Raw genomic sequence first — 56335 nt, forward strand, 5'->3', positions numbered from 1 at the left:
CTCTTTTGGTTCTTTTTTGTTGGTTTTTTTTTTTTTAAAACTCCACTCGCCGTATACCTTTTTCTTGGGGTCTTGGGGGGGGGGGGGGGGGGGGGGGGCCGCCCCGCCCCCGCCGGTGTGGTGCGGGGTGGATCAGGAGTGGGTGACGGAGCCGCAGGCGAAGGAGGACAGCGGCAGGAAGCCGAAGCTCTTGATGTCGTTGGCGCCGTTGGTGCAGAGCCAGCCGCCCTTGCCGAAGATGGCGCGCAGGGTGGCGTTCGAGGTCCACTCGCTGTCACGGAAGACGTTGTAGACCACGCGGGAGTACGGGGTGGCCGCGAAGGCAGCGCTGATCGTCTTGGCCGTGGTGTCCACCGGGCCGCCGGTGACGCCGTCGACGTTGCGGATGGTCAGCGGGCCCTGGACGTCGGCACCGCTGCCCTTGCCGTAGTAGACCTGGCCGATGTAGTGGGCCACGGAGTAGGGGACCAGCGCGTTGACGTCGGCCAGGGCCGTGTCGCTGCCCTGGTTCTCCTGGGTGCCGCTGGTGACACAGCCACCGGGGGTGACCGCGGCGCCGCCACCGATGGTGGTCAGGAAGAACGAGCGGGTGCCCGAGTCGGCCTGCGGCAGGAAGGGCTTGATGGTGGCGTTCGGCAGCGACGGGTCGATCTGGTTCCAGGTGGTGACCGCGCAGGTGTAGATGTCCTTCAGGTTCGCGGTGCTCAGGTTCGCCGGGGCGTTGCCGGCGACCGGGGCGGCCCAGGCGACGGCGTCCTTCGCCAGGCTGACGAAGTCGTCGCTGCTCGGGTCGCTCGCCTGCGGGCCGCGCGAGGAGCGGGCGAAGTCCACCGTGGTGTTGGTGTAGGTGGTCAGCGCCTTGATGCCGGCGCCGGAGCCGTTCGGGCGGGCGATCGCGGCGGAACCGGCCTTGGGGGTGATGGTGGTGCCGGTGGGGGTCGCGTCCCAGCTGTAGACGCGGGGGGCGTTCGGGTCGGTCAGCGACGCGTTGTAGTCGGCGGCGAGCTGGTTCACGACGGCCTGGGTGGTGTCGGAGCCGGTGCCCACGAAGTCGATGGCGCGCGGCGTCACGCCGGCGGCCGGGTCGGCGACGGCGGTGCCGCCGGCGACGGTCGCGATGGAGGTCGCCAGGGCGGCGACGGTGAGCAGCTTGGCAGCGGTCTTACGCATGTTCCTCTTCCTCCGGGGGAGAGACGTACATCGCGTGAAACCCGTACTCCGTTCGGGAGTTCGGGGCCGTGTGGCCGCGTCCGCTGCGGCCTCGCCGGCAGTGCCGATCCTGTCCGGCGGGGAGGTTCCGCCGGAAGGGAGGCCGGGTCCGGCCGGGGAATGTCGACTCATCGGTTCGACGAGGTTTAGCCACTGGTCAGCGTGCACGTGACAGGGGCACTACCGGCCCTCCGAACCCGGTCGACGTTCTTCTCCAGGAAGCTGCTCGGGGTGTTGCCGGAAACCTGCCCTTCACCGGAACTGCACGGACGGGGGCCGTGGACGGAACCGCCGCCTCCGGACGCGCCCCCGGACATGCTCCGGACATGCTCCGGATACGCCCCGACACGCCTCCGGACATGCCGACATGGCGGCCCGTCGCGTTCGACGGACCGCCATGCACGCGGTCTTCTACAGCGGCCGGCGGCCGTCCCGCCCCGATCGCCGCAACTCCTGCCCCACCCACTGCAGTCCGGCCAGGAACCCCTCGATCCCCGCCTGGCACTGGTCCCGCCGCAGGTATCCCCGGGCGCTGCGGGCGACCGGGACGGCGTCGGCCGCCCCCGGCCGGGTGCTGCGCACCGGCAGGTAGGCGGCCCAGACCCACTGACGTCCTTCGGACTGCCCGACCGAGCACCGCAGCGCGGCCCGTTCGATCAGCAGCACCCGGACGGCCTCGGCGAGTTCGTCCTCGCTGCGGTACGTCCGTACGCCGACCCCGAGCGGCCTCCCGTTGGCGGCCCGCAGTGCCCAGCCGAGGCAGCGGTCGGCCGCCGGCACGATCAGCAGTCGCGGGCCGCGTCGCTCAGCGGCCATCGGTGCGTCTCAACGGTACGGCGGGCTCCGGGAGTTCGTGCGGAGGCTGCTTGGAGAGCAGCACCACGAACCGCCGGAAGGCGTTCTGGCAGGTCGCGTACCGCTCGTACGCGCGGCTGGAGCGCACCTCGGGGAGGGCGCGCGAGCCCGGGACGACCCAGATCCAGCCGATGCCCTCCCGCACGTGGGTGATGCGCGCGGTGAGCCCGGGCGCCGCGGCGCGCAGGCCGTCGAAGCCCCGCTCGGCCTCGCCCGCCGTCTCGAACGCGGCCGGGGTGATCGCGACCACCCGGCCGTTGGACGCCTTCAGTTGCCAGCGGTAGCGCCCGTCCGCTGCCCGTTCGGCGCGGAAACCCCCTCGACTTGCCCCTGCTGCGGTGTGACCGCGGCCGGCAGCGTTCACTGCCCCCTCCGTCCGGTTGCCCTCCGGTTTCCCCTCCGAGCGGAGCAAAGCTATGTGTGCACACGGAGCCCCCGAAAGCCCAGAACGTTCACAACTTGCGCTGTTGGTCGGGAAGTTCTCTCTCGTTTAACTTTCACCGGTTCTTGGTGGCAGCCACGGTCGGAACCCTCAGAGCCGGGCCGTCCAGCGCACCATCGTGCCCTTGCGGTACGGCCCGCTCTCGTGCCAGGCGTCGCCGCCGAGCGCCTCGGCGCGCCGGGTGAGGTTGAGCAGGCCGCTGCGCCGGCCGCCGGCCGGGATGCCCACCCCGTCGTCGGTCACGGTGAGCAGCACGCCGGGCCGGCCGCCCCGGTCCAGCGAGTCCGGGTCGCCGCCCACCGGGCGGCCGTCCTCGCCCAGGTGGGTGGTCGCGTCGATCTCCACGCCGACCCGGGAGGCGCGCGCGTGCCGGGCCGTGTTGGAGAGCATCTCGCGCAGGGCGGCGAGCAGTTGACGGCCGGTCTTCTCCCCGACCAGGCTCTCCACCGGCCCGACGAAGCTCACCGAGGGCTTGAAGCCGAGCGCGGCCGCGGCCTGGCTGGCCTCCCGCAGCACCCGGGTGCGCAGGGTGTCCGGCGCGTCGCCGTGGTCGTCGTGCTGGAGGGCGTAGATGGTGGTGCGGACCTCCTGGATGGTGGCGTCCAGCTCGTCCACCGCCTTGCCGATGCCGACCCTGACCTCGGGGACGACGGCCCGCCGGGCGGCGCTCTCCAGCATCATCCCAGTGGCGAACAGCCGTTGGATCACCAGGTCGTGCAGGTCGCGGGCGATCCGGTCGCGGTCCTGGAAGACGGCCAGCCGCTGCTGGTCGCGCTGGCCCTCGGCGAGCCGCAGGGCCAGCGCGGCCTGCGAGGCGAAGGTCTCGGCGAGCTGCTTCTCGCTGTCGGTGAACGGCACCGCGCCGTGCGGGCGCCAGACGCAGAGCCCGCCGAGCACCCGCCCGGCGGCGACCATCGGCACGGCCATGGACGGGCCGAAGCGGCGGGCGAGCCGGATCACCACGGTCGGGTCGCTGGACATGTCGTCCAGGTAGACGCTCTCCCCCGCGAGCAGCCGCGCCGCGAAGCTCTCCCTGGGCAGCAGTTCGCCGCGGACGTACTCGGCCAGTTCGCCGGAGGCGTGCGCGACCCGCATCTGCCCGTCGCCCTCGCCGCCGCCCTCCGGGCCGGTCGGCAGCAGGATCATGCCGAGCGCGGCGTCCGCCAGCTCCCGTACCTGCTCGGCGGCGACGGTCAGCGCGCTCTCGGCCTGCTCGGCGGAGAGCAGGGCGGTGGCGACGGCGGCGGCGCCGGCGATCCAGCGTTCGCGGCGGCGGCCCTCCTCGTACAGCCGGGAGTTCTCGATGGCCACGCCGGCCGCCGCGGCGAGCGCGTGCACCACCTGCTCGTCCTCGGGGGTGAAGGCGCCGCCGCCCTTCTTCTCGGTGAGGTAGAGGTTGCCGAACACCTCCGCGCGGACCCGGATCGGCACGCCCAGGAAGGTCCTCATGCAGGGGTGGTGCGGCGGGAAGCCGGAGGAGCGCGGGTCGGTGCGGAGGTCGGCCAGCCTCAGCGGCTCGGGGCGGTCGATGAGCGCGCCGAGGATGCCCCGGCCGGCGGGCAGTTCGCCGATCTCGGCGGCGGTCTCGTCGTCGACCCCGACGTGGATGAAGTCGGCCAGGCCGGTGCCGCCGGGGGCGATCACGCCGAGCGCCGCGTAGCGGGCGTCGACCAGTTCGGCGGCGCCCACGGCGATCCGGTGCAGGGTGGCGTGCAGGTCCAGCCCGGCCCCGATCGAGACCACCGCCTCCAGCAGCCGCTGCATCCGGTCGGTGACCGCGGCGGCCGACTGCAGGCGCTCGGCGACCTCGGTGACCAGGGTGTCCAGCCCGAGCGAGGCGATCTCCGGCACCTGGTGGGGCGTCTGCTCGGCGGCGGCCCCGGGGAGGTCCGACGGGAGGCCCGGAGCGGGGTCCGACGGGAGGCCCGGAACGGGGTCCGACGGGAGGCCCGGAGCGGGGTCGGGCGGGAGGTCCGGCGTGGGGTCCATGAAGAAAGCCTACGTTTGTACGCTTTTCAGCCGAAGGACGGCGCGACTAACGGGTGACGGCCCGGCCGGCGACGGCCGGAACCGGCTCCAGCAGCCCGTCCGCCTCCCGCTCCCGCCGCCACATCGCGTGCAGCCGCCCGTCCGGGTCGGCGACCAGCTCCGACCAGCGGCCCCGCTCGGCCACCCGTCCGCCGTCCAGCACCAGCACCTCGTCCACCGTGGTGTCGTCCAGCCCGGCCAGCCGGTGGGTGATCAGCACGGTGGTGCGGCCCGCGGTGGCGGCCAGCAGGTCGGCGGTGAGGGCGTCGGCGGTGGGCAGGTCGAGGTGCTCGGCGGGCTCGTCCAGGACCAGCACGGGGAAGTCCGCGAGCAGCGCCCGGGCGAGCGCCAGCCGCCGGCGCTGGCCGCCGGAGAGCCGGGCGCCGTGCTCGCCGACCATGGTGTCCAGGCCGTCCGGCAGGCCCTCGGTCCACTCCAGCAGCCGGGCGGCGGCCAGCGCGGCGCGCAGCTCCTCCTCCCCCGCCGCCGGCCGGGCCAGCCGCAGGTTCTCCCGCAGCGAGCTGTCGAAGACGTGGGCGTCCTGGGCGCAGAGCCCGATCACCCGGCGGACGGACTCGCCCGCCAGCGCGCGGCTGTCCACCGCCTCGGGGCGGCCGTCGGCGAACCGCACCGTCCCGGCGCTCGGCTCCAGGAAGCGCAGCAGCGCCTGGGCGAGGGTGGTCTTGCCGGAGCCGGACGGGCCGACCACGGCGATCCGGCGGCCGGCCGCGAGGTCGAGGTCCACCCCGACGAGCGCGTCCGCCGTCTGCCCGGGGTGCCGTACGGTCAGCCCGCGCACCGCGACGGGCAGCGGCCGCTCGGGCAGTGCCACCGGTTCGGCGGGCTCGGCGACCGGGGGTTCGGCGGAGAGCACCTCGTCCAGCCGGGCCCGCGCGGCGCGGCTGCGCTGGCGGGCCTGGACGGCGAGCGGCATCCCGGTGACGGCCTCGAAGGCGGCCAGCGGGGTCAGCACCACCACGGCCAGGCAGACCGGCGCCAGCACCCCGTCGCGCACCCCCTGGACGCCGACGGCGGCCGCGGCGGTCACGGTCAGCCCGGTGAGCAGGGCGATCAGCCCGGTGCCGAGCGCCGTGGTGGCGGCCGAGCGGGCGGCCAGCCCGGTCAGCGCGGCGTCGGCGCTACGGACGGCGGCCAGCCGGCCGGGCAGCGCGCCGGCCACGGTGAGCTCGGCGGTGCCGGTGAAGGCGTCCACCACGGCGGTGGCCAGGCGCCCGCGCGCCGGGGCCTGGCGCCGCTCGGCGCCGGCCGACCAGCGGGCGGCCAGGGCGGGCACCAGCCCGCCCGCGAGCAGCAGTCCGAGGCCGAGCACCAGCCCGGCGGCCGGCAGGAAGGCGGCCATCGCCGCGGTCGAGGCCAGCGCGACCAGGCCGGCCACCGCGGCCGGCAGCCGCCAGCGCAGGTAGTGGTCCTGGACGGCGTCCACGTCGGCGACCAGCCGGGAGAGCAGGTCGCCGCGCCGGAAGGCGGGCAGTCCGGCCGGGGCGAGCGCGCTCAGCCGCCGGTAGACGGCGGCCCGCAGGGTGCCGAGGGTGCGCAGCACCGCGTCGTGCGAGACCAGCCGCTCGGCGTAGCGGAAGACGCTGCGGCCGATGCCGAAGGCCCGTACCGAGGTGACGGCCATCATCAGGTAGAGCACCGGCGGCATCTCGGAGGCCCGGGAGATCAGGTAGCCGGAGGTGGCCATCAGCGCGACGGCGCAGCCGAGGGCGAGCGCGCCGAGCAGAATCGAGAGCGCCAGCCGGGGGGTGCCGCCGCCCTCGGGCCGGGGCTCCTCGGCGACGGCGGGGGCGGGCGTGGGGCGGCCGCTGTGGGCGAGCGGCGCCACCGGGGCGGCCGGGGCGGCGGCCGCCGGGGCTCCCGCCAGCCGTACCCGTCGGTCGGCGACGGCCAGCAGGGCGGGCCGGTGCGCGACCACCAGCACGGTGCGCGCCGGGTCGGCGGCGAGCGCCCGGACGGCGTCCACCACGGCCGCCTCGGAGGCGCCGTCCAGGTTGGCGGTCGGCTCGTCCAGCAGCACCAGCGGCCGGTCCTCGGCGAGCAGCACCCGGGCGAGGGCGAGGCGCTGGCGCTGCCCGGCGGAGAGCCCGGCGCCGTCCTCCCCGAGGACGGCGGCCAGGTCGGTCACGAAGTCGAGCGCGTGCGCGGCCCGCAGCGCCGTCCAGAGCTGCTCGTCGGTGGCCTCCGGGCGGTAGAGCCGCAGGTTCTCGGCGACCGTCCCGGCGAACAGGTGCGGGTGCTGCGGCACCCAGGCGATCTGCCGCCGCCAGCTCTCCGGCTCCAGCTCGGCCAGGTCGTACGTCGTACGGCCGTCGGCGGCGGTGATCCGGACGGTGCCCGACGACGGGGCGGTGAGGCCGAGCAGCACGGCCAGCAGGGTGGACTTGCCGGCGCCGCTGGGGCCGGTGAGCGCCGTGCTGGAGCCCGGGCGCAGGGTCAGCGCGGCGCCGTCCAGCGCGGGCTCGGTGCGCCCGGGGTGCCGGACGACCAGGCCCTCGGCGGCGATCACGGCGCTCGCGAGGTCGGGTGCCGGGGTGGTGCCGGCCGCGGGCAGCGGGGTCTCCAGCACCCGGAACAGCTCGTCGGCGGCGGTCAGCCCCTCGACGCTGGAGTGGTAGAGCGCGCCGACCTGGCGGATCGGGAAGTACACCTCGGGGGCGAGCACCAGGATCAGCAGCCCGGTCTCCAGGTCGAGCGTGCCGTCCACCAGCCGGAAGCCGACGGTGACGGCGACCAGCGCGACGGACAGGGTGGAGAGCAGCTCCAGGGTGAAGGAGGAGACGAAGGCGATCCGCAGGGTGCGCAGGGTGGCCCGGCGGTAGTCGGCGGTGATCCGGGCGATGGTGGCGGCCTGGGTGCGGGCCCGGTTGAACACCTTGAGGGTGGGCAATCCGGCGACCACGTCGAGGAAGTGGTGGGAGAGCCGGGACAGGGTGTTCCACTGCCGGTCCATCCGGGACTGGGTGGCCATCCCGATCAGCACCATGAACAGCGGGATCAGCGGCAGCGTCCCGGCGATGACCGCGGCCGAGGTGAAGTCGGCGCCGACGATCCGCAGCAGCACGATCACCGGGACGACCACGGCCAGCGCCAGCTGCGGCAGGTAGCGGGCGAAGTAGTCGTCCAGCGCGTCGATGCCGCGGGTGGCGAGGGTGGTGAGTTCGCCGGTGCGCCGGCCCGCCAGGTAGGACGGGCCGAGCGCGGTGGCGTGGTCGAGCAGCCGGCGCCGCAGGGTGGACTTCACCCGGGCGACGGACCGGTGGGCGGTGAGTTCGGTGAGCCAGCCGACCAGCCCGCGCCCGACCGCGGTCAGGGCGAGCAGCAGCAGCGGCGTGGTCAGCTCGCCGAGCGTCGCCCCGCGCTGGAAGGCGCGGACGACGATCTCGGCGATCAGACTCGCCTGGGCGACCACCAGGGCCGCGCCGACCGCGCCGAGCAGCGCGGAGCCGGCGAGGAAGGCCCTGGTGGTGCGGGCGTACCCGAGGAGTCGGGGGTCGACCGGCTTCACGGCGTCAGGCCTGGTCGAGCGGGGCGGCCGGATTGTGCCCGGGGATGTGCTGGACGCCGATCCGCTTGCGGAACACCCAGTACGTCCAGCCCTGGTAGAGCAGCACCAGCGGGGTGAAGATCGCCGCCACGACGGTCATCACCTTCAGCGTGTACGGCGAGGACGCGGCGTTGCTGACGGTCAGGCTCCACTCCGGGTTCAGCGTGGAGGGCATGACGTCCGGGAAGAGCGCCAGGAAGAGCATCGCGACCGCGGCCACGATGGTCGCCCCGGAGAGGCTGAACGCCCATCCCTCGCGGCCGAGCTGGTTGGCCGCCAGGGCGCCGAGCAGGGCGACCACCGCGACGATCATCGCGGCGAGGCTGCGGCCGTTGCCGTGGTCGACCTGGGTCCAGGTCAGGAAGGCCAGCGCCAGCACGGCGGTCGCCAGGCCGGAGACCAGGGCGGACCTGCGGGCCCGCTCGCGGATCTCGCCGACCGTCTTGAGCGCGGCGAACACCGAGCCGTGCAGGGTGAACAGGGCGAGCGTCACCAACCCGCCGAGCAGCGCGTACGGGTTCAGCAGGTCCCAGAGGGTGCCGACGTAGTTCTTCTGCGCGTCGATGTCCACGCCGCGCACGATGTTGGCGAAGGCCACGCCCCAGAGGAAGGCCGGGAGGAGGGAGGTCCAGAAGATGGCCTCCTCCCAGTTCCGCTGCCAGCGGGCGCCGTCGTTCTTGGCCCGGTACTCGAAGGCCACCCCGCGGACGATCAGGCAGACCAGGATGACCAGCAGCGGGATGTAGAAGCCGCTGAAGAGCGTCGCGTACCAGTCCGGGAAGGCCGCGAAGGTGGCGCCGCCGGCGGTCAGCAGCCAGACCTCGTTGCCGTCCCAGACCGGGCCGATGGTGTTGATCAGCACCCGCCGCTCGGCGGTGTTGCGGGCCAGCGGCTTGGTCAGCACGCCGATCCCGAAGTCGAAGCCCTCCAGGAAGAAGTAGCCGATCCACAGGACCGCGATCAGCACGAACCAGACGTCGTGGAGTTGCATGTCAGATCCTCAGTTCCCCGGTGTCCCGGCGCCTCAGTAGGCGAAGGCGAGCGGCTTGTCGGCGTCCTCGTCCGAGGACGGTCCGCGCAACGACGGGTCCTTGGTGGGTGGCTGCTCGGTCACCACCGGGCCGGCCTTGGCGTACTTGACCAGCAGCCGGACCTCGATGACGGCGAGGATCGCGTACAGCGTGGTGAAGGTGGCCAGCGCCCCGATCTGGGTGCCGACGCTGACGTTGGGGGAGACCGCGCTGGCCGTGGTCATCAGGCCGAAGACGGCCCAGGGCTGACGGCCCATCTCGGTGAAGATCCAGCCGAAGCTGTTGGCGATCAGCGGGAAGCCCATGGTCAGGATGCCGATCCGCCAGCTCCACTTGGTCAGCTGCGGCCCCAGCTCGCGCCTGGGGGTGAGCATCAGCCGGGGCACCTCGGTCTCGCCGGTGCGGAACTCGGGGTGCAGGAAGAGCTTCTTCCGGGTGGTCCACAGGCCGATCAGGCCGGCCAGGAAGGAGGTCATCCCGAAGCCGATCATGAGGCGGAAGCCCCAGTAGGTGACGAAGATGCTCGGGATGTAGTCCTTGGGGTCGCCGCCGTGCTGGGCGGCCTCGGCGGCGGCGGTGTCGTTGATGCCGGGGACGGACGAGCTGAAGTCGCTGTGGGCGAGGAAGGAGAGTATCCCGGGGATCTCCAGGGCGACCGAGTTGTGGCCCTTGCTGACGTCCCCGACCGCGAAGACCGAGAACGGCGCCGGCGCCTGGGTCTCCCACAGTGCCTCGGCGGCGGCCATCTTCATCGGCTGCTGCTCGAACATGACCTTGCCCAGGGTGTCGCCGCTGAGCGCGGTGCCGGCGCCGAAGACGACCGCGAGCACCAGGCCGAGCCGCAGCGAGGTGCGCATCGCGGCGGTCTTCTTCGGGTCGGCGGTCTCCGGCTTGCGCTTGGCCTTCCAGAGGTGGAAGGAGGCGATGCCGACGACGAAGGCCGCGCCGGTGAGGAAGGCGGCGGTCAGGGTGTGGAAGACGACCACCAGGGTGGTGTTCTGGAACAGCACCCGGACGACGTCCGTCAGTTGGGCCTTGCCGGTGACCGGGTCGATCGCGTAGCCGACCGGGTGCTGCATCCAGGAGTTGGCGGCCAGGATGAAGTAGCCCGAGAGCACGGTGCCCAGCGCCACCATCCACATGCAGGCGCAGTGGATCTTCCTCGGCAGCTTGTCCCAGCCGAAGATCCACAGGCCGATGAAGGTGGACTCGAAGAAGAAGGCGATCAGCGCCTCCATCGCGAGCGGGGCGCCGAAGACGTCGCCGACGAAGCGGGAGTAGTCGGACCAGTTCATGCCGAACTGGAACTCCTGGACGATGCCGGTGACCACGCCCATCGCGATGTTGATGAGGAAGAGCTTTCCCCAGAACTTGGTGGCGTGGAAGTACTTCTCCTTGTTCGTCCGCACCCAGGCGGTCTCCAGACCGGCCACGATCGCGGCCAGGCTGATCGTGAGCGGGACGAAGAGGAAGTGGTAGACGGTGGTGATGCCGAATTGCCATCGCGCGATGGTTTCGTGAGCGATTGCCAGTTCCACGTCGCCCTCTCTCCCAACCTGCCCGCGTGACGACGGGCATCTTCCGGACAAACTTCATCTATAGCCGTAGACCGTTGCTCAACCACGCAAGCTTGTCCGCTTGTGAACGTGAACACGTTCACAAGGAGCAGTATCCACCATCCTTACGGGGGAACCGCAGGTGGGGTGGGATTGACAGGCTGTGCGCTGCGTCACGGGCCGCGGCGCGGTCCGCACAGTCTGCGGACCCACCGCGGGCCGGGGCAACGAACGACCGGGCGGATGGCCGGAAGTTGTTGGCCGAACCGGCGCTTGACAGGCCCGCGACCCGGTCGCCCCGACGGGATCCGCGTGCTAGGGCCTGTCTTCGGACTCGCCTCTACGGGCCACGCCCTACGGGCGGCCGAGCAGCTCGGTGCCCGGGACGGAATCGGCGCGGGCCGTGAAGAACCCGGTGAATCCGGCCAGGAACTCCTCCCGGGTGATCCGCCCGTCCCCGTCGGCGTCCAGCCGGCGGAAACCGTGCGACAGCTCCGCCGGGTGCACACGCGGCCCGCCGAACACCGCGCGGTACTCGTCGAACTCCAGGAAGCCGCTGCCGTCGGTGTCGGCCGCGGTGAACACCGCCCGCAGCGCGGGCAGCAGCCCCCGCTCCAGGTAGGCCTCGTCCCGGTCCAGGCCGGCCAGGGTCGCCGCCACGAACTCCTCCCGGCTGACCCTCCCGTCCCCGTTCGCGTCCATCACCGCGCGCAGCTGCTCCCACCAGCTGTCGAAGGCCTCGTACACCCGGGCCTCGCCCGCCTCGTCCAACTCCAGCTGCCAGCACACGTTGTGCGCCATCGCCCGCAGGTCGTGCGCGGTGATGAAGCCGTCGCCGGTCTGGTCGAGCACCTCGTGGAAGAAGCGGTCCAGCCTGGGCCCCCGGCCGTCCCGGTGCGGGCGGTGGCGCTTCGGCGTCCGGTGCTCCTCCGGGGAGCGGTAGCGCAGCCGGTCCGGGAGGAGCGGGACGACCGCGCCCACGCCGCGGTGCAGCACGGCGGACAGCAGCGCGGCCCGCCGGGTACGGACCAGCCCGAACCGCTCCCGCACCGCCGGCGGCAGGTCCGCCACCGTCAGCTCGCGGATCGCCCGGGCGACCACCACCCGCACCACCCGCCAGCCCGCGTCGCCGAGGAACCGGAGCCGGCGCGGCGCGGGCGCCTCGCGCAGCAGGTCGTCCAACAGGTGGCGCGCCGCCTCGGTGTGCTCCAGCCGCTCCCGCGCGTACCGGGCGAAGTAGGCCGGCAACTCCCCCACGGTCTCCGGGATCTCGCCCTTCGGGAGGTCGAAGACGGCGACCGCCTCCCGGAACTCCGCGTACGCCTGCGCCAACTCCCCCGCGTCGTACCGGTCCCCGCCCAGCCGGCGCATCGCGACCACGCCCTCGAAGAGCGTCAGCAGCACCCACGCCCTGGTCGCCGCGTCCCCGGCGTCGTACGGCCGCCCGTCCGGCCCCGTCCCCCGGATCCGCTTGTGCGCCCGCTCCAGCCGCGCGACCTCCCGGCGCAGCGCGTCCGCGTCCTGGTAGAACAGCCGTCGCCCGCTGCCCAGCGTGTGCTCCACCCGCCGCCACGGGTGCGCCCGGTACGTCGAGTGCTCCGCCATCCCCGCCGCCACCACCGGATCCGCCGCCTGCAGCACCAGCAGCCGCCACGCGACCAGCACGATCCGCCACTCCGACAGGTCCCGCCTGAACGACGCGCCGCGTTCAGCCACGGCGCTCACCGGTGATCTCGGGACCGATCACGAAGCCCTTGGCGGGGCCCTCGGGGATCACGGCCTCCTTGCCGTACGGGACCCGGGTCGAGGTCGCGTAGGCACGGCGCTCGGGGTCGGGGCCGGTGAGGACGGTGACGGCGTCGAACCCCTCGATGATCTCCACATGGATGCCCTCGGGGACGTCCATGGACTTCCACATCTCCCACAGCGCCTGGTCCAGGTCCACGCCGGTCTCCTCAACAGCAACCGCGCTCATCGGAACACCCCAATTTCCCGTCCAGTGATCAGCCCGCGCGAGCCCGCGCGAGCAACGGCAGCACGGTCGCACGCGACCTGGGGGTCGGCCGGGTGAACGGCAACGGGTTCACTCGATCGAGGAGTTTCGGGGCCGGGAACGCCGGAACCGCAGGACGGGCCGGGGCCTGTCCTGCGGTTCGGGGGTGGTCGCGCCCGCCTTTCGGGCGGGCGCGGACCTGGTGGGTCAGGAAGCCGAGCGGGCCGGCTTGCGGCGGGAGACGTAGAGGGCGGCGGCGCCGAGGCCGAGGGTGAGGCCGGAGCCCAGGGCGAGGTACGGGGTGGCGGGGTTGGAACCGGTGTCGGCGAGTTCGGTGGCCGAGCCGGTGGTGGCGGCCTGCGCGGCGGTCGCGGTGCTGGTCGAGGTGGTCGACCTGTTCGAGGCGGTGGCGGCCTTGGTCGCGGTGGACGCCTTGGTCGCGGCGGTGTCCGAGGCCGGGGTGCCGGCGGCGGGCTGCTCGGCCGGCTTCTCGACGGGCTTCTCGACCGGCTTCGCGGCGGCGGCCCGGGCGTCGGCGAGCGCCTTGTCCGCGGCGGCCTTGGTGGCGGCCGCGGCCTTGGTGGCCTCCTGGGCCGTGGAGATCCGCCGGAACGCCTCGACCTTGGCGTCGTCCAGGGCCTTGCCCGCGGCGGTCACGGCGGCCTTGGCCTTCTCGTCCGCGGCGGTGGCGGCGTTGGCGGCCTCGAACGCCTTCAGCATCCGCTCCCTGGCCTTGGGGAGGTCCTCCTCCTTGGCGGTGCCGTACGCCCGAGCGGCCTCCTCGGCCTCCTTGTCGGTGGTCTCCCTGGTCGCGGCGGCCTGCTTGGCGGCGGCCCGCGCCTCCTGGAGCCTGCCCTGGTAGGGCTGCGGGTCCTTCAGGAACGCGGTGGCCTCGGCCGTGACCTCGGCCTCGTTCGCGACGGCCGCCGTGTGGGCCTTGGCCGCGGCCGCGGCGGCCTGCTCCAGCTCGGCGATCGAGCCGCTGTCGCTCCGGGTCTGCGTCACCGACGCCGACTCCGCGAAGGCGGGCGCGGCGGAGAGCACGGCGGCGGGCGAGACGACGGCGGCGACGAGGACGGCCGAGACCAGCGAACGGCGGAGGTTCACGATGACCCCTTTCGGGTCGAAAGGAAAAGCAAGGGTCACGGCCGGAGGGTTCCTCACGGCCGGACGACGCCGATCATAGGCACACGCATTCTTAACGCTCCATGCCGGATTCCGGCAATGACCGGGCGTCCAACCTTCCGGGTTCACCAGGGAATTGACGAGTCGACAAAGCCGGGGCAAAAGCGCGCCCCAGACGTCCGAATTCGTGGCATTCGGGTCGGCGGGGCCGAATTCGCGGCATTCGGCCCCGCGGGAATCCGGTCAGCGCTGCCGGGGGAGTTCGACGCGGAAGGTGGCGCCCTCGCCCGGGGCGGTGTGCAGGGTGAGGGTGCCGCCGTGGGCGCGGGTGAGGGCGGTGGCGATGGCGAGGCCGAGGCCGGCGCCGCCGCCGTTGTCGCGGCTGCGGGAGGCGTCGACCCGGAAGAACCGGTCGAAGACCCGCTGGGCCTGCTCCTCGGTGAGGCCCGGGCCGGAGTCGGCGACCTCCAGCAGGCAGACGCCGCCGGGGCCGGCTCCCACCCCGATCCGGACCGGGGTGCCGGCCGGGGTGTGCTTGACCGCGTTGCCGACCAGGTTGGTGACCACCTGCCGCAGCCGCGCCTCGTCGCCGAGGACGGGCGCCGCGCCGGGCGCGCCGGTGCCGGCCGGGCCGGTGAGCGCGACCGGGCGGCTCGGGTCGAGGGCGGTGAGGTCGTGCAGCGCGTCGGCGGCGAGGGTGCGCAGGTCCATCGGGGCGAGGTCGAGCGGGCGCTCCTCGTCCAGCCGGGCGAGCACCAGCAGGTCCTCGACCAGGGCGCCCATCCGGTCGGCCTCGCTCTCGATCCGGGTCATGGTCCGCTTGACGTCGGCCTCGGTGGGCAGCGCGCCCATCCGGTAGAGCTCGGCGAAGCCGCGGATGCCGGCCAGCGGGGTGCGCAGCTCGTGCGAGGCGTCCGCGACGAAGCGCCGCATCCGGGCCTCGGACTCGGCGCGGGCCGCGAAGGCCGCCTCGATCTGGGTGAGCATCCCGTTGAGCGCGATCGACAGCCGGCCGACCTCGGTGCCCGGGGAGAGCTCCGGCATCCGGTGCGACAGCTCGCCGGCCGCGATCCGCTCGGCGCCCGCCTCGATCCGGCGCAGCGGCCGCAGCCCGGCGCGCACCGCGAAGAAGCCGAGCGCGGCGATCAGCACCAGGACGCCGCCGCCGATGGCCAGGAAGGAGGCGCTCAGCCTGCCGATGGTGGCGTCGATGTCCTCGCGGGAGACCGCCACCATGACGTAGGTCGGGGTGACCGCGGGCGAGGCGTACGCGCTGGGGTTGGCGGCCTGCCCGCGGGGGGCCTGGAGCGGCAGCACCAGCACCCGCCAGCTGTGCCGGCCGCGCTGGTCGGGCAGGTCGAAGGGGACGTCGGGGGCGGTCCGGGTCGGGTCCAGTCCGGCCAGTTGGGGCGCCGGGTCGCTGTCCGAGACGGGCTGGCGCATCAGCGCCTGGACCTTGCCGTCCGAGGAGAGGTACTGCACCAGGTACTGGCTGGGCAGGCTGACCCGCCGCCCGGCGACCAGGGGCTTCCCGGCGGCCGGCGCGACCACCTGGCTCGGGGGCTTGCGGGAGAGCGGCAGCCCGTACCGCTGGAGCTGTTCGTCCAGCTGTTCCACCAGCTGGGTCCGTACGGCGCCGAGTACGAAGGTGTCGCTGACCGCGAGCCCGGTGGCGACCAGCGCGAACACGAGCACCAGCAGCCGGGCGCGCAGCGACAGCCGGGAGGAGAAGCGGGCGGGCACGAGCGGGTCCGGTCAGCCCTGCGGGGGGCGGCGCAGGGCGTAGCCGATGCCGCGCACGGTGTGGATCAGCTTGGGGCCGTGCGCCGGGCCGGAGTCGAGCTTGCGGCGCAGGTAGGAGATGTACGACTCGACGATGGAGAGGTCCCCGCCGAAGTCGTAGGCCCAGACGTGGTCGAGGATCTGCGACTTGGAGACCACCCGGCCGACGTTGGCCATCAGGTAGTGCAGCAGCTTGAACTCGGTCGGGGAGAGCGAGACCGGGGTGCCGCCCCGGGTGACCTCGTGGGCGACCGGGTCGAGGCTGAGGTCGGCGACGACCAGTCGGCCGTCCTCGGCGGGCCCGCCGGCCCGGCGCAGGATGGCGCGGATCCGGGCGATCAGCTCCTCCAGGCTGAAGGGCTTGGTGACGTAGTCGTCCGCCCCGGCGGCCAGGCCCTGGACCTTGTCGCCGACGCCGTCCTTGGCGGTGAGGAAGAGCACCGGCAGGTGGTCGGCGGGGTGCCCGTGGGCCGGCCCGGCTATCTGCCCGCGGCTGGTGCGCTCGCGCAGCTTCTCGACGACGGTGAAGCCGTCGAGGTCGGGGAGCATCACGTCGAGGACGACCAGGTCCGGGCGCTCGGCGGCGACCAGTTCGAGCGCCTCGGTGCCGGTGGCGGCGGAGGCGACGCGGAAGCCGGAGAAGCGCAGCGAGGCGGAGAGCAGCTCGCGGATGTTGGGCTCGTCGTCCACGACGAGCAGGAACGCCTCGCCCTGGCCGCCGGGCACCGTGGAACCGCCTGGTGTGGTGACAGTGCCTTGCACGGGGCTTTCGCCTCCCGGTCGGACGATGACGTTCAGCATGAGGCTAGCCCCCGGAGGCTATGCGGCATGGATGAATGTTGGATTAACACCTTATCGGTCGGTTTTTGGGCGATCGGCGCACAGGGGTGGGGTCGGTGGTGTGCGCACGGGCGTGGACACGACGGACGGGGCGCGCACGCTGCGTGACGCGCCCCCTCGGTGTGCCGGCTCCCCCTCCGAGCGGGTCGACGCGAGCCGACGGGTGGACACCGCCCGCCGGTCGGCCCGACCCCCGGTCGCGAGCGACCCCCCGGACGCGACCGGCCCCTCGGGACCGCGGAATCCGTTCGCTTTTCCTCCTGCTATGATTTACAGCGAGGCGTAGGCAGTGCTTTCGAGCAATTGCCCGGCCCGATCATTTCGGTGGTCATAGCGAGAGGGAAACGCCCGGCTCCATTCCGAACCCGGAAGCTAAGCCTTTCAGCGCCGATGGTACTGCAGGGGGGACCCTGTGGGAGAGTAGGACGCCGCCGAATTCTTCTTACGGCCCCTGCCGTGTTTCGAAAGAGACACGGCAGGGGCTTTTTGCGTTTCTCCGGCCGTTCCCCGGCCGTTCCCCGCCCCCGGTACGGGCGCCGACCCGCCCGCAGCGGCGCGTCCGCCATCCGAGACGCCGAGTCCCGGAAGTGGTGCTTTGCGGGCATCTGCGAGGATGGCGGACATCGAAACAGACTTGCGTCTCGCTACCTGAGACTGCAATATCATGCTATGGACAACACTAGCGGCGTCGGCGTTCTCGACAAGGCCGCTCTGGTGCTCAGCGCACTGGAGTCGGGCCCCGCCACACTGGCGGGGCTGGTCGCCGCCACCGGTCTGGCGCGCCCCACCGCCCACAGACTCGCCGTCGCACTCGAACACCACCGCCTGGTCACCCGCGACATGCAGGGCCGCTTCATCCTCGGCCCCCGCCTGTCCGAACTCTCCGCCGCCGCCGGCGAGGACCGACTGCTCGCCACCGCGGGCCCCGTCCTCACCCACCTGCGCGACGTCACCGGGGAGAGCGCGCAGCTCTACCGCCGCCAGGGCGAGATGCGCATCTGCGTCGCCGCCGCCGAACGACTCTCCGGTCTGCGCGACACCGTCCCCGTCGGCAGCACCCTGCCGATGAAGGCCGGCTCCGCCGCCCAGGTCCTCCTCGCCTGGGAAGAGCCCGAGCGCCTCCACCGAGGCCTCCAGGGCGCCCGCTTCACCGCCACCGCGCTCAGCGGCGTCCGCCGCCGCGGCTGGGCCCAGTCCATCGGGGAGCGCGAGCCGGGCGTCGCGTCCGTCTCCGCCCCCGTCCGCGGACCGTCCAACCGCGTGGTGGCCGCCGTCTCCGTCTCCGGCCCCATCGAGCGGCTCACCCGCCACCCGGGTCGCCTGCACGCCCAGGCCATCATCGAGGCCGCCAACCGGCTCACCGAGGCCCTCCGCCGCAGCTGACCGCCGGGCAGCGCGGCCGGAACGCACGAACGGAACGGGCCGCGCCCGAGGAAAGGATCTCCTCGGGCGCGGCCCGTTCCGTCTCTCGGTCCCCCGCCTACGGTTCGACGCCCTACGGTTCGAGGCGGTGCGGGCCCCGGAAGAGGAACGTCGCCTCGCGGATCGACGGCAGGCCGAGCGCCAGCATCAGCAGCCGGCCGAGCCCCAGACCGAGCCCGCCGTGCGGCGGGGTGCCGTAGCGGAAGCAGTCGAGGTACCCGGAGAGCGGGCCGGTGTCCATGCCCTTCTCCCGGGCCTGGGCGACGAGGCGGTCGTACCGGTGCTCGCGCTGGGCGCCGGTGGTGATCTCCACGCCCTTCCACAGCAGGTCGAAGGACTCGGTGACGGTCGGGTCGTCCTCCGGCCGCAGGTGGTAGAACGGCCGCACGGCGGCCGGGAAGCGGGTGACGAAGACGAACTCGTGCCCGGTCTCCTCGGCGATCAGGCCGCACAGCGCCCGCTCGCCCTCGGGGTCGAGGTCCTCCTTGACGCCCTCCGGGTCCCAGCCGGTGGCGCGGAGCCGGGCCAGCGCGTCGGCCATCGTGATCCGGGGGAACGGCAGTTCCGGGACGACGACCCGGGTGCCGAAGTGCTCGGCGATCGCCGCGCCGTGGCGCTCGGCCACGGCGGTCAGGACGCGGTGCAGCATCCGCTCCTCGAAGGCCATCACGTCCTCGACCCCGTCGACCCAGGCGATCTCGACGTCGACCCCGGTGAACTCGGTGGCGTGCCGGGAGGTGAAGGACGGCTCGGCGCGGAACACCGGCCCGATCTCGAAGACCCGGTCGATGCCGCCCGCGATGGCCATCTGCTTGTAGAACTGCGGGGACTGGGCGAGGTAGGCGGTCCGGCCGAAGTAGCCGACCTCGAACACCTCGGCGCCCGACTCGGAGGCCGTCCCCATGAGCTTCGGCGTGTGCAGCTCGGTGAAGCCCTCCTCGGCCGCCACCTCCCGCATCGCCCGCTCGACGGTCGTCTGGACGTCGAAGACCAGCTGCTGGGAGGGCCGCCGGATGTCGAGGAACCGCCAGTCCAGGCGCTGGTCGATCCCGGTCTTCTCGTCGATCGGCAGCTTCGGCTCGGCCGGGGAGACGACCTCCACGCGGGTCGGGACGATCTCCAGACCACCGAGCTTGACCTGCGGGCTGGCGACCACCCGGCCGGTGATCTTCACGGCGGACTCGACCGTCACGCCCTCGAAGGCGGCCTCGATGACGTCGTCCTCCCCACCCCGGAGGTGGGTGACCTGCACGAGACCGGTGTGGTCCCGGACCAGGACGAACTGGATGCGCCGCTGGAGTCGGAGCGTGTTCACCCACCCGTAGACGGTGACCGTCTCCTCCAGGTGCGCGGGCAGCTCGGCGACAAGGGTGCGCGTCATGACAGGGAACTCCCCGGGTTTGCGGGCGCGTTGGTCGCGCCACGTCGACGGGCGGTAAACGGCCGCCCTGGGCGCGTTCACCGTAGAGGATCAAGCCCGTGGGAGTCGCGGGGTTTTCCGTCGTGTCCGGGCGGACGGCGGACGGTGTCCGGGCGGACGGCGGACAGGGGTCGGCGGCCCCTGCGCGGTGCGAGGGGCCGCCGGAACGGTGCGGTCGCCGTCGGCCGACCGCCTCGTACGGGGAGGAGGCGGTGGCCGTCGCGGTGGGGATCGTCAGTGCAGCTGCGACTGCCAGTCGGCGGGGACCCGGCCGGCCGGGCCCGGGGTGGGCTGGGTGACCGGGTGGGCGGTGGGCGGTGCCAGCGGCGGGCCCTCGTAGTACTCGCCGGTGTCCAGGTTCCAGAACCACTCCTCGCCGGGCTCGAAGCTGACCAGGAACGGGTGGCCGGCCTGGCGCGCGTGCTTCGTCGCGTGCTGGGCGGGGGAGGAGTCGCAGCAGCCGATGTGGCCGCAGGCCGCGCAGCGGCGCAGGTGGAACCACCATCCGCCGCCGGCCAGGCACTCCGCGCAGCCGTCGCCGCTGGGCACCGCGGCGGGGTCGATTCCCGGGATCGGCTCGCCGGTCATAGCTGCCTCCTCGGCTGGGCGGTCCGTCCCCACCAGCCTGGCCCGGCCGTGGCGGCGCTGCCAGTCCGGGGCACCTGACCGTCCGCGGCACTTGACCGTCCGGGGCACCTGACCGTCCGGGCGCCGCAACCTTTCGGCCCGCTCACGGCATCAACCTGGTAGGGGGCGGGCCACGGGAGGGGCGCCGCAGACGGGGCGGACCAGGGCGGCCGGGGGCGGGGCGGGGCGGACCGAGTCGGAGGCCGGCCGCCGAATTCCCCCGAATTCATTCGGTACGTATGCGATTCACCCCCCGGGAATCGACCCCGGAGCCTGTTGCAGAGCCGTGACAGCCGCACGCGAAAAACCGTTCGACCGGAGACTTCCAAGGGTTAGCATTCCGGAATGGCATCGAACCTCCCCCCGATATGGAGTTCCTCCGAGAACGCGGACCTCCAGCCGTCCCGCAAGGCCCCGCTCCGGCTGGCCCGCCTCGGTGCGACCTTCCTGGGGGTGAGCGTCGTGTCCGGTGTGCTGCTGGCAGGCCTCGTCCTACCCGTCGCCGGCGGCATCGGGCTGACGGCCAAGAGCACGGCGGAGGGGTTCGAGGACGTCCCGTCCGACTTCAAGACCCCGCCGCTCACCCAGGCGACCCAGATCTTCGACGCCAAGGGCGGCCTGATCGCCAAGGTCTACGAGCGCGACCGCACCGTCATCACCGCCGAGCAGATGTCGCCGTTCATGCGCCAGGCCCAGGTCGACATCGAGGACGCCCGCTTCTACGAGCACGGCGCCGTCGACCTCAAGGGCGTCCTCCGCGCGATCAGCAAGAACGCCGAGAGCGGCACCGCCTCCCAGGGCGCCTCCACGCTGACCCAGCAATACGTCAAGAACGTCAACGTCGAGCAGGCGGGCGACGACCGGGACGCCGTCCTGGAGGCCCAGCGCAAGACCCTGGGCCGCAAGATCCAGGAGCTCAAGGTCGCGATCAAGCTGGAGGAGGAGGTGCCGAAGGAGCAGATCCTCACCAACTACCTCAACATCACGTACTACGGGAACGGCGCCTACGGGGTGGAGGCCGCCTCCCAGCGCTACTTCAGCAAGAGCAACAAGGACCTCACCGTCGCCGAGGCGGCGACGCTCGCCGGGCTGGTGCAGAACCCGTCGCAGTACGACCCGAAGCTGCACCCGCAGGCCGCGCAGAACCGCCGCGACACCGTCATCGACAAGATGCTGGAGAACAAGCACATCACCGCCGAGCAGGCGAAGGAGGCGAAGGCCGCCCCGCTCGGCCTGAACTACAAGGCGCCGCAGAACGGCTGCATCACCGCCCAGGCCGGCATGGGCTTCTTCTGCGACTACGTGCGCCACGTGGTCAAGCAGGACCCGGCCTTCGGCCAGAGCTCCGACGAGCGCAAGAAGTTCTGGAACCAGGGCGGCCTGAACATCTACACCACGCTGGACCCGGAGAAGCAGGCCGCCGCCCAGAACGCGGTGAGCAGCAACGTCCGGGTCACGGACAGCGTCTCCGCCGCCGCCTCCATGGTCGAACCCGGCACCGGCAAGATCCTCGCCATGGCCCAGACCCGCCCGTACGGCCTGGACACCAACCAGAACCAGACCGTCGTCAACCTCAACGTCGACGCGGCGATGGGCGGCGGCAACGGCTTCCAGCCCGGCTCCACCTTCAAGCCGGTCGTCGCGGCCGCGGCCCTGGAGGCGGGCCTGCCGGCGACCCAGGAGTACTCGTCCCCGAACAAGCTCGAGTACCCGACGATGAAGACCTGCGAGGGCACCTGGAAGAACGAGGCCCGGCCCAGGACGGTGGTGCCCAACGAGTCCGCGAACGAGAAGGGCCCGTACCAGCTGAAGATGGCGATGGCCCTCTCGGTCAACACCTACTTCATCCAGATGGAGCAGGAGATCGGCCTCTGCGCGGTCAAGCAGATGGCCAACAAGCTCGGCATCACCACCAAGGCCAGCGGCAAGCCCCTGGAGGAGGTCCCCGCGATGGCCCTGGGCGTCGAGGAGATGAGCCCGCTGACCATGGCCAACGTCTACGCGACCTTCGCCGCCCAGGGCACCCACTGCGCCCCCGTCGCCATCAACCGGATCACCACCGTGGAGGGCAAGGACGTCCCCGTCCCGTCCTCCCAGTGCGAGAAGGCGTTCTCCGACTCGACGGCACGGGCGCTGAACACCGTCCTGAACGGCGTCACCGAGAACAACGGCACCGGCGCGGCGCTCAGCCTGGACGACAACCGCCAGATCGCCGGCAAGACCGGCACCTCGGACCGCAAGCGGGCCGCCTGGTTCAACGGCTACACCCCGCAGCTCGCCACCGCCGTCTGGATCGGCGGCCCCCAGGGCGGCGTCGAGATGCGCAACATCACCATCAACGGGAAGTACCGGGCCGAGGTGTTCGGCGCCGACGGCCCCGGCCCGATCTGGCGGGACGCCATGAACCAGGCCCTGCGCGGCACCCCCAAGCAGTCCCTGCCGATGGCCGACATCCCCGACCCGGCCCCCCGGACCGACCCGAACAAGACCCCGTCCGGCACCGGCACCGGCGCCCCCGGCGGCCAGGCGACCGCCCCGGCGGGCCCGGCGACCACCACCGAGAACGACCAGCAGCCCTGACGCCGCGTTCCCCGCGCGTCGCCCCGCACGTCGCCCCGTCGAGCACCGGCTCGGCGGGGCGACGTCGTTCTCTCCCCCTGTGCGGTGCCGGAAATTGAGCGGTGTGACTTTCTTGTCATGGCTATGGTGGCCCGATGGCATCGATCAAGCAGTTCCAGGTCACCTTCGACTGCGCGGAGCCCGAGCGCGTCGGCCGCTTCTGGTGCGAGGCCCTGGGGTACGTCCCGCCGTCCACGCCGGAGGGGTTCGACACCTGGGACGACTACCAGCACTCGCTGCCGCCCGAGAAGCGGGGCTCGTGGTTCGCCGCCAGTGACCCCACGGGTGCCGGCCCGCGCATGTACTTCCAGCGCGTCCCCGAAGGCAAGGTCGTCAAGAACCGGGTGCACCTCGACGTACGGGCCGGCACCGGCCTGGTCGGCGCGGAGCGCGTCGCGGCCCTGGAGGCCGAGTGCGCCCGACTGGTAGCCCTCGGCGCGACCCGCGTCCAGTTGCTGGTCGCCGACGAGGAGAACGAGTCGTGCCTCTCGATGCAGGACGTCGAGGGCAACGAGTTCTGCCTCGACTGAGCACCGCCCGGATTCCACAACTTCCTGTTCGCTCAGAGCGCCCAGCGGGTCACGCTGCCGTCCGGTGCCGAGTAGCTCACGAACTGCCCCTCCGGCCCGGCCTCGACCGTGAACCACTCACGGCGGGGGCGGTTCTGGCCCAGCCAGCTCCGGTGGGCGGCTTCGACCGCTCGCCAGAGGTCGCGGGGGCCGCTGCGGGCGACGGTGCCGCCGTGCGCGTGGGCGGTCGAGCCGTCCGCGACATCGCGAAGGACGTGACCGTCCCGGACGACGGTGGGACCGAGGTGGAGGTCGGCCCAGAACGCGAACCCCGGGTCGTCCAGGACCTGCGAGTTGGTCTCCGTCATCCGGCTATCCGCCTGCGGGCCCGGCACCTCCCGCCCGCTCTCCTTCCCGCCGCGCAACGGCATGAAGGCCGCCGGACGGTGCAGGAACCGCCCGACCGCGCGCCCGTCCGACACCTTGGTGAGCCTGGCCACCGCACCGCCCAGCGGGGCGACGATGAGGCCGCCCGGCGCGCACTGGTCGAGCCACGCCCGGGGCACGCGACGGACACCACAGGTGGCGATGATCCGGTCGTACGGCGCCCCCGGCGGGTACCCGTCGGCTCCGTCGGCCCGGACCACGACGGGCGCGAAGCCGGCCTCACCCAACCGGGTACGGGCGGTCGCCACCAGGTGCTCGGTGCGGTCGACGGTCGTGACGTGGGCCGCCCCCGCGAGGTGGCAGAGCAGAGCGGCGTTGTAGCCCGTCCCCGTCCCGACCTCCAACACCCGCTCCCCGGGCCGGACATCCAGCGCGTCCAGCATGTCGGCCATCAGGCTCGGCAGCGTGGAGGAGGAGGTCGCCACCCCGCGGACGCCGTCCGGCCCGGCATCCTCCGCGTGCACGCCGCCCACCTCGGTGACCAGCACCCGGTCCGCGTACACCTCCCGCAGCCACGCCTCACCGGCCGGCCAGGGGCGGTGCACACCCCCTTCCTCCCGGTAGAACACCGGAACGAACGGATGCCGCGGCACATTGAGGAACGCCTCGACCACCCGCGAGGACAGCACCGCGCTCACCCGCTCGATCTCCGAGGCCAACGCGACCCGCGCCCGCAGGAGTTGGTCTTCGTCATACAGGAGGGTCGTCATGTCTGGTGGACCCCTTCCAAGTAGTCGCAGATGGCAGCGGTGATGGGCAGGCCGGTCGCCTGCTCGATGAACCCGTACTGCCCGTTGGGGTTCACCTCAAGGAACGTCCAGTCGCCCGATGGCGACACGACGAAGTCGAAGGCACCGTAGGGCAGTTCCAGCCTGTCCAGCATGCGACGGACAGCACTCGCCACCGCTGCGGGAGGGTCGCAGGCCTGGTAGGTCAGGCTGTCGTAGTCGCTTCGCCAATCGACCTCCGCTGCCGCCGAGTTCGCGTGGATCCCGGCGGCGAACAGCCGCCCGTCGACGGCGGTGAGCCGCACTTCGTGGGCCTTGGGCACCCATTCCTGGAACAGGTGCGCCGTGGTACGGATCGACGGATCACCGGTGTCGGCCGTGCTCAGCACGCTCGCGTACACGGCGACCGACTGACCTCCGACCGTCCCGCGGATCGGTGTGAAGGGCTTGTAGACCACCGGAGCCCCGATGCCGTCCGCGAACTCCCGTGCGGCTTCAGGCCTATTGGTGATCAACGTGCGCGGGACCCGAAGCCCCGACTCGGCCGCCACCCGAAGCTGGAACGGCTTGTACTCGGCATCGGCCGCGCGGCCCGGCGGCGGCAGCCACCGGCAGGGCAGCGCGGACAGCAGGCCGCCGAACCCTCGCCGCGCCTCGGCGGAGGCCACGCTGCGGGCCTCCGCCGACATCTCGGCGGGGAACTCCGGTGCGGTCGGGCGACGGTAGTAGACCGACCGCACGGCCGAGAGGTCGAGTGTCCGCCGTCCGGTCGCCAGCGTCCCGGTCCAGCCGGACGCCCCGTCGAGGCCGGCCGCCAAGGCCAGCCTCGACGGGAACCACGCCGTGTCCGCCCGGAAGACGGGAGTTCCGCGCCGGTTCAGTTCCTCGATCACGAGGTCGGCGGTGGGATCGAAGGTCCCCGTCAGCACGAGGACGGCATCGGCGGTCGGCATCTCAGTCGCTGCTGCTTCCCGGGTCGTCCGGCGCGTCCATCTGCCCGGACGGCTGCGTCGGGCCGTAGGTCTTGGGCGGGGTGCTGGTCATGTAGACGCCGGGCGGGAGGCCCTCGTAGGTGCAGGTCTGCGTCTCGTCGTCGTAGCCGATGTCGGCGGGCAGGATCCCCCCGGCCCCGGTGACCGGGACGAGGAACCGGAAGGCGAACGGGCTCCCGGGCCCGCCCTCGCCGTCCAGCCCGGGCATCGGCGTCGCACCGGCGACGCCCATCGGCAGCCGGGACTCGGCGCGGTCGAAGACCGGCACGCCTCCCGGCCGGCTCAGAACGGTGGTGGACATGTGTGTACCTCCGCGTCGTCGCACTCATCGAGCAGTGGGCGCACGTCGGGTTCCCAAGCATTCTGGAATCCCTGCGGCTCCCATCATCGGACGAGCACAAATGTAGGGGCCAAACGCGGGTGGCCGGCAAGGATTTCCTGTTCGGTCAAAAATAGACCGAACCACGAAACAGGCGATCCATGTATGACTATTGACGATACCGATCTCCCCACTCGGCCAGCCGATCCCGGGCATCGCCGCCCCAGAGTGCATACCCTTCGAAGGATCGAAACTCCTTCAGATAATCCTCTACATCCTGCGACTCGCGGAACGCAAGCATTCCTGTCACAACTTCCACAGTGACCAGCGCCGAATCATAGATGGTGAACACGTTCAGCGGCCCCCGTGGTATGTGCCCTGCCATCGGGATGACACCGAGCCGAACATTCGGCAAGCGGGATACCAAAACCAGGTGGTCAAGTTGCATCGCCATGGCCCCTACCGGCAACAGCGGCCAGAGACAAGCCTGCTCGGTCAAGAGGAAGGCGAAGTGCTTGGTGGTGTCGTGAAGAACAGCCTGTCGCCCCAACTTCGCGGCAATGACCTTCGAATGGTCACCGGGAAGCGAAGCAAGACTGGCTTCGATGTACTCCGGCACCGCAAGCAGCCCAGTGACCATGGTCGGCAGGAAATACCGAAACTCGCTCGCGCCTCGCTCAAGTGCCGCCAACTCGTCTTGCTTCTCGTTCACGCCTAGCTGGCGTTGACTTCTTAAACCCTGCCATTCCACGCTCACGATGCACTCACCCCTGGCTTTTCCCCTCACTCAAATACTCGTCTCGAATGGTTTCGATCATTCGGCGCATCTCGTCACCGACCATGGCCGCAGCCGCGAATCCATCGAACTTGCGGACGTACAAATCGACATCCCGCGGATCGGTGACCGTCACCTCGGCGTGCACGGTCTCGACCGTCACCATGCGGTCGTCCCGGATGACGAAGGAGTGCGCCGGCACATCGGTCTGCGCTGCGGCCAGCGGAACGATCCGGACGTCGACATGGGAGAGTCGAGAAGCGGAGAGGATGCGGTCCAACTGCCCGGCCATCATCGCGGGCGGCACCAGACGCCAACGGAGGACCGGCTCGGTGATGACGAACCGCATGGTCTTCATGGCGTCGTAGAGGGACTGTTGTCTGACAAGCCTCGCAGCGACCGCCCGCGCGAGCTGGTCCTCGCCGAGTTCCTTCCTCCCGAAGACCGCACGCACGTATTCCGGGGTCTGTAGGAGTCCGGGAACGAGAGAAGGCTGGAACACACGGAGAAGCCTCGTGGAGTCGTCCAGTGCCTTGATCTGCTCCTGCTTGCGGTGGTACCCGAGGCGCCGTACCAGACGCCAGGCGGTCGCCTCCGTGGCCTGTGCCCGCGCGGCAGCCATGTACTCGGACTTGACCTCGTCGGACACGCCTATGGCGGTGAGGATGCGGTCCACATCCACGACAGTGGGCGGCACCTTGCCGGTCTCGATCTTGCTCAGCTTGCTCGGAGACATGACGGCGCTGCGGGCCACGGCCTTGGCCTCCTTGTCGGAGGCCTGCCGCAGTTCCCGCAGCGCCGGTCCAAGCCGCGTTCTGTTCACCCGCTGTGCTCGGCCCACCATTCGGAGAACGGGACCGCTTGCGCCATCACGGTGTCCCGGTACACCTTGAACTCATCGACCCGGCCGCCTGTGCGGAAGTCGACACCGAGGTACTTGCCGTCGTCGTAGCTCATCGAGGCGGCAGTCTCGTCGTCGAAGAGCCAGAAATCCGGGGCTTCCGGGACGGGGTTCTGCCGGTCGGTGATGTCGAGGATGAAGAACTCCTCACCCACCGTCATGTTGCGGTGGTATCCCCACGCGAGTTCGAAGCGGAGGTAGTCCGTGAGCGGCCGCGAAAGGATGTGCACCCGGTACAGGCGCTTGCCTGCCTGGGTGGCCCGGGCCACTGTCTTGACCCACCCGGCGTTCTTGTAGTCGTCCGGCTGTTCCTCGCCGGCGAGGAAGGCCCGGTAGGCGTCGACTCCGCCGGACCGGCTGTAGTCGTCGAGCGTTTCGAGTCGGAACGCCTCGCGCTCGAACGCCGAGAACCAATCCCCGAGAGTCCTAGATGAGGTTGTCACGGACGGCCTTTCGAATGAGTTCGACGGGAACCTCGACCAGCATCTCGTGTGCCGGGATCTGGAGACCGTGTCCGGTCACGAGCTCGCCCTGGACGGCGAGGGTGCCCCGATCCGTCAGGTACAACGTCGGGCACTCGCCTTCGTCGCAGGAACCTACAAGCCGTGTCAGCTTCACCGTTACCTCCTTGCTCGTCGGGTCTCCGAACGATGCTCTCGGGGTTTCGCCGGCCGGGGCAAGGCGCTTGTGTTGCCGGTACTGGAAACTGGACCGCTCTCGAACATGTGCCGCAAAGCATGGGCGAGTTGTCGGCCGGCGGCTCCTTGCGGGGAGCGAGGAGCCGCCGGGTAGGGCTACCGGCGCAGGAAGTCGGAACGGCCGACTTCCTGCGCCGAGTCGGGGTGGGGGTGGGGGTTCAGTCGGCGGTGGGGAAGGCGGCGCGCAGGGCGGGGGTGCGGGTGAGGACGGCGACGGCGAGGAGGGCGAGGGCGGAGAGGCCCTGGAGGACGGCGTACCAGGGCGGGCAGAGGCCGGGGATGAGGTCCACGGCGATGATGGCGATCGGCATCACGGTGGAGAGGGTGCGGACGCGGTCGAAGGCCTTGGCGGAGCCGTCGGCGGCGCGGGTGGCCAGCCGGTGGAGGTACGGGGCGACGGCGAGGAAGATGACGCCGCGGATCCACATGAACGGGGTCGTCGGGTGGCCGATGGACGCCATCACGGCGACCGTGCCGAGGACGATGGCGCCGGCTAGGCCGAAGAGCGTGATGCACTTCTTCACCGTGGTGAAGGTGGACTGGTGGGCCGTGGGCGCCATGGTTCTTTCCCCTCCGTGTCGTTGTGGGAACGACGCTACGGAGCGGACGCGCGGCCGAGTATGGGTCCAGCCCCACAAGGGGGTGGGTCCAGCCCCACTCCCAGCGAACCGTTCCGGAGGGAGAGCCGCCTCTACGGCGGGAGGGGCCGCCGGGGCGGAGGCGGTGCGCAGGAAGTCGGGCCGGCCGACTTCCTGTGCCGGGTCTTATCGGGTTCTTGCCGGGAACCGGCAGGGGACCGGGCGGGATCTTGCGGGGTCCGGGCGGCGCGGGGCGGGGCTGATCTTAATAGTGTGATCGTCAGTGGACGTGAGCGAACGTCCGTGATGTGGGGGGTGGGGGCATGACTCCACTGGGCTTGAGCGTGGCCACCTGGTGGTGGATCGTCGCGCTGACGACGGTGCTGTTCTGGGCGATGGCGATACCGCCGCAGGTGACCCGGCAGTACCGGATCATGGTGGCCCTGGCGCCGCTGGTCGGAGCGCTCTTCCTGGTCGGGCGCTCCCACATGAACGGGACGACCTCGGCCGGCGCGCTGTCGATGTACTCGCTGGCGATGCTGTCGCTGACGCTGGGAACGGCCGGGCACCTCGGGAGGATGGCGCGCCTGCAACTGGCTGCCGACGAGGCGGGCGACAGGGACGAAGTGCCGCTCACCTGGGGCTTCATGGTGCAGTTCTTCCTGTGCGTGACTGCGGGCTTCGTGGTGTATTTCGTGATCCAGCCGTAGGCACGGGAGAGAGACGGACCGCACCCGGGCCTGGATCGGGGGTCATCCGGTCCGGGACGCCGAACTGGTCGACGGCGGAGCGGAGTTCGCGGTGGCAGGGTCGGGCCCCGACCACTTCTGAAGCACGCCGGCGGCCCCTTGCGGAGGAGCAAGGGGCCGCCGGACAGTTCGCTAGGCGGTGATGGTCACCAGGTGGTCGAACTCGCCCGCCTGAGTGCCCTGGAGGAACGCGGCGAAGTTGCGGGCGGTGGTGCGGACGATGACGTCGCCCTCGTCGGACTCCCGGAGTTCGATCACACCAGCATCGGCTCGCACCTCAACACAGTCTGCGTTCGAGCCCGAGAAACTGGACTTCTGCCACAAGAGGCTACTCATGGTTGCCACGACCTATCCGCGGTGGTTGCTGGTGAACAAGGGGCCACGCCGCCGGAAGAGTTCGCTAGGCGCCGACGGTTACCAGGTGGTCGAACTCGCCCGCCTTCGCGCCCTGGAGGAAGGCCGCGAACTTGGGGGCGATGGTGCGGACGATGACCTCGCCCTCGTCGGACTCGCGGAGTTCGATCACACCACCAGCGGTACGAACCTCAACGCATTCGGAGTTGGCAGCCGAGTAGCTGGACTTCTGCCAAGTGGAGTCAGACATATTTACTTTCCATATCCTTCTTGATGGATCGGATGAACTCCCGAGACTCCTCCTGCGAGAGAGCCGCCGAATCGAGCCGGTCGAGCCGGGACCGGAACTGGGCGATGTGGGCCGGCGCATCGAAGAGCACACTGTCGAGGCCTGAGTCCATCTGCACGGTGTCAAGCTCAGGGATCCGGCCTTCAACGTACGTGAAGTTTTCCTGGTTGACCGGAAGAGTATCCACATCGAACAGGACGACTCGGAGTGAGATGGTCGACCGTTCGGAGTCCTCGATGAGGCCGCCAAGCTGCTCGGCTTGGACCTTGGGGCCGCTGAACTGCATACGCAGCGCCGCCTCATGGATGAAGGCCGAGTACGGAATCTCACCGGAGCGGACCACGTTCTGCCGATGCATACGGAAGGCGGCCCTCAGGTCAACCTCATGCTGGGGAAGAGGCGGGAACCCTCGGGCGAAGACCGCAGAAGCGTAATCAGTGGTTTGGAGTAGCCCGGGAATGAAGGCCATGGTGTAGGTGGAGAGCGCGTAAGCACGACTCTCCATCTCGGCCATCTCAAGGAATTCCTGCGAGAGACGACCCCGGTACTCCTCCCACCAACCTCCCTTGTCGCGGTCCGTGATGATGTCCGCGAGCGCGTCGATCAGGGGCTCGTTGACGCACATGCACAACGCCGCGATCGTGCGCAGGCGTTCGACGCTGATGCCGGTCTTGCCGCTCTCCATCTGCGTCACGTGGGCGGGGTTGATGCCCAGTGCGCGGGCGAGCTGGCTGCCGCCGAGGCCGGCCTGTTCCCGCATCCTGCGAAGTTCGGCACCCAACCGCAACTGGCGAAGCGTCGGGTTCGATCGAAGGGCCATGGGACCAGTCTGCCAGCCCCGTTCGGGGGAACTTCTCGTTGATCGCCACAAATCTGTGGCGCCTCACGCTATCGTCACCCTCAGAACGATCCGATGGATCGTCAGACACGCCTTGGTTCAAGGCAGTAGGCGCCTGCTGCCCTCCGGCCGAAGAGCGGCCACGCCCTGGTCCGGCTCGCGGCTCTCCCCCTCCACACCCATACCTCTCGGAGGTTCCCGTGTGCACCTTGAACACCCCCTCCCTCACCCTCACCCGGCAGGCCCTGCGGAGCGCCCTGACCCGCGCCTCCTGGGACACCGAGACCATCTTCAACGCCGAACTCGCCCTCGGCGAACTCATCGTCAACGCGTGGCGGCACGCCGGTACCGCCTCGCCCGTCGTCTACTTCTCCCTCGACGTCGACACCCTCCGGGTCTGCGTCGCGGACGAGAGCGCCCTGCTCCCCCACGAGAAGCCCCTCTCCCTGCTCGCCGAGTCCGGTCGGGGCCTCCAGCTCGTCGCCGGGCTCACCCACCGCTGGGGCGTCGACCCCCAGGAGCGTGGCAAGACGGTCTGGTACGAGCTGGACTCCGCCGCGTGACCCGCGAACCGATCGCCCCCGACGACCCCCGGATGCGGAACTTCGCCGCCCCGCACATCACCGGCCTGCTCGGGGAGTTGCACCGTCGGGGCCTCCCGTACGGGCTGCTCTGGGGCTCGGCCTCGGCGGGCGAGACGATCCTCGACGGGCGTCTCCTGGTCGACTTCGGCAACGCGCCCGTGAGCACCCTCGTCAACCTCCTCCACCTGCTGCGGGACCTGGACCGGGAGGCGGCGTGGGAGCGGTGAGCCTCCTCGTACCGCGCTGAACACATGCGAAGGCCCTCGCCCACCGAAGGGGCGAGGGCCTCGCGGCGTCCGTCGGCTCCGGGTCAGCCGCCGGACGGGTTCCTGGGGGCGCCGCCACCGGCACCGCCGCCGAAGCCACCACCACCACCGAATCCACCGGCGGCGCCTTCGACCAGCTGGCTGGCGGTGTAGCCACCGTTGGCGTCGGGGGTGCCGACGACCGTCACGCTCTGGCCGGGCTGCAGGTCCCCGACCTTGCCCTCCTTGTTGAGCTGGACCTTCGTCGCGTCGCCGGTGGTGACCTTGATGGTGTTGCCGTTGGTGTCGGTCAGGTAGACGGTGTTGCCGTCGACGGCCTTGACCGTGCCCCGGGCGAAGCCGGCCTGCCCGCCCTGCCCCTGCCCGCCCTGCCCAGCGCCCTGCCCGACGCCCTGGCCCCCACGGCGGGAGCCGCCCTGCCCCTGCCCGTAGCCACCTCCCTGAGCAGCAGCGGCAGCCGGCCGGGCGGAGGACTTCCCGCCGCCCGTCGGCCCGTTGTTCTGCTGGTACCAGACCCCGCCCGCGAACGCCCCGGTGGCGATCACGCCGCCCGCCAGCACCAGGCTGAGCCAGGGCAGCTTCCGCCTCGGCGGCGCGGCCAGTTCGGCGCTCACGTCCCGCGCGTCCGGCGGGGTGGCGAGGAGGGCGACCTGCTCGGCCGGGGTCGCGGCCTCGACCGTGGCGATCTCTTTGCTCATGACAGTGGAGTCCTACTCGTGCCGGAGGGCGTCGATCGGCCGCAGCGAGGCGGCCCGGTTGGCGGGGTAGCTGCCGAAGAACAGCCCGATGGCGACGGCGATGGCGAAGGCGCCGAGCACCGATTCGGGGATCACCACCGGCGTGATGCCGACGATGCTGAAGTGCGAGCCGGCGATCCCGGCGGCCACGCCCAACCCCGCGCCGATCACCGACAGCAGCGTCGACTCGGTGAGGAACTGCCCGAGGATCACCGCGCGCGGGGCGCCGAGCGCCTTGCGGATGCCGATCTCCCTGGTCCGCTCGGTGACCGTCACCAGCATGATGTTGGTGATCCCGATCCCGCCGACCAGCAGCGAGATCGCGGCCACCGCGCCGAGCAGCACGGTGAAGGTCTTCGTCGTGCTCTCCCTCGCGGTGAGCAGGGAGGCCTGGCTGGTGATCCGGAAGTCCGCCTTGGCGGGGTCAGCGATCGCGTGCGTGCCGAGCAGGACGCGGGTGATCTCGGACTGGGCGGCCGTGGTGCTGTCCGCGTTCGCGGCCTGGACCAGGATCTGGTTGACGGAGCCGAAGCCGGTGAAGGCGTTCTGCACCGTCGGCAGCGGGGCGATGACCACGTCGTCCGGGTCGGTGAAGCCGCTGCCGCCCTTGGCCTGGAGCACGCCGACCACGGTGAACGGCGTGCCGCCGAGGACGACGGACTTGCCGACCGGGTTCTCGGTGTCGAACAGCTGCTTGGCCGTCGTCGCGCCGAGCACCGCGACCTTGCGCGAGTCGAGCACGTCGTCGTCGGTGAAGTACTCGCCGTGCGCGACCTTCTGGTTGGCGGTCTCGAAGTACGACGGGTAGGTGCCGACGATCGAGCCGGGGCTGTACGAGATGTTCCCGTACAGCGCGGTGCCGCTGGTGGTGACCACCGGGGCGACCGACCTGATCGCCCCCGCGTCGGTGTCGCTCGCCAGCGCCTTGGCGTCGGCGACCGTCAGCTTCTTCACCGAGGAGGTGGCCCGGGAGCCGCCGTTGGCCGAACCGGAGCTGACCGTCAGGGAGTTGGTGCCGAGCGAGGTGATCGAGTCCTTCACCGCCACCGACGAGCCGTTGCCGACCGCCAGCAGCAGGATCACCGAGGCCACGCCGATCAGCACGCCGAGCATGGTGAGCGCCGAGCGCACCTTGTTGGCGGCCAGGCCGCCGACCGCGAAGCGGAGCGTCTGCCAGAGGATCACGCCGGCACCTCCGCGCCCGCCACGCCGGCCACGCCCGCCGGGCCCGCCGCGAGCTCCGCGTAGGCCGCGTCCAGGAAGGGCGGCGGCCCCTCCACGGGCGCCTGCCGCAGATCGCTCACGATCTGCCCGTCGACCAGTCGCAGCACCCGCTTGGCGTGCCGGGCGACCTCGTCCTCGTGGGTGATCAGCACGACCGTGCGGCCGGTGGCGTTGAGCCCGTCGATCAGGGCCAGCACCTCCTCCGTCGAGCGGCTGTCGAGGTTGCCGGTCGGCTCGTCGGCGAGCAGCATCGCGGGCGCCGTCACCAGCGCCCGCGCCACCGCGACGCGCTGCTGCTGGCCGCCGGAGAGCTCGTTGGGCTTGTGGCCGGCCCGCTCGGCGAGCCCGACCAGCGACAGCGCGGCCATCGCCCGGCGGCGCCGCTCGGCGGTCCGGACGCCCGCGTAGGCCAGCGGCAGCTCGACCTGGGCGAGGGCGGTGGTGCGGGGCACCAGGTTGAAGGACTGGAAGACGAAGCCGATCTTGCGGTTGCGCACCAGTGCGAGCTGCTGCTCGTCCAGGTGGCCGACGTCGGTGCCGTCGAGGAGGTAGCGGCCGGCGGTCGGGACGTCCAGGCAGCCGAGGATGTTCATCAGGGTGGACTTGCCGGAGCCGGAGCTGCCCATCACGGCGACGAAGTCGCCCTGTTCGATGTCCAGGCTGACGCCCCGCGGCGCGCCGGTCTCCGGGTCGGAGGGGCCGCGCAGCGCGTGCACGGTGGCGTCGCCGTGCCCGTACGCCTTGGTGAGCCCGCGGATGCGGATCACCGGGACGGGGTGCGCGGGGACGCGCTTGTCGATGACGTGACGCATGCTCACGAATCAGCCCTTGCCGCCGCGACCGGCCCCGGCACCGGCGCCGCCACCACCGCCGGCACCGCCACCTCCGCCGGGGAAGACCCCGCCGCCGGCCCCGCCCCGGTTGCCGCCGAGGCCCGGGAAGGAGGCGTTCGGAAAGCCGTTCCCGCCGCTGGTGGTGGGGAGTTCGACCTTGTCGCCCTCCTTCAGCCCGGAGACCACCTGCACCGTGCTGTCGCCCTCGACCCCGACCCCGACGGTGACCCGCTCGGAGGCGCCGTCCGGCTGCACCAGGGTCGCGGTGCGCGAGGTGCCGGTGCCGGACAGCGCGGAGGTGGGCAGCGAGAGCGCGTTGTCGGCCTCGCCGGTGATCACCTGGACGGTGGCGCTGAGGCCGGTGCGCAGCGTGCTGGTGTCGCCGGTGATCTGCAGCGTGGCCGCGTACTGGACGGCGGCGGAGCCGGCCGCGCCGCCGGAGCCGCTGCCGGTGGGTAGCGAACTGACCGACAGGACCGTCGCGTTGAGCTTGGTGTCGGACTGCGCGTTCAGGGTGACGGTGGCCGCCTCGCCCTTCTTCAGCTTGAGCGAGTCGAGCTCGGAGAAGTTCGCGGTGACCTGCATCCCGGTCGGGTTGGTGAGCACGATGAAGCCGCTCGGGGCGGCCGCCGAACCCGTGCCGGTCCCGGTGGACTTGCCGGAGGAGGACGAGGCGGAGGCGCCGGAGCCGGTGGCCCCGACGGTGTCGCCGACCTTGCCGGAGACCGAGGCGACCGTGCCGTCCACCGAGGCGGTCAGGGTGGTGCCGGTCAGCGCCGCCTGGGCGTTGGCCAGGTTGGTCTGCGCGGTGGCGACCTGCTGCTGGGCCTGGGCCACGGCCGCGTCGTCGACCTTGGTGGTGGTGACGGTGGTGGTCTGCGGGGCGGGCGTACTGCTCCCGCCCGCCCCGCGTCCACCGCTGCCGGCCCCGCCGCCGGGGGTGGCGGCGGAGGTGGCGCCCGGCAGCTGCTCGGTGGTCGTGGTGGTGACCCCGGCCTGGGCCTTGGTGAGGTTGGCCTGGGCCGTGGTGAGCGCGGCCTGGGCCGCGTCCACCTGCTGCTGGGCCGCCGTGGTGTCGACGGTGGCGAGCACCTGGCCCTTCTGCACGGCGTCCCCGACCGCGACCTTGACCGCGGTGAGCTTGCCACCGGTGGTGAAGTCCTGGGCGGCGTCGGTCGGTGAGACCAGGGTGCCGGTTCCGGACACGGTGGCCAGGACGGTGCCCTTGGACACCGTGGCGGTACGGGCCGCGGGCTTCGCGGAAGCCGGGCCCGAGCTGCCGCTGACCGTGGCGTACACCAGGGCGGCGCCGCCCAGCAGGGCCACGCCGAGCGCGGAGTTGACGAGGACGGCGCCTCGCCGCCGTGGGAGCACCTTCATGGCGGACAGCTTCCCGGCGGGCTCTTGCGTCGTGCTGGGCGGCGGCTGGGAGAAGCCTGACCGGCCGGATCCGGGCATTGCGGACAGAACATCCGTCCCGTGCGGGCGCCTTGGCCGTCCCGTGGGCGGCCGTTGGGCGAACTCCCAGCGGGCTCCCAGCGATCTCCAGCCATCCGGGAGGGCGTTCTGAGGACGTTCTCACGGAGGCGCGGGGAGCTGCCGGGAGCTCCGGGGAGGCGCGCGGCGCCACGCGGCACCCGCGCGGGAACGCCGCAGGGGCGCGCCGGAGGACCGACGCGCCCCTGCGGGCCCCAAGGGAAGAGTCAGAGCGACTTGCGGAAGGCCTCCGCCACCGCCAGGAAGATCGAGTTGCCCTCGGCCTCGCCGATCGACACCCGCACGCCCTCCGGGAACGGCCGCACGATCACGCCGGCCTCGGCGCACGCGGCGGCGAACTCCTGCGAGCGGTCGCCGAGCCAGAGCCAGACGAAGTTGGCCTGCGAGTCCGGGATCTCCCAGCCCTGGGCGCGCAGCCCGGCCACCACCCGGGTGCGCTCCTCGACCAGCGCCTCCACCCGCTCCAGCAGCGCCTCCTCGGCGCGCAGCGAGGCGACGGCCGCGTCCTGGGCGAGCCGGCTCACGCCGAACGGGGTGGCGACCTTGCGCAGCGCGGCCGCCACCGGCTCGTGCGCGATCGCGAAGCCGACCCGCAGGCCCGCCAGGCCGTACGCCTTGGAGAAGGTGCGCAGCACGCAGACGTTCGGGCGGTCCCGGTAGAGGTCGATGCCGTTGGGCACCTCGGGGTCGCGGATGAACTCGATGTAGGCCTCGTCGACCACGACCAGGACGTCGGCCGGGACGGCGTCCAGGAAGCGCTCCAGCTCGGCGCGGTGGATCACGTTGCCGGTGGGGTTGTTGGGGTTGCAGACGAAGACCAGCCGGGTGTTCGGGGTGATCGCGGCGAGCATCGCGTCCAGGTCGTGGTCGCCGTTCGCCTTGAGCGGCACCGGGACGGGGGTGGCCCCGGCGACGGTGGCGACGATCGGGTACGCCTCGAAGGAGCGCCAGGCGAAGATCACCTCGTCGCCCGGGCCGGCCGTGACGAGCACCAGCGACTGGGCGATGCCGACCGAGCCGGTGCCGGTGGCGATGTGCTCGGCGGGCACCCCGAAGCGCTCGGCCAGCACCGAGGTCAGCTCGGTGACGCCCATGTCGGGGTAGCGGTTGAACGAGCCGGCCGCCTTGACCGCCGTCTCCAGCACGCCGGGCAGCGGCTCGTAGGGGTTCTCGTTCGAGGACAGCTTGTAGGCGTCGGCGCCGGCCGGCTTGCCGGGCTTGTACGTGGGGATGCCGTCGAGGGTCGGCCGCAGCCGCGGGCCCTGCGCTGACGTACCACTGCTCACGGTCGTACTCCGTTTCCAGTTGCGGAACTCTCCGGTGCGCTCGCCCGCCACGGACGGGGTCGCCGCCGTGCCCGGGACCTCGTGACGCGTCCGGACCACCCCGGTCGGGTGCCTTGCACGATACCGACCGCCCTCACCCGTAGGAGTGAGATGCCCGGTCGGGTTACAGGCGCAGATCAGCCATTCTGCCCGGTTCCTTTGGCACATGTCAGAGGTAAGAGGCCTGGTTTCAGGCGGGTATCGAAGGGGCGCACCCCGGCTCACTCGTGGAGAAACGTATCTTTGCGGGCTCCCGATGCGCCGGTCACAGACCCTTGTCAGGAGCCATACGATCGGTCCGCCATGACAGCAGCAGCCAACCAGAGCGGTCGGCGTCCCACCACCTCACGGCGTCTGGAGCGGGCCGGCATCCGGGATGTGGCAGCAGCCGCCGGAGTGTCGATCACCACTGTCTCCGATGCGCTGAACGGGAAGGGCCGCCTGCCCGACGAGACCCGCAGCCGGGTGCGCGAGGTCGCCGAGCGCCTCGGCTACCGCCCCTCCGCGGCCGCCCGCACCCTGCGCACCGGACGGTCCGGCCTGATCGGCCTGACCGTCACGACCTACGGTGAAGAGCCGTTCACCTTCACCGAGTTCGCGTACTTCGCCGAGATGGCCCGGGCCGCCACCAGCGCCGCCCTCGGCCGCGGCTACGCGCTGGTGGTGCTGCCCGCCTCCTCCCGCCACGACGTCTGGGGCAACATCGCCCTCGACGGCACCGTGGTCATCGACCCGCCCGACCAGGACCCCCTGGTGAGCGAGCTGTACCGGTCCGGCGTCCCGGTGGTCAGCGACGGCAAGCCCGGCAACTGCCCGGTCACCGCCTGGGTCGACAACGACCACGAGGCCGCCGTGCTCGGCATCCTCGACCACCTCTCCGAGGCCGGCGCCCGCCGCATCGGCCTGCTCACCGGCACCAGCACCGACACCTACACCCGGCTCTCCACCGAGGCCTACCTCGGCTGGTGCGCCAAGGTCGGCCAGGAACCGGTGTACGAGACCTACCCGGCGCACGACCCGGCCGCCGGCGCCGTCGCCGCCGACCGGCTGCTCGCCCGGCCCGACCGGCCGGACGCCGTCTACGGGCTGTTCGACCCCAACGGCACCGACCTGCTGGCCGCCGCCCGCCGGTACGGCCTGCGGGTGCCGGACGACCTGCTGCTGGTCTGCTGCAGCGAGAGCGACGTCTACGCGACCACCGAACCGCCGATCACCACGCTCTCGCTCAAGCCGCGCAAGATCGGCACCACCGTGGTCAACCTGCTCATCGACGCGATCGAGGGCGTGGACTCCGGGACGGGCGTCGACATCGCCCGGCTCTTCCCGCCGCGGTTCCGCACCGCCGGCACCGGGCCGCCGCCGGGCACCCTGATGCCGACCGAACTGATCGTCCGCGCGTCCTCCCAGCGCCGGAGTCCGCGCACCACCGTCAGCCCGCCCCGGTCGCCGGGCGAGGTTTAGACCACCGCGCCGCGGCGGCCCCGGGACCGGGCCGCCGCGCCCGGGCAGAGCTGACGAGACCGTACCGAGCCGGGACAAAACGGACCTTGTGGGGCCGCCCGGCTGACGCTCCGGAGGATTGGATACCCACCAGGTGACGACGCCGGGAGAGTGGTCTTCCTATGATGGGCGAATGACACCCGAGGACCGCTTCCCCGGGCCTGAGCACCCCCACTCAGGCCCCCGCCACCAGCCGGACCTCGACGTGCTGCCGTACGGCACCTATTACGAACCCGATCCCTCCACCGGCTACCCCGCGGCCCCGTACGACGGGGAGACCCACGACGGGGAGACCTACAGCGGCTACGGCGGAGCCCGCTACCTGGAGCAGCACTGGCCCGCCGACGGCCAGGGCCACACCGTGCACGCCCAGGGGATCGGCATGGACCACAGCCCGGCCTTCGCGCAGCAGGGACAGGGCGGCTACGAGAACGGACCGGGGTACGAAGGGGGCCAGGAGCAGGGCGGGTACGACGGTCAGGAGCAGAACGGGTACGAGGGCGGCCAGGAGCGGAGCGGGTACGAGGGCCAGGACCAGGGCGGCTACGAGCCCACCCTGCCCGACCAGCCCTCCCCGGCGCTCCAGCTCGCCGGCCGCGACGACCCGCCGACCATCGAGCTCGGCCCGCCGCTGCCCGACCCCGCCGCGCCGACCTACCCGTACCCGGCCCCCGGCCCCGGCGAGCCCCCCGGCCCGGTCTACGTCGTCGGCGACGTCCACGGCTACCTGGAGGAGCTGCGCGCCGAGCTGCGCCACCAGGGCCTGATCGACGCCGACGGCCACTGGTCCGCCGGCCGCGCCCGGATCTGGTTCCTCGGCGACTTCACCGACCGCGGCCCCGACGGCATCGGCGTCATCGACCTGGTCATGCAGCTGGCCGCCGAGGCCGCCGCGGCCGGCGGCTACTGCCGCGCCCTGATGGGCAACCACGAGCTGCTCTTCCTCGGCGCCGCCAAGTACGGCGACGAGCCCGTCCAGTCCACCGCCGGCACCGCCTCCTTCCTCGCCGCCTGGCGGCTCAACGGCGGCCAGCAGAACGACCTGGACCGCCTGGAGGCGCACCACATCAGCTGGCTCTCCCGGCTCCCCGCCATGGCGGTGGAGGACGGCCACCTGCTGCTGCACTCCGACACCACCGCGTACCTGGAGTACGGCGAGTCCATCCCCGACGTCAACGACGCGGTGCACAGCCTGCTCGCCGACGGCAGCGTGGACGAGTGGTGGGACTGCTTCCGCCGCTTCACCAAGCGGTTCGCCTTCCGCGGCGAAGCCGGGCCGCTGGCCGTCCACGAGCTGCTGGACACCTACGGCGGCAGCCGGATCGTGCACGGGCACAGCCCGATCCCGTACCTCACCGGCGCGGTGCACAACGACGACGGCCAGCCGCCGCACATCCCCGGGCCGTACGTGTACGCGGACGACCTCGCGGTGGCGATGGACGGCGGCGTCACCATGGAGGGACGGCTGCTGGTCGCCCGGCTGCCCATCGGCTGACCGCCCGGCCGCCTGTCACCCGACCGCCCGGCCGTACGCCAACTGACGCCAGGCATAGAACAGTTGTTCCCGGCGCCCGAACCGTCGCACACGCGCGTCCGGGGGCGCGAAATTCCGGAAACCGACTGTCAGCCCGGGCGTGCCCGCCCCTACCATGAGGCACACCACACCCGGCCGCCCGTCCGGCGGCCCGCCTCCGCGCCCGTTTCGGCGTCCTGAGGGCCGTACGCCCCCGGGGCCGAGCGAACGGGGTCCGCACGAACGGGGTCCCCATGACCAACCCCCCGCCCCTGCTCGCCGAGGACCGCCCGGAGTACGAGCGCCTCCTCACGGAAGCCCTGCGCGACCGCACCGTCCTCACCGCCCTGCGCGCACCCGGCGCGCTCGCCACCGCCGAACTGCGCCTCCGCGCCCTGCGCGACGCCGACCGCGTCAACGCCGCGGCCGCCACCGAGTACGCCCACTACACCCGGCTGCGCGAGGCCCTGCACAGCACGCCCCCGCCACCGCCCGGCGGCGAACCCGCCAACCCCGGGCTGCTCACCCAGCTGCGCACCGGCGGCGGCGGAGGCGGACCGTTCCCCGTCCTCACCGTGCTCACCCCGATCCTGGCCTGGGCCGCCGCCCTGTTCCTGCTGCTGATCGGCTACCTGCTGCGCGCCGCCGAGCCGGGCCTCGCCCTCGCCGGCTCCCTGGTCACGGCCGGCTGGGTGGCGCTCGCCGCCGGGGTCGCCGCGATGGCCATCGGCATCATCGGGCTGCTGCTCACCGCCCTGCGCGACGGCGCCGCCGCCGCCCCGGCCGGCACCGACCCGGAGCTCGCCGCCGAACTCGGCGACGCCCACGGCGAATGGCGCACCGCGCTGCGCGAGCGCGGACTCCTCCCGTACCTGCTCGACGCGCTGCCGCCGGTGCCGGACCCGGCGACCCGCCCCGGCGTCAGCCGCCCCGACGGCACCGGTCCCGACTTCAGCAGCCCGGACTTCACCGGCCCCGGCTACAGCTCACCCTCGTTCACCAGCCCCGGCGCCGAAGGACTGACCGACCGCGAGGGCCGCGTCCCCCGGCCAGCCGGCTTCACCCCACCCGACTTCACCGGACCCGGGTACACCCCACCCGACTTCACCGGACCCGACGCCGAAGAACTCACCGACCGCGAAGGCCGCGTCCCCCGGCCGGCCGGCTTCACCCCACCCAACTTCACCGGACCCGGGTACACCCCACCCGACTTCACCAGCCCCGGCGCCGAAGGACTGACCGACCGCGAAGGCCGCGTCCCCCGGCCGGCCGGCTTCACCCCACCCGACTTCACCGGACCCGGGTACACCCCACCCGACTTCACCAGCCCCGGCGCCGAAGGACTGACCGACCGCGAAGGCCGCGTCCCCCGCCCGGCCGGCTTCACCCCACCCGACTTCACCGGCCCCGGGTACACCCCACCCGACTTCACCGGACCCGACGAGGTCCGCTGAACCCTCCGCTCCCCGGCCGGCGCCCCCGGACCGGGGGACATCCCCACCCCCGGTCCGGGGGCGGCCACCATCGTCCCGGGCCCCGCTGCCCGCCAGGCTGGAACCCACGAGTGGAGCACGACCCGGGGGAGACCAGCGATGCGCACCGGACCCGTCCGACCGGCCCGAACCGGACCGGCCCTGCTGCTGGTCACCGCCCTGCTGGCGGCCCTGCTGGGGCTGCTCCCCGGCGTCGGAGCCGAAGCAGCCGCAGCCGAGGCGGCGGGCGACGCGCCCGCGGCGGGCGATCCGGCCCCCAACCCGGTCGACTTCACCGGCGCCGGCGGCACCGTCCTGCACGGCCTGGTGCTGGCCGCGCCCGGCGCGAAGGCCGGCACCCCCGGCCCCGGACTGGTCATGCTCCCCGGGGCCGGCCCGGGCCCGCTCGCCGAGCTGCGCGCCGCCGCCGAGTCGTACGCGCGGCACGGCGTCACCGTCCTCGTCTTCGACAAGCGCACCGACGGCTACTCGACGACCCACCGGGACTACGGGCAGCTGGCCGACGACGCCCTGGCCGCCGTCCGGCTGCTGCGCGCCCGGCCGGAGGTCGCCCCGGACCGGGTCGGCCTGTGGGGCCTGTCCGAGGGCGCCTGGGTGGCCTCGCTCGCCGCCACCCGCACCACGGAGGCGGCGTACCTGGTCACCGTCGGGGCGGTCGGCCTCACCCCGGCCCGCCAGCAGGCCTGGGCGTACCGGGGCTACCTGCGCCACGCCGGCGTCTCCGGCTCGCTGGTCACCGCCCTCTCGGACACCTCCGTCCGCCTGCTCTCGGCGGCCGGGCTCTTCCCGGAGGCCGACTACGACCCGGTGCCGGTGTGGGAGCGGGTCCGGCAGCCCGTCCTGGCCGAGTGGGGCACGCTCGACCGCGAGGCCGCCCCCGAGGAGAGCGCGACGATCATCCGCCGGGCCCTCGACCGCGGCGGCAACACCCACTACACGCTGCGGACCGTCCCCGACGTCCGGCACAACCTGCACCTGACCCGGGACGACGGCTACGACCGGCCCGACCTGCTCCCCGCCGACTACGCCGGGACCGAGTCCGCCTGGATCCAGCGGCTCGCCACCGGCCTCCCCGCCGCCTCCGCCGACCCGGCCCCGCACCAGGACACCCGCAGCCTCGCGCTCGACCCGCTCCCCTGGTACGAGTCCACCTGGTTCGAGGTCGTCGCCACCCTGCTCTGCCTGACCGGCTTCGCGGGCTACGCGCTGAGCGGCGCCGTCCGCCGCCTGCGCCGCCGGCCGCGCCCGGCCGCCCTGCCCCGGGCCGCCCGCTGGGCCGCCCTCGCCGGAACGGCCGCCCTCCTGGGCGCCCTCGGCTACCTGCTCTTCCTGGTGCTCACCGCCGCGATGTTCCCCGGCCCGGTCCTGTTCGGCCGCCCGGTGGTCTGGCTGGCCGTCCAGCTGCTCGCGCTGTTCGCCCTCGGGGCGGCCGCCGTCGCCGCGGCCGGTGCCCGGCGGGAGCGGGCCGCCCTGGCCGCCGCCTCCCTGGCCGACCGGGCCCGACTGGGCGCCCTGCTGCTGGCCGGGCTGGTGTTCCTGCCCTGGGCCCTGTCCTGGGGACTGCTGCTGCCCTGACCCCCCGCCAGCGGGGCAACGGCCCGCTCCCTCGCCCGGGGGAGCGGGTTCGGCCCGGATGAGGACGCCCCGGCCGGCCCGCTCCGGGAGGGTCGGAACCGGTGGCGGACGGACCGCGTCCGCCCGGGTCGGGAGGCGGAACCATGGGCGCACGGACGATCGCGGCACGACTGCACGGCGCCCCCGCACCGGGCGTGCCCCGCTGGGCGGTCCGCACCGGGTACGCGATCACCCTGGCCGTCCTGCCCTCCTGCCTCTGGCGGATCGGCGGCTTCATCGTCGGCCTGCCGCTGCTCGACCACGGCCCGACACCACCGGAGCGGGACCCCGCCCCGTTCGACGGAGGCTGGGCGTACATCCTCGCGCTCAGCGTGGTCAGCGAGGCGCTGGCCCTCCTCTGCTTCGGCCTGGTCGCCCGCTGGGGCGAGGTGTGGGCGGGGTCGTCACCCACGGCTGGCAGACCGTCGTGTTCTGGATCGGCTACCTGCCGCCGGCCGCCTGGGGGCCGCTCCTCGCCGTGCTCACCGTGCACTACTACCGTCGGCGCAGGGCGAGTTGAACCGCTTCGGGGCGGGCGCGGTCAGTCCGTCGCCGGCGCGCGGAGCGGCGCGCCCCCGGGCCGCTCCGCGACGACGTCCGTCGCCGCCCGGACGAAGGCGCGGACCCGGGCGGTGGTGTTGCTCTCCAGCCAGACCGGGCCGCGCTCGATCGGGGGCGCGTCGTGGATCGGCACGTACGCGACGTCCGGGCGCGGGTAGTAGCGGCGGGAGTGCTCGCCGACCGGGAGGACGCCGCGGCCCATCGCGACCAGGCTGAGCAGCTCGGAGAAGGTGCCGCCGGACGGGCCCTTGGGCACCGGACGGCCGGACGGGGTGCGGTCGGGGGTGCGGTCACGCTTGAAGCCCGCCGAGGTGACGGCCGGGTACTGCACCACCGGGTGGTCGGCGAGCACCTCGACCGACACCGACCGCTCCGCGGCCAACGGGTGCCCGGCCGCCACCGCGAGGACCCGCCGCTCGGTCAGCAGCACCGGCCCGCGGGCCATGCCGTCGAACGGGTAGGAGGCGATCAGGACGTCGACCGAGCCGTCCTCCAGGCTCGATCGGGAGTTGGACAGCTGCACCTCGCGCACGTCCACCCGGCAGTCCGGGTACCGCTCGCCGAACAGCGCGGCCGCCTTGAGCAGCACGGGCGCCGTCCACTCCCCGAGGAACGCCACCCGGAGCTCCCCGGTGACGCCCCGGGCGGCGTCCTCCGCCCGGCGCAGCGCCGCCTCCGTCGCCGCCGCCACCGGCACCAGGTCCTCGGCCAACTGCCGCCCCAGCACGGTGAGTCGGACCGACCGGCTGGTGCGGTCGAACAGCTGCGCACCGATCCGGCGCTCCAGTTTCCGCACCACCTGGCTGACCCGCCCCGTGGTCAGGTGCAGCCGCTCGGCGGTCCGCCCGAAGTGCAGCTCCTCGGCGAGCGCGAGGACGACCTCGATCTCCAGCCGCTCCAGCATCCCGGCCCCGCCCGCCCCTCGATCGTTGAATGCGGCTCAACGATCGTACGACGATCACGCGTTGATCAGGCCTCCGGCCAGGAGGATCGTGGAACCCGTCCCCAGCAGTCGTACCCGAGCGGAGCCGATCACCCATGCGCGTCGTAGCCTTCGACCACCTGGTCCTCAACGTCGCCGACGTCGAGCGTTCGCTGGCCTTCTACTCCGGCCTGCTCGGCCTGGCCCCCGTCCGGGTCGACGAGTGGCGGGACGGCCGGGCGCCGTTCCCGTCCGTCCGGGTCGGCGCCGAGACCATCATCGACCTGGTCCACGGCCCCCGGCACGAGTCCAACGTCGACCACTTCTGCCTCACCGTCGAGCCCCTCGACTGGCAGGAGGTCATCGACGCCGGCACCTTCACCGTCCTCGAAGGCCCCGTCCCCCGCTACGGCGCCCGCGGCACCGCGACCTCCGTCTACGTCCAGGACCCGGACGGCAACACCGTCGAACTCCGCTGGTACCCCCAGGACGCCGACCGCTGAGCGGCGCCGACCGCCGAAGGGCGCCGACCGCCGAGCGGCGCCGCCCCCGGCCCGTGCACCGGGCCGGGACGGCACGCGGCCGGCCGCCGGGTCAGCTCCGGCCGGCGAGGTGCTCGACCAGCCGGTCGAAGCTGGAGTTCAGCCCCGCCTCGGCCTCCGGGCCGCGGTACATCTCCGGCACCCCGGTCTGGTGCAGCACCACCCGGGTGCGGCCCTCGTCGAGCCCGGTGAAGGTGAGGGTGGACCGCATGCCCGAGCCCTCCTCCACCATCGCGAAGAGCTCGCCCGCCCGGATCTCGGTGATCTCCGCCTTCAGCGGGTACCGGTCGCCAGTCTCGTCGACCACCATGGTGCTGTCGTAGCGCCCGCCCTCCTTCGCCTCGATGGTCACGGTGTCCAGCGGCACGTGGGTGCCGACCGGACCCCAGAAGCGGACGAACTGCTCCGGCTCGAAGTACGCCTCGAACGCGGCGGCGGGGGTGCCCGGCAGCTCGCGGGTGATGGTCAGCTCGCCCAGGTTCTCGGTCATCTCGGAATCTCCTCCGTGGTCACGTCTGTCGCTTGCACAGGGGTAGACCGGGACCGCCCCGAGAACTCATCGCTCCCCGCGAAAGTTTTTCCGACGAGTTCTCCGGAGCTCTTCCGACGAGCTCTCCTGAGCCTGACCCGGAGCCGGTGCCCGCTGCCCGCTGCCCGCTGCCCGCGCAGCGCCGACGGCCGTCAGCCGAGCAGGAGTTCCGCCGCCGGGGTGTGGTTCCCGGTCGCGGAGGCGCCGGCCATCGCCGAGGCGGCCGTCGTCGGGTCGGTGCCGGGCGGCACCACCAGCAGCAGGAAGTGGTCCTGGAGGCCCCGGGTGACGCTGATCGTCGCGTCGCTGCCCGGGAACCAGTTGATCCTGATCATCAGGCCGTTCGCCATCACGGACCGGGGCACACCGTCCCACGCCGAGGTGTCGAGGCCGACCCGGAGGATGCGCCCGAAGTGGGCGCCGAGCGCGGTGATCAGGTCCGGCAGTTCGGTGCTGACCTGATTCGAGCGGGGCCACCAGGCCCCGTCGAAGACACCCTCCCGCGACTGCGTCGGCTCCAGCTCCAGGCGCGGCAGCAGCGGCGCACCGGGCACCGTCCACGGCCCGGTGGGTGAAGGGTTGGGGAGGGGGATCGGCATCATCTGAGGCCGCCCGTCCGGTCCACGAGGGACCCGTCATGACCCAGGGCGACGTCGACGCTGATGCCGGTGTGCGGAATGTCCTTGGCTGCCTCCCACGCTACTCCGCCACGGCCTCCCCCGGGCCGCCCGCCGCCCCGCTCTCCGCCCCGTCCCGCGCACCGCCCGCCGCCCCGTCCGCCCGGGGAGTAGCCTCGGAGACATCCAGGGCAACCCGCATTCCGGTCCCGTTCCGGCTTCGTTCTGGGTGAAGGACAGCCCGGCAGGCCCCGCTCCGGCGGGCGGCCGGAGACGGGAAGCGGTGAACGCCGTGACCACTCACTCGCCCCAGCCCGCACGACCCGGCCACGGCCTCACGGTCGCCGACGCCATGGACCCCTGCGACTACCAGATAGCCGACGACAGCACCGTCGACCAGGCCGACGACGTCCTCCGCGGCGCCCACCTCGACTACCTGCTCGTCCGCGGCCACGACGGCCGCTGCGAGGGGCTGGTCACCCGCACCGGACTCCATCCGTTCCTCACCCGCTCCTGGTACGCCGAGCGGACCGCGATCAGCTCGACCACCCACCAGCGCGGCCCGTTCGCCTGGCCGACCATGGGCCTGGCCCTGGCCGCGATCGCCATGCGGATCAAGCACCTCGCGGTCTGGCCCGTCGTCGACGAGGACGGCTACATCCTCGGCGCGCTGACCGCGGACCGCGCCGCCGGCCTGCTCGCCCCCGACCTGGTCGTCACCGTGCCCGCGTGACCCCGCCCCGCCGGCTCATGACGGGCCCGGGCCCGGGGCGAGCAGCCGGCGCAGTGCCGTGGGTGTGTGCCCCACGTGCTCGCGGACGACGCGGGTCAGGTGCGCCTGGTCGGCGAAGCCGAGCTGGGCCGCCAGGGCGGCGAGGCCGGGTTCGCCCTCGACGATCCGGTCCATGGCCCGGGTGACGCGTACGCGGTTGCGGTAGCGGGTCAGCGAGACGCCCGTCTCCCTGGAGAACACCCGGCTCAGCCGGTAGGGCGACACCTCCAGCAGCGCGGCCAGCGCGCAGAGCCCACCGGCCTCCGGGGCCTCCTCGATGATCGCCTCGCGCGCCGCCGCGGCCAGCGCCCGGTCGGCCGGCCGGCCTGCCCGCCGGGCGCGGGCGGTCGGCTCACCGGCCGCGGCCGCGACGAGGCGGAGCAGTTCCTCCGCCAGCGCGTAGTCGATGTCGCCGGTGCCCGCGGCGGCGACCAGACGGCGGTGGGCGAGGTCGACGCGCGCGTCGACGTACACCGTCGTCGCGGCGGGCGGGCGCCCGAGCAGGGAGGGCTCGAACCTGACCGACGTGCAGACGTCGCCGCCGGCCGGGTGCGCGAAGCGCTCCTGCTCGCCGGGCGCGCCCAGGTAGGCCGTGGTCGCGTCCAGATCGGTGTCGGTGCCGTCGGCCGACCGCCGGAACCTGCCGCGTCGCACCAGCACCAGGCGGTGGTCGTCGCGGCTCTCCGGCTGCGACCATCGGGTGTGGTCGGAGCGGCACCCCACCACGGTCACGGTGAACTCCGGCCGGGCGGCGAGGGTCGATGCGGACAGCATGCCGCGGACGGTACCCGCCGGGTACGACAGGACGGCCCGCAAGGATCTTCAAGACCTCCGGTGCCGTCACCCCGGATGCTGGGGCCCACGTGACGACAGGAAGGGAGCCATCCATGGCCGTCCACGCGGAGCTCACCGCGATCACCATCGACTGCGCCGACCCCCGGGCCCTCGCCGGGTTCTACCGCCAGGTCACCGGCTGGGACCTCGGCCAGGCCGACGACGACTTCGTCCAACTCGGCGCGGGGCCGGTCCGGTTGGCCTTCCAGCGGGTCGCCGGCTACCGGGGCCCCGGCTGGCCCGACGCCGCGAAGCACGCCCACCTCGACTTCACGGTCGCCGATCCCGAGGCCGCGGTGAAGGAACTGCTCGCGGCGGGGGCGAGCAGGCCGGAGTTCCAGCCCGGCGAAGGCGATTGGACCGTTCTCGCCGACCCCGAGGGCCACCTGTTCTGCATCGCTTCGGCCTGATGAGGAGTCGACCACCCATGGCCTCGATCCACAAGGAACTCGTCATCGACGCCCGCCCCGAGGCGGTGTGGTCGGTGCTCAGCGACTACGGCGCGGTGCACGAGCGGCTGGCGCCCGGGTTCGTCACCGACACCGTGCTGAGCTCGGACACGCGCACCGTCACCTTCGCCGACGGCACGATCGTGCTCGAACGGCTCGTCGACCTCGACCACGAGGCGATGCGGGTCGCCTACACGGTCGTCGGCGGCAGCCTCCACCCGTCCCACCACCACGCGTCCATGCAGGCCCTTCCGGAGGCCGGCGGCCGGACGAGGTTCGTGTGGCACACCGACGTCCTGCCCGAGGCCCTGGCCGCACCGATCGCCGAGTCCGTCGAGCACGGTTCGGCGGTGATCCGCCGCACGCTGGAGGCCGCCGCACCGGTCGCCGGCCCCGACGCCGGGAGGTAGCGGAGGACCGCGAAAGCGCCGCCCCGAGCTGATCGGGGCGGCGCTCCGGCGTCCCGGGTCAGTCCACCAGCGGGAGGTAGACCTTGTTGCCCTGGGCCGCGAACTCGGCGGACTTCTCGGCCATGCCGGCCAGCGCCTCGGCGTCGAACTCGCTGGAGACGGCGGTGGATCCGTCGCCGTGCTCGTCGCGGATCTTCTGGGAGATCTTCATCGAGCAGAACTTCGGGCCGCACATCGAGCAGAAGTGCGCGGTCTTGGCGGGCTCGGCGGGGAGGGTCTCGTCGTGGAAGTCGCGGGCGGTCTCCGGGTCGAGGGCCAGGTTGAACTGGTCCTCCCAGCGGAACTCGAAGCGGGCGTCGGAGAGGGCGTCGTCCCAGGCCTGGGCGCCGGGGTGGCCCTTGGCCAGGTCGGCGGCGTGGGCGGCGATCTTGTAGGTGATCACGCCGGTCTTGACGTCGTCCCGGTTGGGCAGGCCCAGGTGCTCCTTGGGGGTCACGTAGCAGAGCATCGCGGTGCCCCACCAGGCGATCATCGCGGCGCCGATGCCCGAGGTGATGTGGTCGTAGCCGGGGGCGACGTCCGTGGTCAGCGGGCCGAGGGTGTAGAACGGCGCCTCGTCGCAGATCTCCTTCTGGAGATCCATGTTCTCCCGGATCTTGTTCATCGGGACGTGGCCCGGGCCCTCGATCATCACCTGGACGTCCCGCTCGCGGGCGATCCGGCCGAGCTCGCCGAGGGTCTTCAGCTCGGCGAACTGCGCCTCGTCGTTGGCGTCCGCGATCGAGCCCGGACGCAGGCCGTCACCGAGCGAGAAGGTGACGTCGTAGGAGGCGAGGATGGAGCAGAGCTCCTCGAAGTTGGTGTAGAGGAAGTTCTCCTGGTGGTGGGCCAGGCACCAGGCCGCCATGATCGAGCCGCCGCGCGAGACGATGCCGGTCTTGCGGCGCGCGGTGAGCGGGACGTAGCGCAGCAGCACGCCGGCGTGGACGGTCATGTAGTCGACGCCCTGCTCGCACTGCTCGACGATGGTGTCCCGGTACACCTCCCAACTCAGCTCCTCGGCGCGGCCGTCCACCTTCTCCAGGGCCTGGTACAGCGGCACGGTGCCGATCGGCACGGGGGAGTTGCGCAGGATCCACTCACGGGTGGTGTGGATGTTGCGGCCGGTGGAGAGGTCCATGACGGTGTCGGCGCCCCAGCGGGTGGCCCAGGTCATCTTCTCCACCTCCTCCTCGATCGAGGAGGTGACGGCCGAGTTGCCGATGTTGGCGTTGATCTTCACCAGGAAGTTGGTGCCGATGACGGCCGGCTCCACCTCGGGGTGGTTCACGTTGACCGGGATGACGGCCCGGCCGCGGGCCACCTCGGCCCGCACGAACTCGGGCGCCAGGCCCTCGCGCAGCGCCACGAACTCCATCTCCGGCGTCACCACGCCCCGCTTGGCGTAGGCGAGTTGGGTGACGGCGGCACCACCGCGGCCGCGCAGCGGACGGCGCGGGCGGCCGGGGAAGACGGCGTCCAGGTTGCGCAGGTTCCCGCCGCGCGGCGAGGTGTGCTTGATCCCGTCGTCCTCGGGGCGCGACTCGCGGCCGTCGTACTCCTCGACGTCGCCGCGCTGGCGGATCCAGGGGTCCCGCAGCGCGGGCAGGCCGCGCCGCACGTCGGGCTCGTACGACGGGTCGGTGTACGGGCCGGAGGTGTCGTACAGCGGGACGGTCCCGCCGTTGGTGAGCCGCACCTCGCGGTACGGGACGCGCAGGTCGGGGCGCGATCCCTCGCGGTAGGCCTTGTGCCAGGCCGGGGTCGGGTAGCCGGTGCGCTCGCTGCTGGGGGCGCTCCGGACAGACTGCGGCTGTGCTTCGAACGTGGTCATCTGACCTCTACTCCCTACGCCGGCATTACCCGGTCAGGTTCCTGCGGTCGACGCAGCCGTCGGTCCGTCCGTCGACGTCCCGGTCAGCGTCCTCTCAGCCCGGTGCTCCGAGCTCCCGCGTCGCAGGCGGTGTTGCCTGCACACGACGCCCAACACCGTAGCGAGCGGATCGCCGCAGGTCCAGAGCGCCTCACGGGCCGGCGGCGGGTCCGCTTCGACGGCACCCCGGTGGCCGAAAGTGTCCGAACGCACCCTCATAATGCTCACGAATGCTCCGCAGGCACTCCACCGGGTCGCGCACGGCCCCTCCGTGCGGGCGACCGGCCCGGGGTGTCGCGGCTCTGACGATTCTTGGGGGAAGTACTCCGTGCGCATCCGTCACGCGGCCGGCCTGAGCGCCGCCGTGGTCTCCGCCGTGGTGGGCCTGCCACTGCCCGCGGTGGCGGCCGAACCGGCCGCAGTCCTGTACGTCGAAGGCTCCAACTCCGCCTGCTCGAACAGCGGTCCGGGCACCCGGGCGGTTCCGTTCTGCACCGTCCAGGCCGCCGCCGACCAGGTGCTGCCGGGCCAGACCGTGGAGGTCGCGTCGGGCACCTACGCCGAGGACCTGACCGTCCGGCGCTCCGGCGAGCCCGGCAGGCCGATCACCTTCCGCGGCGCCGGCCGCCTCGCCCTGAAGAAGACCCTTCCGGTCATCGCCGGTCCGCAGAAGCAGGCGGTGAGGATTTCCGGCCAGCACGACGTCGTCTTCTCCGGCTTCGACGTGACCCACTTCGAACTCGACGGGGTCAGCCGGGTCGAGCTCTCCGGAAACCTGATCGAGCAGCCGAACGGCGACGTCCTCCGGCCGGCCGTCAACGTCACCGGCGCCAGCGACCACGTCCGGGTCGAGCGCTCGATCGTCAGTCTGGCCAGCGGCGGCGTGAAGGTCGGGCCGGGCATCTCCGGGACAGTGATCGCCGGCAACGACTTCAACTCCACGTTCGGGTCGGCCGTGTCGCTGACCGACGCGCCGAACACCGTCATCACCCACAACACGGTGCGGTTCCAGTGGTCGGTGTCGACCGCCTTCGACCTGGCCGGCGCGTCCCACCACGCGACGATCACGAACAACCTCGCCGACATGTCCGTCGTCCGGGTGTCGGCCGGCTCGACCGAGGGCACCGTCCTCGACTACAACACCATCCAGCCCCCCGGGCTCGGCCACATCCCCACCTACGAGTGGGGTGGCACCAAGTACCAGTGGGCCGAGAACCTGAAGGCCGCGACCGGCCAGGGCGGCCACGACCTCAACGTCAGCGTGCAGTTCGACCCCGACCTGTGGGGGTACTCGATGCCGGTGGCCGCCCTCGGCTGGCTGCCCAACGGCGTGATCGACTCCGCCGGCCCCGAGGTGCCCGGCATCTCGGCCGTCGACCTGCTCGGCCACAGCGCGACGGACCACCCGGACGTCCCCAACACCGGCCCGAACGGCGGTTTCCGCGACCGCGGCGCGTACGAGGTCGTCGGCTCCTTCAAGACCGACCTCAAGGTGACCCCGGAGACCGGCTCCGACCCGCTGGCCGTCACGGTCGATGCCAACCCCGTCGTCCCGTCGCGGATCACCGACTACTCCTACGACTTCGGCGACGGCACCACCGCGTCGGGGCCGAACCGCCCCACCGTGCGCCACGTGTACGCCAAGCCCGGCGACTACCGGGTGCAGCTCACGACCACCGACGAGTTCGGCGCCAGCCGGACGGATGTGCAGTGGAGGAAGGTCGACTACACCCCGGCCGGCTACACCGCGATCGCGCCGACCCGCATCCTGGACTCCCGCCAGCCCGGCGGCCGCTACCCGCGGCTCGGCCCCGGCGAGACCATCGACCTGGACCTGCGCAACCGCGTCTCCGGCTCGGCCGGCACCCTGGTGCCCCCGGGCGCCACGGCCGTCGTGCTCAACCTGACCGCCACCGAGGGCACCGCCGACAGCCACCTGGACGTCTACCCGTCCGCCGCCGCCCGGCCGACCACCTCCAACGTGAACTTCGGCCCCGGCCAGGACGTCGCCAACCTGGTGACCGTGCCGATCGGCCCGGACGGCAGGGTGGTGGTGCGCAACAACGCGGGCTACGTGCACACCGTCGCCGACGTCCTCGGCTACTTCACGGCCGGCAGCCCCGACCGCTTCACCTCCGTCGCCCCGGCCCGGCTGCTCGACACCCGCTCCGACGCCACCCCGCTGACCGGAGGCACCCCCCGACGGCTCCAGGTGGCCGGCGCCGGCGGCGTCCCGGCGGGCGCCACCTCGGCGGTGCTCAACGTGACCGCCACCGAGTCCGCCTCGGCGGGCTTCGTCACCGTCTACCCCGGCGGAACCCAGCGCCCCGCGGCCGGTTCCAACCTCAACACCGCCCCGGGCCGGAACATCCCCAACCAGGTGGTGGTCCCGCTGGGCGCGGACGGCAGCGTCGAGCTCTTCACCAACGCCTCCAGTTCGCACCTCGTGGTCGACGTCTTCGGCTACTACGGCCCGGACGGCAAGGGCCTGTTCACCCCGGTCCCCCCGACCCGTCTGCTGGACTCGCGGGGCAACGTCACCTTCACCCCGTTCTCCACCCAGCAGGTCCGGGGCGTGCCCTCCGGCGCGACCGCCGCGGTGGTCAACCTGACGGCGACCGGCACCACCGGGGCCACCCACCTCACCGCGTGGGCGTCCGGGACGCCCCAGCCCGACACCAGCAACCTGAACGCCAGCCCGGGGCTGGACGTCTCCAACCACACCACCGTCCCGGTCGACGACGGAGGCCGGTTCGACATCGCCAACCACGCCGGCACCACCCAGGTCATCGCCGACCTCTTCGGCTACTACCGCAACCAGTAGCAGCACTCCGGACACCGGAGAACGCCAGAGGCCCGGCTCCCCGTCTCGCGGGGGGCCGGGCCTCAGGGCGGCGGTCGGGGCGGCCGGTCAGCTCTTGGCCGCCTTCTTCACCAGGACCACCACGGCGGCCGCGATGCCGACCACCACCAGCAGCTTGATCACGATCGAGAGCAGTGCGCCGACGACGCCGAACACGAAGGCGACGATGTTCCAGGCCAGCACCAGGACCAGCACCGGGATGACGATGTTGCGCACCCAGGAGGGCAGCGACTTCCAGAGCTCAGCCATGTCGGTTCCTCTTCTCCCCTCGGGTCGGCCGCCGTCCGGTGCCGCATCCCGCTTGCTTTCGGTACTTCGATCGTACGGTGGCGCGAGTGCCGGAACGAGGCCCAACGGCCCGGAGAGAACCCCGAGATCCCCCCGATCCCGACCCCCCGGGTGACCCCCGAGAATTCCTCCGACGCGGCACAACCCCCGGCCTTCCGGAACGTCCTATCTAGTGCCGGGACCATGCCCTCCCGGCGCCGTCTACCAGGGGGGAACCCGACCCATGCGGGCCAGCACAGCCATGTCCACCGCCGTTCTCGCGGCGCTCAGCCTCACCGTCGCGGCCCTCGCCGCGGTGCCCGCGACCGCCGCCCCGGCGGCCGCCACCGCTGCCGCCGACACAGCCCCCGGCACCACCGCACCGGCCGGATTCGTCGGGATGGCCCCGAAGCGCGTCCTGGACACCCGCGACTCCAACCAGGTCCCGGAGACCCGCACCGCGCGGCCGCTCCAGGAGGGCCAGTACTTCTCCACCCCGATCGCGACCGGCTGCCACAGCCACCCCCCGCAGGAGTGCTACGGCGTCGTCCCGGCCGACGCCACGGCCGTGGTGGTCAACGTGACCGTGACCGACCCGACCGCCGACAGCTTCGTGACGGTCAGCGGCACCCCCGGCACTCCGGGCACCAAGCCCGCCACCTCCAGCATCAACTTCAGGGCCGGCCAGACCATCTCCAACCTGGTCACGGTCGCGACCGGCCCGGTCAACCGCTTCGTCCCGTGGCTCACCCTGTACAACAACGCGGGCACCGCCCACGTGGTGCTCGACGTGGTCGGCTACTACACCCCCACGGCGACCGACAAGTACGGCCCGCTGACCCCCACCCGGATCGCCGACAGCCGTGACGACGGCACCGCCGGCCGGCTCCGCGGCGACGAGATGCGCTCGTACCTGGTCGCCAGCCCCGAGCTGGGGACCGCGGACGCCACCTCGGTGATCCTCAACGTCACCGCGACGGAGGGCACCTGGGACAGCTTCCTGACCGCGTACCCGACCGGGACGATCCGGCCCACCAACGGCTCGAACGTCAACTTCCCGGCGGGCACGACGGTTTCGAACCGCGTCGTGGTGCCGGTCGGGCCCGACGGGAGGATCAACCTCTACAACCACGCCGGCTGGGTGCACGTCATCGTCGACGTCGTCGGCTACTACGGACCGTCCGGAAAGGGCCTGTTCAGCGCGCTCAAGAACCCGGTGCGGGCCTTGGACACCCGGAACGGCTACTCGGTGGCCACCGGGTCGACCGTGCAGGTCCAGGCCGTCCCCACCGACGGCTCCGTGCCGAACGCCATGGGGGTCGAGACGAACGTGACGGCCACCAACGTCCTCGCGGACGGCCACCTCACCGTCTTCCCCGGGCCCGGCCAGGCGCCGAACACCTCCACCCTCAACGTGAGGGCGGCGCGGGACACCTCCAACTCGGCGACCACCGCGGTGACCCCCGAGGGCAGGTTCTCCGTCTTCAACCACGGGTTCGGACTGGACCTCATCGCCGACGTGAACGGCTACTACGTCACCGGCTGAGCCGGCCACGATCCCGCCCGGCCCGCCGGCCCCGGAGCACCCGGGTCGGCGGGCCGGGCGGGGCCCGGGACGAACGGCGTCCGGGCACCCCGCCGGGAATTCCGCCGGAGGGGCACAACCCCGGGCGGCCCGATGCGTCCAACCAGTACTGGAAGCAAGCCCGTCCAGCACCGTCGACCCCCGGGGGGATCCGATCATGCGGGCCAGAACAGCCATGTCCCTCGCCGCCCTGGCGGCGCTCGTCCTCACCGCCCCGGCCCTCGCCGCCGTCCCGGCGACCGCCGCACCCGCCGCCTCGCCGGCCACGGCCGCGGCAGCCGGAACCACCACGCCGGCGGGCTTCGTCGGGATCGCCCCGACCCGGGTCCTGGACACCCGCGACTACAACCAGGTCCCGACGCACGACCACGGCAAACTCGGAGCGGGCGAGTACTACCGGACTCCGCTGGCGACGGTCTGCGGCCACCACCCGCCGTTCCCCTGCACCTCCCCCGTGCCGACGGAGAGCACGGCCGTGCTGGTCAACGTCACGGTGACCAACCCGACCGCCGACGGCTACGTGTCGCTCAGTTCCGCCGCGGGCGCGGCCGGCACCGCGCCCGCCACCTCCAGCATCAACTTCAGGGCGGGCCAGACCGTCTCGAACCTGGTCACGGTCGCCGTCGGCGACCTGTGGAGCTCCGGATACACCCGGACGGTCACCCTCTACAACAACGCGGGCACCACCGACGTGGTGCTCGACGTGGTCGGCTACTACACCCCCACCGCGACCGACAAGTACGGCCCGCTGGCCCCGACCCGGATCGCCGACAGCCGCAGCGACGGCACCGGCCG

Annotated in this window: 54 protein-coding genes, 1 rRNA gene and 1 riboswitch (1 of these 56 cut by a window edge); of the genes, 19 read left to right on the plus strand and 36 right to left on the minus strand. The window is 72.4% G+C overall.

The features are described from left to right. Nucleotides 1-132 precede the first annotated feature (132 nt). The 12 genes from ACFCY1_RS28790 to ACFCY1_RS28845 form a co-directional block, all read right to left on the minus strand. Nucleotides 133-1170: a PstS family phosphate ABC transporter substrate-binding protein gene (locus ACFCY1_RS28790; RefSeq protein WP_181970635.1), complete on the minus strand. Its 1038-nt coding sequence runs from the start codon at nucleotides 1168-1170 to the stop codon at nucleotides 133-135. A 450-nt stretch (nucleotides 1171-1620) separates the two neighbouring features. Then, the gene (locus ACFCY1_RS28795) at nucleotides 1621-2025 is read right to left on the minus strand and encodes a hypothetical protein (protein WP_049655595.1); all 405 of its coding nucleotides are present in this window, start codon (nucleotides 2023-2025) and stop codon (nucleotides 1621-1623) included. Then, nucleotides 2015-2428: a DUF1508 domain-containing protein gene (locus ACFCY1_RS28800; RefSeq protein WP_074002007.1), complete on the minus strand. Its 414-nt coding sequence runs from the start codon at nucleotides 2426-2428 to the stop codon at nucleotides 2015-2017. Before ACFCY1_RS28800 ends, ACFCY1_RS28795 begins: the two co-directional genes overlap by 11 nt. 168 nt (nucleotides 2429-2596) lie before the next feature. Then, nucleotides 2597-4495, minus strand: a complete 1899-nt coding sequence (locus tag ACFCY1_RS28805) for a GAF domain-containing sensor histidine kinase (protein WP_082345964.1) — start codon at nucleotides 4493-4495, stop codon at nucleotides 2597-2599. Between the two features lie 46 nt (nucleotides 4496-4541). Further along, on the minus strand, nucleotides 4542-8060 hold the full coding sequence (cydD, locus tag ACFCY1_RS28810) for a thiol reductant ABC exporter subunit CydD (protein WP_375876505.1): 3519 nt from the start codon (nucleotides 8058-8060) through the stop codon (nucleotides 4542-4544). A gap of 4 nt (nucleotides 8061-8064) precedes the next feature. Further along, entirely contained in the window at nucleotides 8065-9090 is a 1026-nt protein-coding gene (gene cydB, locus ACFCY1_RS28815) for a cytochrome d ubiquinol oxidase subunit II (RefSeq protein ID WP_074002005.1), read from the minus strand. Nucleotides 9091-9123: 33 nt separating this feature from the next. Further along, nucleotides 9124-10668: a cytochrome ubiquinol oxidase subunit I gene (locus tag ACFCY1_RS28820; RefSeq protein ID WP_049651270.1), complete on the minus strand. Its 1545-nt coding sequence runs from the start codon at nucleotides 10666-10668 to the stop codon at nucleotides 9124-9126. Between the two features lie 372 nt (nucleotides 10669-11040). Beyond that, on the minus strand, nucleotides 11041-12402 hold the full coding sequence (locus ACFCY1_RS28825) for an oxygenase MpaB family protein (protein ID WP_375876506.1): 1362 nt from the start codon (nucleotides 12400-12402) through the stop codon (nucleotides 11041-11043). Beyond that, on the minus strand, nucleotides 12395-12631 hold the full coding sequence (locus ACFCY1_RS28830; RefSeq protein ID WP_074002003.1) for a hypothetical protein: 237 nt from the start codon (nucleotides 12629-12631) through the stop codon (nucleotides 12395-12397). Before ACFCY1_RS28830 ends, ACFCY1_RS28825 begins: the two co-directional genes overlap by 8 nt. A 255-nt stretch (nucleotides 12632-12886) precedes the next feature. Further along, the gene (locus ACFCY1_RS28835) at nucleotides 12887-13786 is read right to left on the minus strand and encodes an LAETG motif-containing sortase-dependent surface protein (protein ID WP_375876507.1); all 900 of its coding nucleotides are present in this window, start codon (nucleotides 13784-13786) and stop codon (nucleotides 12887-12889) included. Nucleotides 13787-14047: 261 nt separating this feature from the next. After that, a complete protein-coding gene (locus ACFCY1_RS28840; RefSeq protein WP_375876508.1) occupies nucleotides 14048-15547 on the minus strand; it encodes a sensor histidine kinase in 1500 nt (499 codons plus the stop codon). A 12-nt stretch (nucleotides 15548-15559) separates the two neighbouring features. Then, the gene (locus ACFCY1_RS28845; RefSeq protein WP_304414264.1) at nucleotides 15560-16348 is read right to left on the minus strand and encodes a response regulator transcription factor; all 789 of its coding nucleotides are present in this window, start codon (nucleotides 16346-16348) and stop codon (nucleotides 15560-15562) included. 398 nt (nucleotides 16349-16746) lie between these two features. On the opposite strand from ACFCY1_RS28845, the gene rrf reads away from it, so the two are divergent. Further along, a 5S ribosomal RNA gene (rrf, locus tag ACFCY1_RS28850) occupies nucleotides 16747-16863 on the plus strand. Nucleotides 16864-17095: 232 nt separating this feature from the next. Continuing rightward, nucleotides 17096-17809, plus strand: a complete 714-nt coding sequence (locus ACFCY1_RS28855) for an IclR family transcriptional regulator (RefSeq protein WP_030246527.1) — start codon at nucleotides 17096-17098, stop codon at nucleotides 17807-17809. Between the two features lie 112 nt (nucleotides 17810-17921). Here the strand turns inward: ACFCY1_RS28855 and aspS are convergent, their stop codons facing one another. Both aspS and ACFCY1_RS28865 read right to left on the minus strand, forming a co-directional pair. Then, entirely contained in the window at nucleotides 17922-19229 is a 1308-nt protein-coding gene (aspS, locus tag ACFCY1_RS28860; protein WP_375876509.1) for an aspartate--tRNA(Asn) ligase, read from the minus strand. A 273-nt stretch (nucleotides 19230-19502) separates the two neighbouring features. Then, nucleotides 19503-19856 (minus strand): UBP-type zinc finger domain-containing protein, encoded by a 354-nt coding sequence (locus ACFCY1_RS28865; protein WP_117488836.1) that lies wholly within the window; start codon nucleotides 19854-19856, stop codon nucleotides 19503-19505. Between the two features lie 384 nt (nucleotides 19857-20240). Between ACFCY1_RS28865 and ACFCY1_RS28870 the strand changes: the two genes are divergently transcribed. Both ACFCY1_RS28870 and ACFCY1_RS28875 read left to right on the plus strand, forming a co-directional pair. Next, entirely contained in the window at nucleotides 20241-22475 is a 2235-nt protein-coding gene (locus ACFCY1_RS28870; protein ID WP_375876510.1) for a transglycosylase domain-containing protein, read from the plus strand. 134 nt (nucleotides 22476-22609) lie between these two features. After that, nucleotides 22610-23044 (plus strand): VOC family protein, encoded by a 435-nt coding sequence (locus ACFCY1_RS28875; RefSeq protein WP_375876511.1) that lies wholly within the window; start codon nucleotides 22610-22612, stop codon nucleotides 23042-23044. 32 nt (nucleotides 23045-23076) lie between these two features. Here ACFCY1_RS28875 and ACFCY1_RS28880 read toward each other — a convergent pair whose 3' ends face one another. From ACFCY1_RS28880 to ACFCY1_RS28915, 8 genes are all read right to left on the minus strand, one after another. Then, on the minus strand, nucleotides 23077-24180 hold the full coding sequence (locus ACFCY1_RS28880; protein WP_375876512.1) for a methyltransferase domain-containing protein: 1104 nt from the start codon (nucleotides 24178-24180) through the stop codon (nucleotides 23077-23079). After that, nucleotides 24177-25151: an ATP-grasp ribosomal peptide maturase gene (tgmB, locus tag ACFCY1_RS28885; protein WP_375876513.1), complete on the minus strand. Its 975-nt coding sequence runs from the start codon at nucleotides 25149-25151 to the stop codon at nucleotides 24177-24179. The genes ACFCY1_RS28880 and tgmB overlap by 4 nt, the downstream gene beginning before the upstream one ends. 1 nt (nucleotide 25152) lies before the next feature. Next, nucleotides 25153-25491 carry a hypothetical protein gene (locus ACFCY1_RS28890; RefSeq protein WP_375876514.1) on the minus strand — a complete coding sequence of 113 codons (339 nt, stop codon included), beginning with the start codon at nucleotides 25489-25491 and terminating at the stop codon, nucleotides 25153-25155. A gap of 187 nt (nucleotides 25492-25678) precedes the next feature. Beyond that, complete coding sequence (locus tag ACFCY1_RS28895; protein ID WP_375876515.1) at nucleotides 25679-26266, minus strand: Scr1 family TA system antitoxin-like transcriptional regulator; 588 nt, start codon at nucleotides 26264-26266, stop codon at nucleotides 25679-25681. A gap of 7 nt (nucleotides 26267-26273) precedes the next feature. Further along, nucleotides 26274-27107, minus strand: a complete 834-nt coding sequence (locus tag ACFCY1_RS28900) for a helix-turn-helix domain-containing protein (RefSeq protein ID WP_375876516.1) — start codon at nucleotides 27105-27107, stop codon at nucleotides 26274-26276. Next, nucleotides 27104-27628, minus strand: a complete 525-nt coding sequence (locus tag ACFCY1_RS28905; protein WP_049651252.1) for a DUF6879 family protein — start codon at nucleotides 27626-27628, stop codon at nucleotides 27104-27106. Before ACFCY1_RS28905 ends, ACFCY1_RS28900 begins: the two co-directional genes overlap by 4 nt. Continuing rightward, nucleotides 27612-27803: a hypothetical protein gene (locus tag ACFCY1_RS28910; protein WP_049651251.1), complete on the minus strand. Its 192-nt coding sequence runs from the start codon at nucleotides 27801-27803 to the stop codon at nucleotides 27612-27614. The genes ACFCY1_RS28905 and ACFCY1_RS28910 overlap by 17 nt, the downstream gene beginning before the upstream one ends. A gap of 238 nt (nucleotides 27804-28041) precedes the next feature. After that, entirely contained in the window at nucleotides 28042-28443 is a 402-nt protein-coding gene (locus ACFCY1_RS28915) for a hypothetical protein (protein ID WP_375876517.1), read from the minus strand. A gap of 341 nt (nucleotides 28444-28784) precedes the next feature. On the opposite strand from ACFCY1_RS28915, the gene ACFCY1_RS28920 reads away from it, so the two are divergent. Further along, on the plus strand, nucleotides 28785-29171 hold the full coding sequence (locus ACFCY1_RS28920; RefSeq protein WP_375876518.1) for a hypothetical protein: 387 nt from the start codon (nucleotides 28785-28787) through the stop codon (nucleotides 29169-29171). A gap of 171 nt (nucleotides 29172-29342) precedes the next feature. On the opposite strand, the gene ACFCY1_RS28925 is transcribed toward ACFCY1_RS28920, so the two are convergent. The 3 genes from ACFCY1_RS28925 to ACFCY1_RS28935 form a co-directional block, all read right to left on the minus strand. Next, nucleotides 29343-29546, minus strand: coding sequence for a DUF397 domain-containing protein (locus tag ACFCY1_RS28925; RefSeq protein WP_375876519.1), 204 nt, complete (start codon nucleotides 29544-29546; stop codon nucleotides 29343-29345). 64 nt (nucleotides 29547-29610) lie between these two features. Beyond that, nucleotides 29611-29814, minus strand: coding sequence for a DUF397 domain-containing protein (locus ACFCY1_RS28930; protein WP_117488828.1), 204 nt, complete (start codon nucleotides 29812-29814; stop codon nucleotides 29611-29613). Beyond that, on the minus strand, nucleotides 29807-30673 hold the full coding sequence (locus ACFCY1_RS28935) for a helix-turn-helix transcriptional regulator (RefSeq protein WP_117488826.1): 867 nt from the start codon (nucleotides 30671-30673) through the stop codon (nucleotides 29807-29809). Before ACFCY1_RS28935 ends, ACFCY1_RS28930 begins: the two co-directional genes overlap by 8 nt. A 227-nt stretch (nucleotides 30674-30900) precedes the next feature. Here ACFCY1_RS28935 and ACFCY1_RS28940 point away from each other — a divergent pair, with 227 nt between their 5' ends. Both ACFCY1_RS28940 and ACFCY1_RS28945 read left to right on the plus strand, forming a co-directional pair. Continuing rightward, on the plus strand, nucleotides 30901-31254 hold the full coding sequence (locus ACFCY1_RS28940) for an ATP-binding protein (RefSeq protein WP_375876520.1): 354 nt from the start codon (nucleotides 30901-30903) through the stop codon (nucleotides 31252-31254). Next, complete coding sequence (locus ACFCY1_RS28945; RefSeq protein WP_049651245.1) at nucleotides 31251-31502, plus strand: hypothetical protein; 252 nt, start codon at nucleotides 31251-31253, stop codon at nucleotides 31500-31502. The genes ACFCY1_RS28940 and ACFCY1_RS28945 overlap by 4 nt, the downstream gene beginning before the upstream one ends. An 83-nt stretch (nucleotides 31503-31585) precedes the next feature. Here the strand turns inward: ACFCY1_RS28945 and ACFCY1_RS28950 are convergent, their stop codons facing one another. The 5 genes from ACFCY1_RS28950 to hisC all read right to left on the minus strand — a co-directional run bounded on the left by ACFCY1_RS28950 (nucleotide 31586) and on the right by hisC (nucleotide 37118). Continuing rightward, on the minus strand, nucleotides 31586-32239 hold the full coding sequence (locus ACFCY1_RS28950; protein ID WP_375876521.1) for a DUF5666 domain-containing protein: 654 nt from the start codon (nucleotides 32237-32239) through the stop codon (nucleotides 31586-31588). A gap of 12 nt (nucleotides 32240-32251) precedes the next feature. Beyond that, nucleotides 32252-33463 carry an ABC transporter permease gene (locus ACFCY1_RS28955; RefSeq protein WP_375876522.1) on the minus strand — a complete coding sequence of 404 codons (1212 nt, stop codon included), beginning with the start codon at nucleotides 33461-33463 and terminating at the stop codon, nucleotides 32252-32254. Beyond that, entirely contained in the window at nucleotides 33460-34314 is an 855-nt protein-coding gene (locus tag ACFCY1_RS28960; RefSeq protein ID WP_375876548.1) for an ABC transporter ATP-binding protein, read from the minus strand. Before ACFCY1_RS28960 ends, ACFCY1_RS28955 begins: the two co-directional genes overlap by 4 nt. Before the next feature lie 9 nt (nucleotides 34315-34323). Next, nucleotides 34324-35715, minus strand: a complete 1392-nt coding sequence (locus tag ACFCY1_RS28965) for an efflux RND transporter periplasmic adaptor subunit (RefSeq protein WP_375876523.1) — start codon at nucleotides 35713-35715, stop codon at nucleotides 34324-34326. A 323-nt stretch (nucleotides 35716-36038) separates the two neighbouring features. Beyond that, the gene (gene hisC / locus ACFCY1_RS28970) at nucleotides 36039-37118 is read right to left on the minus strand and encodes a histidinol-phosphate transaminase (RefSeq protein WP_049651240.1); all 1080 of its coding nucleotides are present in this window, start codon (nucleotides 37116-37118) and stop codon (nucleotides 36039-36041) included. A gap of 342 nt (nucleotides 37119-37460) precedes the next feature. Here hisC and ACFCY1_RS28975 point away from each other — a divergent pair, with 342 nt between their 5' ends. The 5 genes from ACFCY1_RS28975 to ACFCY1_RS28995 all read left to right on the plus strand — a co-directional run bounded on the left by ACFCY1_RS28975 (nucleotide 37461) and on the right by ACFCY1_RS28995 (nucleotide 43797). Continuing rightward, entirely contained in the window at nucleotides 37461-38618 is a 1158-nt protein-coding gene (locus tag ACFCY1_RS28975) for a LacI family DNA-binding transcriptional regulator (protein ID WP_074001983.1), read from the plus strand. Between the two features lie 421 nt (nucleotides 38619-39039). Then, a complete protein-coding gene (locus tag ACFCY1_RS28980) occupies nucleotides 39040-40152 on the plus strand; it encodes a metallophosphoesterase (protein ID WP_082345671.1) in 1113 nt (370 codons plus the stop codon). 272 nt (nucleotides 40153-40424) lie between these two features. Continuing rightward, a complete protein-coding gene (locus tag ACFCY1_RS28985; protein ID WP_375876524.1) occupies nucleotides 40425-41624 on the plus strand; it encodes a hypothetical protein in 1200 nt (399 codons plus the stop codon). A 138-nt stretch (nucleotides 41625-41762) separates the two neighbouring features. Beyond that, a complete protein-coding gene (locus ACFCY1_RS28990) occupies nucleotides 41763-43238 on the plus strand; it encodes an alpha/beta hydrolase family protein (protein WP_375876525.1) in 1476 nt (491 codons plus the stop codon). Nucleotides 43239-43668: 430 nt separating this feature from the next. Then, the gene (locus ACFCY1_RS28995; protein ID WP_274538678.1) at nucleotides 43669-43797 is read left to right on the plus strand and encodes a hypothetical protein; all 129 of its coding nucleotides are present in this window, start codon (nucleotides 43669-43671) and stop codon (nucleotides 43795-43797) included. Nucleotides 43798-43818: 21 nt separating this feature from the next. Here the strand turns inward: ACFCY1_RS28995 and ACFCY1_RS29000 are convergent, their stop codons facing one another. Beyond that, nucleotides 43819-44742: a LysR family transcriptional regulator gene (locus tag ACFCY1_RS29000; protein WP_375876526.1), complete on the minus strand. Its 924-nt coding sequence runs from the start codon at nucleotides 44740-44742 to the stop codon at nucleotides 43819-43821. Nucleotides 44743-44876: 134 nt separating this feature from the next. Between ACFCY1_RS29000 and ACFCY1_RS29005 the strand changes: the two genes are divergently transcribed. Next, nucleotides 44877-45263, plus strand: coding sequence for a VOC family protein (locus ACFCY1_RS29005; RefSeq protein WP_375876527.1), 387 nt, complete (start codon nucleotides 44877-44879; stop codon nucleotides 45261-45263). A gap of 91 nt (nucleotides 45264-45354) precedes the next feature. Here the strand turns inward: ACFCY1_RS29005 and ACFCY1_RS29010 are convergent, their stop codons facing one another. Both ACFCY1_RS29010 and ACFCY1_RS29015 read right to left on the minus strand, forming a co-directional pair. After that, entirely contained in the window at nucleotides 45355-45792 is a 438-nt protein-coding gene (locus ACFCY1_RS29010; protein WP_375876528.1) for an SRPBCC domain-containing protein, read from the minus strand. A 191-nt stretch (nucleotides 45793-45983) separates the two neighbouring features. Then, nucleotides 45984-46433: a DUF5994 family protein gene (locus ACFCY1_RS29015; RefSeq protein WP_375876529.1), complete on the minus strand. Its 450-nt coding sequence runs from the start codon at nucleotides 46431-46433 to the stop codon at nucleotides 45984-45986. Nucleotides 46434-46740: 307 nt separating this feature from the next. On the opposite strand from ACFCY1_RS29015, the gene ACFCY1_RS29020 reads away from it, so the two are divergent. Further along, nucleotides 46741-47181 carry a CBS domain-containing protein gene (locus ACFCY1_RS29020; RefSeq protein WP_147409134.1) on the plus strand — a complete coding sequence of 147 codons (441 nt, stop codon included), beginning with the start codon at nucleotides 46741-46743 and terminating at the stop codon, nucleotides 47179-47181. A gap of 15 nt (nucleotides 47182-47196) precedes the next feature. On the opposite strand, the gene ACFCY1_RS29025 is transcribed toward ACFCY1_RS29020, so the two are convergent. Further along, a complete protein-coding gene (locus ACFCY1_RS29025) occupies nucleotides 47197-47994 on the minus strand; it encodes a helix-turn-helix domain-containing protein (protein ID WP_375876530.1) in 798 nt (265 codons plus the stop codon). 113 nt (nucleotides 47995-48107) lie between these two features. Between ACFCY1_RS29025 and ACFCY1_RS29030 the strand changes: the two genes are divergently transcribed. Further along, the gene (locus ACFCY1_RS29030) at nucleotides 48108-48464 is read left to right on the plus strand and encodes a VOC family protein (RefSeq protein WP_375876531.1); all 357 of its coding nucleotides are present in this window, start codon (nucleotides 48108-48110) and stop codon (nucleotides 48462-48464) included. A 17-nt stretch (nucleotides 48465-48481) separates the two neighbouring features. Beyond that, entirely contained in the window at nucleotides 48482-48913 is a 432-nt protein-coding gene (locus ACFCY1_RS29035) for an SRPBCC family protein (RefSeq protein ID WP_074001975.1), read from the plus strand. A gap of 58 nt (nucleotides 48914-48971) precedes the next feature. Here the strand turns inward: ACFCY1_RS29035 and thiC are convergent, their stop codons facing one another. Continuing rightward, nucleotides 48972-50786, minus strand: coding sequence for a phosphomethylpyrimidine synthase ThiC (thiC, locus tag ACFCY1_RS29040; protein ID WP_375876532.1), 1815 nt, complete (start codon nucleotides 50784-50786; stop codon nucleotides 48972-48974). Beyond that, a riboswitch (TPP riboswitch) is annotated at nucleotides 50781-50915 on the minus strand. Its footprint overlaps the gene before it by 6 nt. Before the next feature lie 238 nt (nucleotides 50916-51153). Between thiC and ACFCY1_RS29045 the strand changes: the two genes are divergently transcribed. Beyond that, nucleotides 51154-53649 (plus strand): PKD domain-containing protein, encoded by a 2496-nt coding sequence (locus tag ACFCY1_RS29045; protein WP_375876533.1) that lies wholly within the window; start codon nucleotides 51154-51156, stop codon nucleotides 53647-53649. A gap of 87 nt (nucleotides 53650-53736) precedes the next feature. Here ACFCY1_RS29045 and ACFCY1_RS29050 read toward each other — a convergent pair whose 3' ends face one another. Beyond that, nucleotides 53737-53937: a DUF5326 family protein gene (locus ACFCY1_RS29050; RefSeq protein WP_049653234.1), complete on the minus strand. Its 201-nt coding sequence runs from the start codon at nucleotides 53935-53937 to the stop codon at nucleotides 53737-53739. A gap of 262 nt (nucleotides 53938-54199) precedes the next feature. On the opposite strand from ACFCY1_RS29050, the gene ACFCY1_RS29055 reads away from it, so the two are divergent. Then, nucleotides 54200-55501: a hypothetical protein gene (locus ACFCY1_RS29055; RefSeq protein ID WP_375876534.1), complete on the plus strand. Its 1302-nt coding sequence runs from the start codon at nucleotides 54200-54202 to the stop codon at nucleotides 55499-55501. A gap of 196 nt (nucleotides 55502-55697) precedes the next feature. Continuing rightward, nucleotides 55698-56335, plus strand: partial view of a hypothetical protein gene (locus ACFCY1_RS29060; RefSeq protein ID WP_375876535.1) — the start only. It continues 664 nt past the right edge of the window; only the first 638 of its 1302 coding nucleotides appear in the window; it begins with the start codon at nucleotides 55698-55700; its stop codon lies beyond the right edge, outside the window.

The sequence above is a fragment of the Kitasatospora sp. NPDC056273 genome (assembly GCF_042268845.1).
Taxonomy (GTDB): domain Bacteria; phylum Actinomycetota; class Actinomycetes; order Streptomycetales; family Streptomycetaceae; genus Kitasatospora.

Coding starts and splice junctions, on each gene's coding strand:
- ACFCY1_RS28920 (WP_375876518.1), top strand. CDS start 28,785: ATGACTCCACTGGGCTTGAGCGTGGCCACCTGGTGGTGGATCGTCGCG.
- ACFCY1_RS29050 (WP_049653234.1), bottom strand. CDS start 53,937: ATGGCTGAGCTCTGGAAGTCGCTGCCCTCCTGGGTGCGCAACATCGTC.
- ACFCY1_RS29030 (WP_375876531.1), top strand. CDS start 48,108: ATGGCCGTCCACGCGGAGCTCACCGCGATCACCATCGACTGCGCCGAC.
- ACFCY1_RS28965 (WP_375876523.1), bottom strand. CDS start 35,715: ATGAAGGTGCTCCCACGGCGGCGAGGCGCCGTCCTCGTCAACTCCGCG.
- cydB (WP_074002005.1), bottom strand. CDS start 9,090: ATGCAACTCCACGACGTCTGGTTCGTGCTGATCGCGGTCCTGTGGATC.
- ACFCY1_RS28870 (WP_375876510.1), top strand. CDS start 20,241: ATGGCATCGAACCTCCCCCCGATATGGAGTTCCTCCGAGAACGCGGAC.
- tgmB (WP_375876513.1), bottom strand. CDS start 25,151: ATGCCGACCGCCGATGCCGTCCTCGTGCTGACGGGGACCTTCGATCCC.
- ACFCY1_RS28865 (WP_117488836.1), bottom strand. CDS start 19,856: ATGACCGGCGAGCCGATCCCGGGAATCGACCCCGCCGCGGTGCCCAGC.
- thiC (WP_375876532.1), bottom strand. CDS start 50,786: ATGACCACGTTCGAAGCACAGCCGCAGTCTGTCCGGAGCGCCCCCAGC.
- aspS (WP_375876509.1), bottom strand. CDS start 19,229: ATGACGCGCACCCTTGTCGCCGAGCTGCCCGCGCACCTGGAGGAGACG.
- ACFCY1_RS28975 (WP_074001983.1), top strand. CDS start 37,461: ATGACAGCAGCAGCCAACCAGAGCGGTCGGCGTCCCACCACCTCACGG.
- ACFCY1_RS28980 (WP_082345671.1), top strand. CDS start 39,040: ATGGACCACAGCCCGGCCTTCGCGCAGCAGGGACAGGGCGGCTACGAG.
- ACFCY1_RS28925 (WP_375876519.1), bottom strand. CDS start 29,546: ATGAGTAGCCTCTTGTGGCAGAAGTCCAGTTTCTCGGGCTCGAACGCA.
- ACFCY1_RS28855 (WP_030246527.1), top strand. CDS start 17,096: ATGGACAACACTAGCGGCGTCGGCGTTCTCGACAAGGCCGCTCTGGTG.
- ACFCY1_RS28915 (WP_375876517.1), bottom strand. CDS start 28,443: ATGGCGCCCACGGCCCACCAGTCCACCTTCACCACGGTGAAGAAGTGC.
- ACFCY1_RS28890 (WP_375876514.1), bottom strand. CDS start 25,491: ATGTCCACCACCGTTCTGAGCCGGCCGGGAGGCGTGCCGGTCTTCGAC.
- ACFCY1_RS28790 (WP_181970635.1), bottom strand. CDS start 1,170: ATGCGTAAGACCGCTGCCAAGCTGCTCACCGTCGCCGCCCTGGCGACC.
- ACFCY1_RS28935 (WP_117488826.1), bottom strand. CDS start 30,673: ATGGCCCTTCGATCGAACCCGACGCTTCGCCAGTTGCGGTTGGGTGCC.
- ACFCY1_RS29035 (WP_074001975.1), top strand. CDS start 48,482: ATGGCCTCGATCCACAAGGAACTCGTCATCGACGCCCGCCCCGAGGCG.
- ACFCY1_RS29055 (WP_375876534.1), top strand. CDS start 54,200: ATGCGGGCCAGCACAGCCATGTCCACCGCCGTTCTCGCGGCGCTCAGC.
- ACFCY1_RS28990 (WP_375876525.1), top strand. CDS start 41,763: ATGCGCACCGGACCCGTCCGACCGGCCCGAACCGGACCGGCCCTGCTG.
- ACFCY1_RS28950 (WP_375876521.1), bottom strand. CDS start 32,239: ATGAGCAAAGAGATCGCCACGGTCGAGGCCGCGACCCCGGCCGAGCAG.
- ACFCY1_RS29005 (WP_375876527.1), top strand. CDS start 44,877: ATGCGCGTCGTAGCCTTCGACCACCTGGTCCTCAACGTCGCCGACGTC.
- ACFCY1_RS29010 (WP_375876528.1), bottom strand. CDS start 45,792: ATGACCGAGAACCTGGGCGAGCTGACCATCACCCGCGAGCTGCCGGGC.
- ACFCY1_RS28875 (WP_375876511.1), top strand. CDS start 22,610: ATGGCATCGATCAAGCAGTTCCAGGTCACCTTCGACTGCGCGGAGCCC.
- ACFCY1_RS28880 (WP_375876512.1), bottom strand. CDS start 24,180: ATGACGACCCTCCTGTATGACGAAGACCAACTCCTGCGGGCGCGGGTC.
- ACFCY1_RS29025 (WP_375876530.1), bottom strand. CDS start 47,994: ATGCTGTCCGCATCGACCCTCGCCGCCCGGCCGGAGTTCACCGTGACC.
- ACFCY1_RS29000 (WP_375876526.1), bottom strand. CDS start 44,742: ATGCTGGAGCGGCTGGAGATCGAGGTCGTCCTCGCGCTCGCCGAGGAG.
- ACFCY1_RS28960 (WP_375876548.1), bottom strand. CDS start 34,314: ATGCGTCACGTCATCGACAAGCGCGTCCCCGCGCACCCCGTCCCGGTG.
- ACFCY1_RS28795 (WP_049655595.1), bottom strand. CDS start 2,025: ATGGCCGCTGAGCGACGCGGCCCGCGACTGCTGATCGTGCCGGCGGCC.
- ACFCY1_RS29015 (WP_375876529.1), bottom strand. CDS start 46,433: ATGATGCCGATCCCCCTCCCCAACCCTTCACCCACCGGGCCGTGGACG.
- ACFCY1_RS28930 (WP_117488828.1), bottom strand. CDS start 29,814: ATGTCTGACTCCACTTGGCAGAAGTCCAGCTACTCGGCTGCCAACTCC.
- ACFCY1_RS28985 (WP_375876524.1), top strand. CDS start 40,425: ATGACCAACCCCCCGCCCCTGCTCGCCGAGGACCGCCCGGAGTACGAG.
- ACFCY1_RS28805 (WP_082345964.1), bottom strand. CDS start 4,495: ATGGACCCCACGCCGGACCTCCCGCCCGACCCCGCTCCGGGCCTCCCG.